The 55,938-nt window shown below is 64.1% G+C and carries 52 protein-coding genes (1 of these 52 only partly in view); 18 read left to right on the forward strand and 34 right to left on the reverse strand.

The genetic code is table 11. The features are described from left to right. Positions 1-81: 81 nt before the first annotated feature. The 3 genes from rarD to AC1DZ5_RS03750 form a co-directional block, all read right to left on the reverse strand. A complete protein-coding gene (rarD, locus tag AC1DZ5_RS03740; protein WP_477886188.1) occupies positions 82-954 on the reverse strand; it encodes an EamA family transporter RarD in 873 nt (290 codons plus the stop codon). A gap of 72 nt (positions 955-1,026) precedes the next feature. Then, positions 1,027-1,890 carry a bile acid:sodium symporter family protein gene (locus tag AC1DZ5_RS03745; protein ID WP_477886190.1) on the reverse strand — a complete coding sequence of 288 codons (864 nt, stop codon included), beginning with the start codon at positions 1,888-1,890 and terminating at the stop codon, positions 1,027-1,029. Next, positions 1,887-2,411: an Mpo1 family 2-hydroxy fatty acid dioxygenase gene (locus AC1DZ5_RS03750; protein WP_477886192.1), complete on the reverse strand. Its 525-nt coding sequence runs from the start codon at positions 2,409-2,411 to the stop codon at positions 1,887-1,889. Before AC1DZ5_RS03750 ends, AC1DZ5_RS03745 begins: the two co-directional genes overlap by 4 nt. Positions 2,412-2,513: 102 nt before the next feature. On the opposite strand from AC1DZ5_RS03750, the gene AC1DZ5_RS03755 reads away from it, so the two are divergent. Beyond that, positions 2,514-3,236: a Crp/Fnr family transcriptional regulator gene (locus AC1DZ5_RS03755; RefSeq protein WP_477886194.1), complete on the forward strand. Its 723-nt coding sequence runs from the start codon at positions 2,514-2,516 to the stop codon at positions 3,234-3,236. A gap of 57 nt (positions 3,237-3,293) precedes the next feature. Here AC1DZ5_RS03755 and gap read toward each other — a convergent pair whose 3' ends face one another. Further along, positions 3,294-4,292, reverse strand: a complete 999-nt coding sequence (gene gap, locus AC1DZ5_RS03760; RefSeq protein ID WP_477886195.1) for a type I glyceraldehyde-3-phosphate dehydrogenase — start codon at positions 4,290-4,292, stop codon at positions 3,294-3,296. A gap of 47 nt (positions 4,293-4,339) precedes the next feature. Next, entirely contained in the window at positions 4,340-6,418 is a 2,079-nt protein-coding gene (gene tkt, locus AC1DZ5_RS03765) for a transketolase (RefSeq protein ID WP_477886197.1), read from the reverse strand. A 133-nt stretch (positions 6,419-6,551) separates the two neighbouring features. On the opposite strand from tkt, the gene AC1DZ5_RS03770 reads away from it, so the two are divergent. Continuing rightward, the gene (locus AC1DZ5_RS03770) at positions 6,552-7,673 is read left to right on the forward strand and encodes an NADH:flavin oxidoreductase/NADH oxidase (RefSeq protein WP_477886198.1); all 1,122 of its coding nucleotides are present in this window, start codon (positions 6,552-6,554) and stop codon (positions 7,671-7,673) included. Between the two features lie 12 nt (positions 7,674-7,685). Further along, complete coding sequence (gene speD, locus AC1DZ5_RS03775) at positions 7,686-8,090, forward strand: adenosylmethionine decarboxylase (protein WP_477886200.1); 405 nt, start codon at positions 7,686-7,688, stop codon at positions 8,088-8,090. On the opposite strand, the gene AC1DZ5_RS03780 is transcribed toward speD, so the two are convergent. The 11 genes from AC1DZ5_RS03780 to AC1DZ5_RS03830 all read right to left on the reverse strand — a co-directional run bounded on the left by AC1DZ5_RS03780 (position 8,074) and on the right by AC1DZ5_RS03830 (position 20,785). Next, positions 8,074-9,906 (reverse strand): M48 family metallopeptidase, encoded by a 1,833-nt coding sequence (locus AC1DZ5_RS03780; RefSeq protein ID WP_477886202.1) that lies wholly within the window; start codon positions 9,904-9,906, stop codon positions 8,074-8,076. The genes speD and AC1DZ5_RS03780 overlap by 17 nt on opposite strands. 132 nt (positions 9,907-10,038) lie before the next feature. After that, complete coding sequence (locus tag AC1DZ5_RS03785) at positions 10,039-12,312, reverse strand: penicillin-binding protein 1A (RefSeq protein WP_477886204.1); 2,274 nt, start codon at positions 12,310-12,312, stop codon at positions 10,039-10,041. Positions 12,313-12,401: 89 nt separating this feature from the next. Next, entirely contained in the window at positions 12,402-14,015 is a 1,614-nt protein-coding gene (locus AC1DZ5_RS03790) for an FAD-dependent oxidoreductase (protein WP_477886206.1), read from the reverse strand. Then, a complete protein-coding gene (locus AC1DZ5_RS03795; protein ID WP_477886208.1) occupies positions 14,012-14,575 on the reverse strand; it encodes a DUF4166 domain-containing protein in 564 nt (187 codons plus the stop codon). The genes AC1DZ5_RS03790 and AC1DZ5_RS03795 overlap by 4 nt, the downstream gene beginning before the upstream one ends. Further along, positions 14,572-15,036, reverse strand: a complete 465-nt coding sequence (locus AC1DZ5_RS03800; protein ID WP_477886210.1) for a thiol-disulfide oxidoreductase DCC family protein — start codon at positions 15,034-15,036, stop codon at positions 14,572-14,574. Before AC1DZ5_RS03800 ends, AC1DZ5_RS03795 begins: the two co-directional genes overlap by 4 nt. After that, positions 15,033-15,845 (reverse strand): lysostaphin resistance A-like protein, encoded by an 813-nt coding sequence (locus AC1DZ5_RS03805; protein ID WP_477886212.1) that lies wholly within the window; start codon positions 15,843-15,845, stop codon positions 15,033-15,035. Before AC1DZ5_RS03805 ends, AC1DZ5_RS03800 begins: the two co-directional genes overlap by 4 nt. Continuing rightward, on the reverse strand, positions 15,842-17,401 hold the full coding sequence (locus tag AC1DZ5_RS03810) for a polyamine aminopropyltransferase (RefSeq protein ID WP_477886215.1): 1,560 nt from the start codon (positions 17,399-17,401) through the stop codon (positions 15,842-15,844). The genes AC1DZ5_RS03805 and AC1DZ5_RS03810 overlap by 4 nt, the downstream gene beginning before the upstream one ends. A gap of 11 nt (positions 17,402-17,412) precedes the next feature. Further along, a complete protein-coding gene (locus AC1DZ5_RS03815; protein WP_315480356.1) occupies positions 17,413-17,631 on the reverse strand; it encodes a DUF350 domain-containing protein in 219 nt (72 codons plus the stop codon). 20 nt (positions 17,632-17,651) lie between these two features. Beyond that, entirely contained in the window at positions 17,652-19,181 is a 1,530-nt protein-coding gene (locus AC1DZ5_RS03820) for a DUF4178 domain-containing protein (RefSeq protein ID WP_477886216.1), read from the reverse strand. Positions 19,182-19,291: 110 nt separating this feature from the next. Next, complete coding sequence (locus AC1DZ5_RS03825; RefSeq protein WP_477886218.1) at positions 19,292-20,332, reverse strand: SPFH domain-containing protein; 1,041 nt, start codon at positions 20,330-20,332, stop codon at positions 19,292-19,294. Between the two features lie 90 nt (positions 20,333-20,422). Beyond that, positions 20,423-20,785 carry a SpoIIAA family protein gene (locus AC1DZ5_RS03830; RefSeq protein WP_477886220.1) on the reverse strand — a complete coding sequence of 121 codons (363 nt, stop codon included), beginning with the start codon at positions 20,783-20,785 and terminating at the stop codon, positions 20,423-20,425. Between the two features lie 109 nt (positions 20,786-20,894). Here AC1DZ5_RS03830 and AC1DZ5_RS03835 point away from each other — a divergent pair, with 109 nt between their 5' ends. The 3 genes from AC1DZ5_RS03835 to AC1DZ5_RS03845 are packed head-to-tail and all read left to right on the forward strand — an operon-like array spanning position 20,895 to position 23,498. Next, a complete protein-coding gene (locus AC1DZ5_RS03835) occupies positions 20,895-21,725 on the forward strand; it encodes a nucleotidyltransferase family protein (protein ID WP_477886222.1) in 831 nt (276 codons plus the stop codon). Continuing rightward, positions 21,722-23,116 (forward strand): aminopeptidase P N-terminal domain-containing protein, encoded by a 1,395-nt coding sequence (locus AC1DZ5_RS03840; protein ID WP_477886224.1) that lies wholly within the window; start codon positions 21,722-21,724, stop codon positions 23,114-23,116. The genes AC1DZ5_RS03835 and AC1DZ5_RS03840 overlap by 4 nt, the downstream gene beginning before the upstream one ends. Position 23,117: 1 nt before the next feature. Then, on the forward strand, positions 23,118-23,498 hold the full coding sequence (locus AC1DZ5_RS03845) for a hypothetical protein (protein ID WP_477886226.1): 381 nt from the start codon (positions 23,118-23,120) through the stop codon (positions 23,496-23,498). Here the strand turns inward: AC1DZ5_RS03845 and ypfH are convergent. The 3 genes from ypfH to AC1DZ5_RS03860 form a co-directional block, all read right to left on the reverse strand. Further along, the gene (ypfH, locus tag AC1DZ5_RS03850) at positions 23,487-24,170 is read right to left on the reverse strand and encodes an esterase (protein WP_477886228.1); all 684 of its coding nucleotides are present in this window, start codon (positions 24,168-24,170) and stop codon (positions 23,487-23,489) included. The two genes, AC1DZ5_RS03845 and ypfH, sit on opposite strands and share 12 nt — an antisense overlap. Beyond that, on the reverse strand, positions 24,163-25,368 hold the full coding sequence (locus AC1DZ5_RS03855; protein ID WP_477886230.1) for a multidrug effflux MFS transporter: 1,206 nt from the start codon (positions 25,366-25,368) through the stop codon (positions 24,163-24,165). Before AC1DZ5_RS03855 ends, ypfH begins: the two co-directional genes overlap by 8 nt. A 64-nt stretch (positions 25,369-25,432) precedes the next feature. Further along, entirely contained in the window at positions 25,433-26,779 is a 1,347-nt protein-coding gene (locus AC1DZ5_RS03860; RefSeq protein WP_477886232.1) for an esterase-like activity of phytase family protein, read from the reverse strand. A gap of 193 nt (positions 26,780-26,972) precedes the next feature. Here AC1DZ5_RS03860 and AC1DZ5_RS03865 point away from each other — a divergent pair, with 193 nt between their 5' ends. The 8 genes from AC1DZ5_RS03865 (at position 26,973) to AC1DZ5_RS03900 (ending at position 34,846) form a co-directional block, all read left to right on the forward strand. After that, entirely contained in the window at positions 26,973-27,455 is a 483-nt protein-coding gene (locus tag AC1DZ5_RS03865) for a rubrerythrin family protein (RefSeq protein ID WP_477886234.1), read from the forward strand. 95 nt (positions 27,456-27,550) lie between these two features. Continuing rightward, positions 27,551-27,715 carry a rubredoxin gene (locus tag AC1DZ5_RS03870; RefSeq protein WP_477886235.1) on the forward strand — a complete coding sequence of 55 codons (165 nt, stop codon included), beginning with the start codon at positions 27,551-27,553 and terminating at the stop codon, positions 27,713-27,715. 45 nt (positions 27,716-27,760) lie between these two features. Then, a complete protein-coding gene (locus tag AC1DZ5_RS03875; protein ID WP_477886237.1) occupies positions 27,761-28,972 on the forward strand; it encodes an NAD(P)/FAD-dependent oxidoreductase in 1,212 nt (403 codons plus the stop codon). Positions 28,973-29,118: 146 nt separating this feature from the next. After that, complete coding sequence (locus AC1DZ5_RS03880) at positions 29,119-31,479, forward strand: NADP-dependent malic enzyme (protein ID WP_477886239.1); 2,361 nt, start codon at positions 29,119-29,121, stop codon at positions 31,477-31,479. Between the two features lie 250 nt (positions 31,480-31,729). Then, entirely contained in the window at positions 31,730-32,023 is a 294-nt protein-coding gene (locus AC1DZ5_RS03885) for a guanyl-specific ribonuclease (RefSeq protein ID WP_477887036.1), read from the forward strand. A 34-nt stretch (positions 32,024-32,057) separates the two neighbouring features. Further along, a complete protein-coding gene (locus AC1DZ5_RS03890; RefSeq protein ID WP_315849086.1) occupies positions 32,058-32,459 on the forward strand; it encodes a barstar family protein in 402 nt (133 codons plus the stop codon). Further along, positions 32,438-32,656, forward strand: a complete 219-nt coding sequence (locus AC1DZ5_RS03895; protein ID WP_477886241.1) for a hypothetical protein — start codon at positions 32,438-32,440, stop codon at positions 32,654-32,656. Before AC1DZ5_RS03890 ends, AC1DZ5_RS03895 begins: the two co-directional genes overlap by 22 nt. Before the next feature lie 117 nt (positions 32,657-32,773). Continuing rightward, positions 32,774-34,846, forward strand: a complete 2,073-nt coding sequence (locus AC1DZ5_RS03900; protein WP_477886243.1) for a PAS domain-containing sensor histidine kinase — start codon at positions 32,774-32,776, stop codon at positions 34,844-34,846. Here AC1DZ5_RS03900 and rsmA read toward each other — a convergent pair. The 3 genes from rsmA to AC1DZ5_RS03915 all read right to left on the reverse strand — a co-directional run bounded on the left by rsmA (position 34,843) and on the right by AC1DZ5_RS03915 (position 39,462). Continuing rightward, a complete protein-coding gene (rsmA, locus tag AC1DZ5_RS03905; RefSeq protein ID WP_477886246.1) occupies positions 34,843-35,649 on the reverse strand; it encodes a 16S rRNA (adenine(1518)-N(6)/adenine(1519)-N(6))-dimethyltransferase RsmA in 807 nt (268 codons plus the stop codon). The two genes, AC1DZ5_RS03900 and rsmA, sit on opposite strands and share 4 nt — an antisense overlap. Positions 35,650-35,743: 94 nt before the next feature. Then, positions 35,744-37,051 carry a peptidylprolyl isomerase gene (locus AC1DZ5_RS03910; RefSeq protein ID WP_477886248.1) on the reverse strand — a complete coding sequence of 436 codons (1,308 nt, stop codon included), beginning with the start codon at positions 37,049-37,051 and terminating at the stop codon, positions 35,744-35,746. Between the two features lie 5 nt (positions 37,052-37,056). Next, positions 37,057-39,462, reverse strand: coding sequence for an LPS-assembly protein LptD (locus AC1DZ5_RS03915; protein ID WP_477886250.1), 2,406 nt, complete (start codon positions 39,460-39,462; stop codon positions 37,057-37,059). A 100-nt stretch (positions 39,463-39,562) separates the two neighbouring features. Here AC1DZ5_RS03915 and AC1DZ5_RS03920 point away from each other — a divergent pair, with 100 nt between their 5' ends. The 3 genes from AC1DZ5_RS03920 (at position 39,563) to AC1DZ5_RS03930 (ending at position 42,727) form a co-directional block, all read left to right on the forward strand. Then, positions 39,563-40,720, forward strand: a complete 1,158-nt coding sequence (locus tag AC1DZ5_RS03920) for an aminoglycoside phosphotransferase family protein (RefSeq protein ID WP_477886252.1) — start codon at positions 39,563-39,565, stop codon at positions 40,718-40,720. 83 nt (positions 40,721-40,803) lie between these two features. Next, on the forward strand, positions 40,804-41,529 hold the full coding sequence (locus tag AC1DZ5_RS03925; protein ID WP_477886253.1) for a 16S rRNA (uracil(1498)-N(3))-methyltransferase: 726 nt from the start codon (positions 40,804-40,806) through the stop codon (positions 41,527-41,529). A gap of 25 nt (positions 41,530-41,554) precedes the next feature. Further along, a complete protein-coding gene (locus AC1DZ5_RS03930) occupies positions 41,555-42,727 on the forward strand; it encodes an MFS transporter (protein ID WP_477886255.1) in 1,173 nt (390 codons plus the stop codon). A 2-nt stretch (positions 42,728-42,729) separates the two neighbouring features. On the opposite strand, the gene AC1DZ5_RS03935 is transcribed toward AC1DZ5_RS03930, so the two are convergent. The 12 genes from AC1DZ5_RS03935 to AC1DZ5_RS03990 all read right to left on the reverse strand — a co-directional run bounded on the left by AC1DZ5_RS03935 (position 42,730) and on the right by AC1DZ5_RS03990 (position 55,232). Next, the gene (locus AC1DZ5_RS03935) at positions 42,730-43,323 is read right to left on the reverse strand and encodes a chalcone isomerase family protein (RefSeq protein WP_477886257.1); all 594 of its coding nucleotides are present in this window, start codon (positions 43,321-43,323) and stop codon (positions 42,730-42,732) included. Between the two features lie 17 nt (positions 43,324-43,340). Beyond that, entirely contained in the window at positions 43,341-45,401 is a 2,061-nt protein-coding gene (locus AC1DZ5_RS03940) for a putative bifunctional diguanylate cyclase/phosphodiesterase (RefSeq protein WP_477886259.1), read from the reverse strand. Positions 45,402-45,453: 52 nt separating this feature from the next. Continuing rightward, positions 45,454-46,296, reverse strand: a complete 843-nt coding sequence (locus AC1DZ5_RS03945) for a lysophospholipase (RefSeq protein WP_477886261.1) — start codon at positions 46,294-46,296, stop codon at positions 45,454-45,456. 18 nt (positions 46,297-46,314) lie between these two features. Beyond that, entirely contained in the window at positions 46,315-47,775 is a 1,461-nt protein-coding gene (locus tag AC1DZ5_RS03950; protein ID WP_477886262.1) for a M20/M25/M40 family metallo-hydrolase, read from the reverse strand. A 77-nt stretch (positions 47,776-47,852) separates the two neighbouring features. Then, the gene (otnI, locus tag AC1DZ5_RS03955; RefSeq protein ID WP_477886264.1) at positions 47,853-48,680 is read right to left on the reverse strand and encodes a 2-oxo-tetronate isomerase; all 828 of its coding nucleotides are present in this window, start codon (positions 48,678-48,680) and stop codon (positions 47,853-47,855) included. A 21-nt stretch (positions 48,681-48,701) separates the two neighbouring features. Further along, a complete protein-coding gene (metW, locus tag AC1DZ5_RS03960) occupies positions 48,702-49,283 on the reverse strand; it encodes a methionine biosynthesis protein MetW (protein WP_310343555.1) in 582 nt (193 codons plus the stop codon). Continuing rightward, positions 49,280-50,428 carry a homoserine O-succinyltransferase MetX gene (gene metX, locus AC1DZ5_RS03965; RefSeq protein ID WP_477886268.1) on the reverse strand — a complete coding sequence of 383 codons (1,149 nt, stop codon included), beginning with the start codon at positions 50,426-50,428 and terminating at the stop codon, positions 49,280-49,282. Before metX ends, metW begins: the two co-directional genes overlap by 4 nt. A 134-nt stretch (positions 50,429-50,562) precedes the next feature. After that, positions 50,563-52,722 (reverse strand): putative bifunctional diguanylate cyclase/phosphodiesterase, encoded by a 2,160-nt coding sequence (locus tag AC1DZ5_RS03970; protein ID WP_477886271.1) that lies wholly within the window; start codon positions 52,720-52,722, stop codon positions 50,563-50,565. A gap of 9 nt (positions 52,723-52,731) precedes the next feature. Further along, on the reverse strand, positions 52,732-53,226 hold the full coding sequence (locus tag AC1DZ5_RS03975; protein ID WP_477886274.1) for a DoxX family membrane protein: 495 nt from the start codon (positions 53,224-53,226) through the stop codon (positions 52,732-52,734). Continuing rightward, on the reverse strand, positions 53,223-54,020 hold the full coding sequence (locus AC1DZ5_RS03980; protein WP_477886276.1) for an HvfC/BufC family peptide modification chaperone: 798 nt from the start codon (positions 54,018-54,020) through the stop codon (positions 53,223-53,225). The genes AC1DZ5_RS03975 and AC1DZ5_RS03980 overlap by 4 nt, the downstream gene beginning before the upstream one ends. Next, entirely contained in the window at positions 54,017-54,913 is an 897-nt protein-coding gene (bufB, locus tag AC1DZ5_RS03985) for an MNIO family bufferin maturase (protein WP_477886278.1), read from the reverse strand. Before bufB ends, AC1DZ5_RS03980 begins: the two co-directional genes overlap by 4 nt. Before the next feature lie 49 nt (positions 54,914-54,962). Beyond that, complete coding sequence (locus AC1DZ5_RS03990; protein ID WP_477886280.1) at positions 54,963-55,232, reverse strand: BufA1 family periplasmic bufferin-type metallophore; 270 nt, start codon at positions 55,230-55,232, stop codon at positions 54,963-54,965. Positions 55,233-55,456: 224 nt separating this feature from the next. On the opposite strand from AC1DZ5_RS03990, the gene AC1DZ5_RS03995 reads away from it, so the two are divergent. Next, positions 55,457-55,938: the 5' portion of a sigma-70 family RNA polymerase sigma factor gene (locus tag AC1DZ5_RS03995; RefSeq protein ID WP_477886281.1), read on the forward strand. 88 nt of this gene lie beyond the right edge of the window; only the first 482 of its 570 coding nucleotides appear in the window; the start codon lies at positions 55,457-55,459; the stop codon falls past the right edge of the window.

Consider the following 55,938-nt stretch of genomic DNA (forward strand, 5'->3'; position numbering starts at 1 on the left):
AGTTTCCTTTGATTCAGGGTTTGGGAACATTCCCACCTCCTAAGAGGCGGGCTGCAAGGGTTTGGATTCGCGGCACTGCAATTATTTTTGCTGGCGGCTGTTCCACCAACCTTCCAGGCCATACACCCCCAGCGCCGCCCAAATTAGGCAAAAGCCCAGGGCACGGGCCGATGCAAAGACCTCGCCATACAGCCACACGCCCAGCAGCAGCTGCAGGCTGGGCGAGATGTACTGCAGGATGCCCATGGTGGACATGCTGACGCGCCGCGCGCCTGCGGCAAACAGCAACAGCGGCACGGCGGTGAGCGGCCCGGCCAGCAACAGCCAGCCCAGCGTGGTGGCATCGCCCTGCACCAGCGCGCCCTGGCCCTGCCAGGACCACCAGGCCAGCAACCCGGCGGCCACGGGGCTCAGCACCAGGGTTTCCAGCGTCAGCCCCTCCAGAGCACCCAGGGCGCCCACCTTGCGCAGCAGGCCGTAGAAGCCAAAGGTGAGGGCCAGCACCAGCGCCACCCAAGGCACGCGCCCGGCCTGCACAGTGAGCCACAGCACCCCAGCCGCCGCGACTGCCACAGCCAGCCACTGGCCGGGGCGCGGGCGCTCGTGCAGGAACACAAAGCCCAACGCCACATTCACCAGCGGCAGAATGAAGTAGCCCAGGCTGGCGTCCAGCACATGGGCGTTTTGCACCGCCCACACATAGGTGGACCAGTTGGCCGCCAGCAGGACGGCCGACAGCGCAAACGCGCCCAGCACACGCGGGCTGCGCAGCACGGGACGCAGCCAGGCCCAGTGCCGGCGCACGGCCAGTACGCCGAGTAGAAACACCAGCGACCAGACGGTGCGGTGCATCACCACCTCCAAGGCGTTGACCGAGGCCAGCTGTTTGAAAAAGATGGGGAACAGGCCCCAGGCCGTGTAGGCCAGGGCCGCGTACAAAACGCCGAGTTGCATGGGAAGGACAGGAGAGGATTGAAAGGCCGGGTCGCTAGCTTACCCGGCCTGCCCACCGGTCCATTGTCGATTTCAGCCTGCAGGCTTGCTCCGCAGCACCAGCAGTCCAAACAGCGTGGCCGTGAGGTACATGCTCACCGAATAAATAGCGGCGGGTAGCGCCAGCTGCAGGTTGCCCAACACCGACAGCGCGATGAAGATGGCCAACGTGGAGTTATGGATGCCAATCTCGAAGCTCACGGCCGTGGCCATGCCCTTGTTCAGCCCCGCCCAGCGCGACAGGTAATAACCACACAGCAGGCTCACGAGATTGAAGGCCAGCACCAGCGGGCCCAGACTGGCAAACGAGGCACTGAGCGCCGACCACTCCTTGACGATGGCAATGGCGGAGAACGCCGCCAGCACCAGCGCGCTGAACACCTTCATGGGCTGGCCCATGCGCAGCGCAAAGGTGGGCTGCCGGCTGCTCACCAGCATGCCGATGGCCACGGGCACCAGGATCACGCCCACCACCTCAAACACCTTGCCAAACTGCAGCGGCACCACCTGACCCGACTGCACAAAGGCCGCGATAGCCCAGTTGGCAATCAGCGGCAGGCTGACGATGGAGAGCACTGTGTTGATGGCGGTGAGCGAAATGTTCATGGCCACATTGCCGCCAAACAAATGGCTGAACAGATTGGCCGACACGCCGCCGGGCGAAGCCGCCAGCAGCATCAGGCCTACGGCAAACACCGGCTCAATGCCCATCACCCGAATAAGCAGGTAGGCCGCACCGGGCAAGAGGAACATTTGCAGTGCCAACGCCAGCAACACGGAACGCGGATGCTCGCGCAGGCGGCGGAAGTCCTCCACCGACAAAGACAGGCCCAGGCCGAACATGACCAGGGCCAGCGCCACCAGCAGCAGCGCGGGCAGCAGGGCGGTGAAGCTCATGCAGCCGCACCAGCGGCGTGGGCGGGCGCCACGCCCAGGCGGCGATCCATCTCGGCCTTCACGTCCAGGCGCAGGTGCAGGTAGAACGCCGTTTCAGCGGTCAGGAATAGCGGGCCCACCAGCAGACCCACCAGGTCATCCACAAAGGCTGGCTTCTTGCCCTCGTAGTAGTGGCCCAGAAACTGGATGGCCCAACCCACCACAAACAGACCTATGCCCCAGGCCAGCCACACCGTGGTGGACTGCGCGGCAAACCACTGGCTGAGCCAGACACTGACGGCCATCTGCGCGGCCATGACCAGGCCAAAGCGCAGGTCCAGCCGCAGGTAGAAGACCGCGGAAAGCACCGCCAGCACCACGGCCGGCGTAATGGCGAAGCTGCCCAGCATCCAGCCAGGGCGGGCCAGCAAAATGGTGACGGCGAGCACGATCAGGGGAATGCCCACAAAGTGGGTGGCGACGTTGCGCGGGTCCTGGTGGTAGGCCGCGTACTGCGTGAGGTGGTCGGTCAGGGTTTTCATGTGGGTCTCCTTCTTGTATTGACGAAGCGCCATGATCCGCCTAGCCTTGCGCCTGCGTCTGTCAGGTACCCGACACAACGCGCGTCATCCGTACAAACCACTATGCCCGACCTGTCCGCCCTGCCCCACCTCTCGCGTTACCTGGCCGTGCTGCAGTCCGGCCGCTGGTTCGCCCAGCTGCCCGCCGAATTTGCCCAAGCCCTGCTGCAGATGGCCAAGCTGCGCACGCTGCAAACCGGTGACGCCCTGTTCCTGCGCGACAGCCCGCCCTGCGGCCTGTATGCGCTGGTGTCGGGCGCCATACGCATCTCGGGTCAAAGCGGCGTGCGCAATGACGCGCGCGAGGCCCTGCTGGTGATGCTGACGCCGCCGCAGTGGTTTGGCGAAATCTCGGTGTTTGATGGATCGGCACGTACTCACCATGCCCATGCGGCCGAGTCCTGCACGCTGCTGCAAGTACCGCATGAAGAACTTCTGGCTTGGCTGCAAGCCCACCCCGCGCACTGGCGCGATCTGGCCGTGCTGATGGCCGACAAGCTGCGCATGGCCTTTGTGAGCATGGAAGAACAAACCGTGCTGAGCGCCCCACTGCGCCTGGCACGCCGCCTGGTAGGCATGGCCCAGGGCTACGGCCAACGCACCGAGGACGGCAGCACCCAGCGTGTGCTGGCCGTAACGCAGGAAGAGCTGGCGCTGATGATTGGGGTGTCGCGCCAGACCACCAACCAGATCCTCAACGACCTCAAGGGCCGACACATTCTGCGCATCCAGCGTGGTGAACTGGAAATTCTGGACCTGCCAGCACTGCGCGCGCTGTGCCAATAAAAAAGCCCGCGCCCCTGCGGGTGCGGGCTTGGCACAGACCGAGGTCTGTTGCGGTGCTTACTTGGCGACGACGCGAGCCATTTCCAACACTTTGTTGGAGTAACCCCATTCGTTGTCGTACCAGCTCACCAGCTTGACGAAGGTGCCGTCCAGGGCGATGGAGGCTTCGGCGTCGTAGATGGAGGTGCGGCTGTCGCCACGGAAGTCGGTGGCCACCACCTTGTCTTCGGTGTAGCCCAGCACGCCCTTCAGCGCGCCTTCGGATTGCGCTTTCAACTCGGCATTGATTTCAGCCAGCGTGGCGGAGGTGTTCAGTTCCACGGTCAAGTCGACCACGGACACATCGCTGGTGGGCACGCGGAAGGACATGCCGGTGAGCTTCTTGTTCAGTTCAGGAATCACCACACCCACGGCCTTGGCAGCGCCAGTGCTGGAAGGAATGATGTTTTCCAGAATGCCGCGGCCGCCGCGCCAGTCTTTGTTGGAAGGACCGTCCACGGTCTTTTGCGTGGCGGTGGTGGCGTGCACGGTGGTCATCAGGCCGCGCTTGATGCCGAACTTGTCGTGGATCACCTTGGCCAGGGGAGCCAGGCAGTTGGTGGTGCAGGACGCGTTGGAGATGATGGCCTCACCCTTGTAGGTGGTGTGGTTCACGCCGTAAACGAACATGGGGGTGTCGTCCTTGGAGGGAGCCGACAGGATGACCTTTTTGGCACCCGCGTCGATGTGCTTCTGCGCGGTTTCCTTGGTCAGGAACAGGCCGGTGGATTCAACCACGATGTCGGCACCGACTTCAGACCACTTCAGGTTGGCAGGATCGCGCTCTTGGGTCAGGCGGATCTTCTTGCCGTTGACGATGAGGGCGCCGTTGTCGATGGACACATCGCCTTTGAAGCGGCCGTGCACGCTGTCGTACTGCAGCATGTAGGCCAGGTAGTCAGGCTCCAGCAGGTCGTTGATGCCGACGATTTCTACGTCGTTGAAGTTCTGGATGGCGGCGCGGAACACCATGCGGCCGATGCGGCCAAAACCGTTGATACCAATCTTGATAGTCATGTGCTTCTCTCTTCAAAAAAATGTCGAACCAAAAACCAGAGGTCTGTTTACGCCTTGCGGGTCAGAGCCGTCTGTACGGTGTCCGCCACGTTCTCGGCGGTAAAGCCGAAGTGCTTGAACAGCACGGGCGCAGGGGCGGACTCACCATAGGTGTCCAGGCCCACCACGGCAGCCGTGCCGTATTTCCACCAGCCACCGGTGGAACCCATTTCCACCGCCACGCGCGGCAGGCCGGCGGGCAGAACCGCAGACTTGTATTCGCTGCTTTGCAGGTCAAACGTGGTGGTGGAAGGCATGGACACCACGCGCACCGCAATCTTGCGCTCTGCCAGCAGCTTTTGCGCAGCGATGGCCAATTGCACTTCGGAACCGGTGGCAATGATCACGGCCTGGGTCTTCTTCTTGAGGCCCACGTCGGACGGCTCGGACAGCACATAGGCGCCCTTGCTGATCGCGTCCAGGCCGGATGCATTGGGCGCATCGGCAGAGTCTGTCTTGGCGATGTAGGCAATGTTCTGGCGGCTCAGCAGCAGGGCCGTGGGCTTGGCCTTGTTTTGCAGAGCCACGGTCCAGGCCACGGCGGTTTCTGCTGTGTCCGCTGGGCGCCACACATCCAGGTTCGGGATCAGGCGCAGGCTGGCGGCGTGTTCGATGGACTGGTGGGTGGGGCCGTCTTCGCCCAGACCGATGGAGTCGTGGGTGAACACGTGCACCACGCGCAGCTTCATCAGCGCAGCCATGCGGATGGCGTTGCGGCTGTAGTCGCTGAAGGTCAGGAAGGTACCACCGTAAGGGATGAAACCACCGTGCAGCGCCACGCCGTTCATGATGGCGGCCATGCCGAATTCGCGCACACCGTAGTTGATGTGGCGGCCACCTTGGCCGGCTTCGTTGGTCACCACGGCGCCGGTCAGCGCGTCAAAGCGCAGGTTGGGCGTGCTCTTGGTGTTGGTCAGGTTGGAACCAGTCAAATCGGCAGAACCGCCCAGCAGCTCGGGCAATGCGGCGGTGAAGGATTCGAGTGCCAGCTGGCTGGCCTTGCGGCTGGCCACGGTTTCGCCCTTTTGGTGGGCGGCAATCACGGTGTCCACCGCGGTTTGCACAAAGGACTTGGGCAGGTCACCCTTCATGCGGCGCAGCAGTTCCTTGGCCAGCTCAGGGAAGGCGGCCTTGTAGGCGGCGAACTTCTCGTTCCAGGCGGCCTCGGCGGCCTTGCCTTTTTCCTTGGCATCCCAGTCACCATACACCTCTTTGGGGATGACGAAGGGCGCGTGGCTCCAGCCAATGGCTTCGCGTGTGAGCTTGATTTCTTCGGCACCCAGAGGCTCGCCGTGGGCCTTGGAGGTGTTGGCACGGTTGGGGCTGCCCTTGCCGATGTGGGTCTTGCTGATGATCAGCGTGGGGCGGTTGTCGGTGCCCGCCTTGGCTTGCGCGATGGCAGCCGACACGGCGGCTGCGTCGTGGCCGTCCACCGGGCCGATGACGTTCCAGCCGTAGGCCACAAAACGCTGGGCGGTGTTGTCGATGAACCAGGGGGCAACCTGGCCGTCGATGGAGATGCCGTTGTCGTCGTACAGCGCAATCAGCTTGCCCAGTTTCCAGGCGCCGGCCAGTGCGGCGGCTTCGTGGCTGATGCCTTCCATGAGGCAGCCGTCGCCCATGAACACGTAGGTGTGGTGGTCCACCACGGTGTGGCCTTCACGATTGAACTCTTTGGCCAACAGCTTTTCAGCCAAGGCAAAGCCCACGGCATTGGTGATGCCCTGGCCCAGGGGGCCGGTGGTGGTTTCCACGCCGGGGGTGATGCCGAACTCGGGGTGGCCCGCGGTCTTGCTGTGCAGCTGGCGGAAGTTCTTCAGCTCGGCCATGGGCAGCTTGTAGCCGGTCAGGTGCAACAGCGCGTAGATCAGCATGGAGCCGTGGCCGTTGGACAGGATGAAGCGATCGCGGTTCAGCCACGCGGGGTTGGTCGGGTTGTGGCTCAGGTGATCACCCCACAACGCTACGGCCATGTCTGCCATGCCCATGGGGGCGCCGGGGTGACCCGAGTTGGCTTGTTGGACGGCGTCCATGGCAAGTGCGCGGATGGCATTCGCCATGTCTTTGGTATTGGGGGTGGGGGCCATGCGGGGGCAACTCCGGGGTAAGGTTGGAAAACGGCGAGAAGGGTGAAACTCCCCCGATTTTACCGGGCTGCGCCAAAGGGACGTTACACGGCGGTACCGCACGGAATTTGACCCTTGGGCTATGCTTTTATGTATGAGCCTGCTTTTCACCCCCCTTACCCTGCCGTCGCCCCGCGGTGGCCTCACACTGCCCAACCGCATCGTCATCGCGCCCATGTGCCAATACCAGGCCGTCAACGGCGAAGCCACCGACTGGCACCTGATGCACTGGGCGAATCTGCTCAACAGCGGCGCCGGCCTGTTCACCGTCGAAGCCACGGGCGTGCTGCCCGAGGGCCGCATTACCCCGGCCTGCCTGGGCCTTTGGGACGACCGCACCGAAGCGGCGCTGGCTGACAAGCTGAGCCGCGCACGCAAGCTGGCCCCCAAGGTGCCGGTGTGCATCCAGCTCGCCCACGCGGGGCGCAAGGCTTCCAGCCATCTCCCGTGGGAAGGCGGCCAGCTGATGACGAAAGAAGAAGGCGGCTGGGAGACCTTTGGCCCTTCAGCGCTGCCGCAATTGTCCGGCGAAGCGCCACCCACCGAACTCGACGTTGCCGGCATGGAACGTATCAAAAAAGCCTTTGTCGAGGCCGCCCGCCGCGCCAACCGCATGGGAATTGAAGCCATCGAGATCCACAGCGCGCACGGCTACCTGCTGCATGAATTCTTGTCCCCCATTGCAAACCAGCGCCATGACGCCTACGGCGGCAACTTCGAAAACCGCACCCGCTTTCCGCTGGAAGTGTTTGCCGCCGTGCGCGCGGTCTTTGACGGGGTGCTGGGCCTGCGCCTCTCGGCCAGCGACTGGGTGGAAGGCGCCTGGGATGTGCACCAGAGCGCCGAGTTTGCCAAGCGACTCAAAGCCCTGGGCTGCGACTTCATCCATGTCTCCAGCGGTGGCGTGTCACCCCAGCAAAAGATCGCGCTGGGGCCCAACTACCAGGTGGACTTTGCCCGACAGATTCGCGAGGCCAGCGGCCTGCTGACCATCGCCGTGGGCCTGATTACGGAACCGCACCAGGCCGAAGCCATTCTGCAAAGCGGCGAGGCCGACCTGGTGGGCCTGGCACGCGCCTTTCTGTACCAGCCACGCTGGGGCTGGCAGGCCGCCGCCGCGCTGGGCGGCGAGGTGCAGGCCAACCCGGTGTACTGGCGCAGCCTGCCGCGCGAAGCGCAACACGCGTTTGGCAAGGTAGCGGTGGGCGGGCGCTGAACGGGCTCCCACATGCAAGGACTGCACCTCACCGCCGATCTGCATGGCTGCCGCTGTGCGATGGACTGGCTGACCGACGCCGACCCGCTGGTCGGCTTCTGCGTGCGCGCCGTGCAAGCGGCCGGGCTACAAGCCGTGTCCCAGGTGACGCACGCCTTCCCCGCCACAGACCAAGGCCCAGGCGGCGTGACCGCCACGGTGCTGCTGGCCGAGTCGCACCTGTGCGTGCACACCTGGCCTGAGCAACGCGCGGTCACGCTGGATGTGTATGTGTGCAACATGGGCAGCGACCACTCGGCCAAGGCCCATGCCCTGCTGGCCACGCTGCTGCAGCTGTTTGATGCGGAGCATGTCGAGCAGCACCAGTTGCAACGCGGCACGCTGCCGCAGCCCTCGCAAGCTACTGCGCCCGCATGATCTGGTGGCGGCGCCAATAATGGCTGACGGCGGCATTGAACGCGTCTTTTTGTTTGCCCAGGCCCGCCAGGGGAAGCTTGGTGGTCTTGGCACCTAACAGGCCTTTTTCATGCAGGGTGACGATGAGGCTGTCGCCAAAACTGCTTTCCTTGTACTGCAGGGACTTGACGCTGTCCCAGGGCAGCAAGTCTTCGCCATCGGCGGCGATGCCGCTGTAGTTGACCTCGATGGAGGCCTTGTTTTTGAGCACAAACACCACCGGCGGAAAGTACTTGAGCACCAGTTGACGCTCTTCGTCGTTGGCCGGCTCGTAGCGGTAGGCTAGGGTTTGCTCATGGTTCTGGGCGAACTGGGCCTCGTACTGCGCCCATAGGCGCTGTTCAATGTCCACCGCTGTGAGGATCTCATCGGCCCAGGTGGTGGTGGGCGTTTCGCGGACGATGGCGCCGTAGTTGTCTGGCGGCACAACGTGGCCCACATGGCGCATGCGCTGGGCGATGGGCGGGTGGCTGTCAAACGGGTGGGGCACGTGGGCCGTGCGCATGTCATCAAAGAAATCGTCCGACGCCGCATAGGGGTGCAGGCCTTGCGCCACAGTCTGCCCAATGCCCAGCGCGCCGTCGAGTTTGCGGTCGCTTTCAAACAGCGTGCGTTCGGTGTTGGAGCGGTAATGGTCGTAGGCCGCGATTTTGATGAGCGACTGCACAATGCCCTGCGGCGATACCAGCTTGGCGGCCGTGCGGTCGGCCTTGAACTCGCGCGCCCGGCTGTCGCGCGACAGCGCGAGCTGAAACACCATGCGGTAGAGCTGCATAAATGGCACCACCACGAACGCCAGACCGCCTTCGCCCAGGCCGTGCATGTAGTGGTCGTACTGCTGCAGCTTAGGGCCTAGCCGCGCACTGTTGCGCGTGTCGCCGCCGCGGAAGTGCGCCAATTCGTGGCCCAGCACCGCGTCGGCCTCTTGCAGGCTCAGCACGCGCAGCAGCGGAATGCTGACGAACAGGCTGCGCCCCTGCAAGGTCTTCTGGCCCACAGTGAGCGGGGTCTCGGTGACAAAGAAATTGGTGTCTATGCCGGCCACGATGTGGTCGGGTGGCGCTGTCTTCAGGCGCGCTGCCATGTGGCGGATGCGGCGCCACAGCAAGGGGGCGTCGGCCTCGGTCACCACCTCACCCTCCACCGCGTTGTTCAGCGCCACGCGCTGGAAAATCTTCATGACCACCACCCACATCGCCCCCAGCGCCAGCAGGCCGGCAATGAGGATCAGCTTGAGGTAGTACTTGTGGAAGAAAAAAGCCGTCACCCAGAACGACAGCCACACCAGCGCAGCGCCCTGCACCACCACCGCGGCCGCACTGGCCAGCATCATCAAGCGCCAGCCCACCACAAAGCTGCCGTACTGCAGCTTGCGGTTTCCAAACGCCAGCGCACCCAGTGCCGCAATCGCGAGCAAGACAACCACCCCAGCCACCAGGGTCCAGCCCGCGACCTGGCGCACCAGATAGAACTGCCAGACCTCGCCAAACGGCTCGCAGACGGCCTCTCGGTAGCGCTGCGCATCGGGCTCGCGGTTGTCGCAGATGGTGGAGGGCGGCCGCTGGCGGTAGAAGGCGATTTGCGCTTCCTTCTCCTCACTGGAGGCCGTGGTGTCCGCGTAGACACGTTCTTCCACTGAATGCTGGAATTCCACATCGTCCTGGTGGGTGGCGTAACGGACAAAGCCGTAGGTCAGCGCGGGGATAAGAAAAAGCGCCAGTGCCGCAAAGCAAAGGACCTTGAGCAGCTGGCTGCGCAGTGCGTTGTCTGAATTCATGGATGCAGGCCTGTTTATCTGTGTTGTATCCAGCCACACCCTGTCGTGCAGCCTCCCGCGTAAATTCTAGGGGGCTGGCAGGTTCGCCCCGCACACGCTTAACGGCCGGCCACAGCCGCTGGTCCGAAATTCTCAGTGCACCACCGGTGCCCAAGGCGGTGCCAGGCTGGACTCCAACGTAGGGTGCACCGCCAGGGCAGGGCTGATGGTCTGAGCGTCCATGCCCAGGGTGCGCACGAAGCCACCGAAAGCCCATTCGCTGTAGCGCCAGTCACCATCCACGCGCTCCACGCCGGCGGGCGGCTGCACCTCTTGCACGGGCACACCCTTGAGGGCCGTAGCCATGAACTCGATCCACGCGGGCAGCGCCAATGCGGAGCCCGAAGCGCGCGAGCCCAGACTGCGCGGGGTGTCGTAGCCCACCCAGGCAACAGCCACCAGGCTGGGTTGGTAGCCGGCAAACCAGGCGTCCACCACGTCGTTGGTGGTGCCAGTCTTGCCATACAGGTCGGGCCGTTTCAGCGTGGCCTGGGCGCGGGCAGCAGTGCCCACGCGGGTCACGTCCTGCAGCAGGCTGGACACCAAAAAGGTGTTGCGCTGCGGCACGGTGCGCAAGGACTCATTCAACGCCTGCGTCGGGGCCTCGAACACCACTTCACCATTGGCACGGGTGATGGTCTTGACAAACTGCGGCGCCACACGGAAGCCACCATTGGCCAGCACGGCATAGGCACCGGCCAGTTGCAGCGGATTGGTGGAGCCGGTACCCAAGGCCTGCGTGAGGTCAGCGGGCTGGCGTTCCACATCGAAACCGAAACGGCTGGTCCAATCCCGTGCGCCCTGGGGCGAGAGAAACTGCATGAGCCGGATGGACACCAGGTTCTTGGAGCGGGCCAGTGCGGTTCGCAGGGTGATGGGGCCGTCGGTGCTGCCATCGTCGTTTTCCGGCGACCAGTCGCCCACATTTTCCAGCGACGCGTCATTGACCAGGGTGTCGGGCTGCACACCACTCTCGATGGCACCGGAGTAGATGAAGGGTTTGTAGCTGGAGCCCGGCTGGCGCCAGCCCTGGGTCACGTGGTTGAACTGGTTGCGGTGGAAATCAAACCCGCCCACCAGCGCACGCACCTCGCCGTTGGCCGGGTCCAGCGCGACAAAGGCACCTTCGGTCTCGGGCCATTGCACCAGCGCCCAAATCTTGCCCTGCTGCACCACGCGTACCACCGCACCACGGCGCACCTTCACCTTGTTGGAGGCAGAGTCGGCCAGGCCGCTCTGCGCGGCGCGCAGGCCCGCACCGTCGATCTGCAATACCTCGCCCGAGGCCAGCACCACGGTCACTGCCTTGGGCGCCGCGCGGGTCACGATGGCCAGGCGCAGATCGTCGTCGTCGTCAAAATCCGCCAACGCTTGGGCCACGGCGGGGTCATCGTCTTTGAGTGCTGGGGCCAGCGCCTCAAAGCCTTCGGGGCCGCGCCATGCTTGGCGCAGTGAGTGCTCCACCAGCGTGCGGCGCAGCGCCTTGTACGCGGCCTGTTGTTCCGTGGCGCGCAGCGTGGTGGTGACGTTCAGGCCCGTGGTGTAGCTCAGTTCGCCAAACTGGGCATACACCTGCTGGCGCACCATCTCAGCCACGTACTCGGCATGTACCTCCACATCATTGAGCTTGCGCACCACCAGTTTCTCCAGCAGCGCCTCCGCATACTGCCCACCGTCAATCACGCCTTGCGAGCGCATGCGGCCCAAGGCCACCAACTGCCGCGCCCGCGCACGCTCCAGGTTGTGAATGGGGTTGGCGAAATAGGGGTTTTGCGGCAAGCCCGCCAGCATGGCGCACTCGGCTGGCGTGAGGGCCGACAGGGTTTTGCCAAAGTAGGTTTGCGCCGCGGCCTCAAAACCGTAGGAGCGCGAGCCCAGGTAAATCTGGTTCATGTAGAGCTCCAGGATCTGGTCCTTGCTGAGCTGCGATTCAATCTTGAAGGCCAGCATGGCCTCCTTGAGTTTGCGCTCCACCGTGCGCGAGCGGCTCAGAAAGAACGTACGCGCCACCTGCTGCGTGATGGTGGAGGCGCCCTGCATGCGCCCGCCCGTCACGATGGCCAGCGCCGCGCGTGCCATGCCCACCGGGTCCAAGCCGTGGTGCGAGTAAAAGCGCGAGTCTTCCACCGCCAACAGGCTGTCTTTCATCAGCGCGGGAATTTGGTCAATGCGCTGGTAGACCCGCTTTTCGGCGCCAAAGCCGCCAATCTCCACGCCATCGGCCGTGAGCACGCGCAGCGGTTGCTTGGGCTGGTAGTTGGACAGCGACGAGGTATCGGGCAACTGCGGGTACAAAAACGCGATAGCAGACAGCAAGAACGCCACCGCCAGCACGCCCAGTACCAGGCTGATTTTGAGAACACGCATGGGCCAAGGGCCCCAGGGAATGGTTGGCATAGAGATGAAAAGGGTGAGGGCGCATTATGGGCAAGAGCCGCCGCAAGCACTATAGAGGCCTAGACCTGCCCCGCCAGATGCCCCAGGGTGAACGCCTCTTCAAAGATGGAATAGCCCGCCCAGTCGCTGTGGGCAAACCGCAGGCGGCCTTGGGCGAGCGTAAATTGCTCTTTTTTTGATAGCTGTTTGCGCATAGTTGACGAGGGCTGGAAGCCAATTCGGCCTGCAACCGACGGCACGGGGATGGCCATGGCGTGGCCGTAGCGGGTCAACTCCATGCGCGTGGCCTTGGCGGGCAGGTCCGGGTGGGCAGTGGCCAGCTCGGCCAGGATGGTGTCGCGCCAATAGGTCCACGGCTGCTCCAGCAGTTGCTTGCGCCCGGCAGCCGGACCACCTGCCACATCGCCCAGCGCGCGGTAGTGGGTCAGCACCGTGGCACCCGGCACCGGGTGCAGGCTCTGGTGCATGGCATCCACATAGCCCAGGCCCTGGGTGCCATACAAGACGTTGTCCCAGCTGGGCGCCGGGCCGGGCCGATCGAACAGTGGTTCACGGATGTGGATGTTGGCCACCAGCCAGGGCGCGTAGACCACGCGCTGCGCGGCCTGGCGCAGAAAGTCGGGCGCACCCTCAACCACGCGCGCCGCAATAAAGATCGGCAGCGCCACGATGGCCTGCTGTGCCTGCCAGCGCTCTACCTGTTGGGTGGCGGCGTTGAAGGCATCCACCTCCACACCATGGCGGCCCTGCGCCACGCGCAACACCACGCAACCCGTGCGCAGTCGCTCGCCCAGCGGCGCGGCCAGGCGGCGGGTGAGCCAGGCATTGCCCTCGGGCCAGGTGAGCAGGCCCTCGCGCTCAGCCGACTCCGCCCCCGGCGCGTGGAAGCCGTGGCGGCTGGCGAAATAGTGGATGCCGGCCCAGGCTGACACAGTGGCGATGCCCGCGCCATAGTCGTCACGGCAGCAGTAGTCCAGGTACCAGCGCAGGTGCGGGTCGGTCAGCCCATTTTGTTCCAGGTACGCTATAAAAGTCATAGCTGCCAGCGCACGTTGGACGGGGGCTGGAGACTTGTTTTGTAGGGGAATCGTCCACTGTGCGGCGTGGCGCAGCTGTTCCACCAGCACCGAGAACCTGTGGTACTGCGCCAGCGTGGACTCGTCCACGCCCTGCACCGGCAGGAGTCCGTCCTGCCAGGTGCCGTTAAAGAACAGCCGCTCCTGCGGGCTGTGGCAGAGGTGGCGCTCGTCGTATTGCCAACGTCCGGCCACGCGCTGGCGCAGGCCCAGTTCTTCCAGCAGATCCTGCACCTCCGGCGCATCGTCGCTGGGCAGAGGCAGGTAGTGCGCGCCCAGCGGGCAGGCGATGCCGCCCACCGTGCCACCACGCGCGTTGCCGCCCGCACTGTCTTCCAGCTCCAGCAGCGCAAAGTCGTCTTGCCCGCGCAGGCGCAGCGCGCGCGCCGCGGCCAAGCCCGCCACACCGCCACCGGCGATCACGGTCTGTGTGCAGTGGGTGACGGCGGGAGCGGGCCAGTTGCTGCGGTCACGCAGCTGGTGGCCGCGCTCCACCTGGATGCCGGTGAACCCGCCAGTGATATGGCTGGTGTCGGAAGCCGATGGTGCACAGCCGAGCAAGGGTGCCGCGGCGGCGAGGAAATGGCGGCGCTTCACAGAGCAGCAGGCTCCAGCCAGCCGCGGTACTGCACGAGAAGCCCTGCGAGCGGGTGCGCGATCTCCACATCGAAGTGGAAGCGCCCCTCGGACTCATATTCGCGGCTGTCTCCGCTGGGGAGCAGCAGGGCAGGCAGCGGGATGGCCCACAAAGCGCCGCAGCGCACCGCCCACAGCAAGGCCCCGTCCACCACTGCTAGAGAAATGTGAAATCGCAGAGGGCCGAACTGTTCGACCAACAGGCCCTGGTGCGCGCCTTCGCCCAGCCTGAAGCGGCTCTCAAAACGCTGCTTGCCAAAGCACCGCCCCCAAAGCTCCCCGGCGCCCTGTGTTTGCATGCGCACACTGACCGGCACTGCTTCGCCCGCCGCGGGGAAGCCGATGACGCGGCACAGCGCGCGCGCCAGCAACCCAGACCCGCGCCGCACCGAGGCCTGGCCCGACAGCAGCAATGCCGCACCGGGCTGGTGGCCCCGCTGCACCGCCGGTGCAAGCTGCGCGAACGTACTACCCAACAGGCGCTGGAACAGGCTGATGGAGACGTCGTCCCGCAGGTTCACGAACCGTCTCCCGCCACAAAGCGGTCCGCGTCCTTGGGATCCGGCAAGTAGCAGACTTCCTGGCGGCCAAACCAGCGGATACGGTTGCGCGCCACCCAGCTGTACAGCGCATCGCGCCACGGCAGGGGCAGCACACGCAACACCCCGACGGCACGCCAAGGCCAGCCCAGGCCTTCCGCCATGCGGATGCTGCCTTCCGATTTGATGAAAACCTGGCCCGAGGCGACCAGCAGGTTGCTCTGGTAATCGTCCCCACCCAGACCATAGTGCGCATACAGAGCCTGCCCCAAAGGGGTTTGGGCAGCCAACAGGCGATACACCCGGTGCCGGTCGTGCTTGATGACAAAGTTGGCCCAACCGGAGCACAGCACGCAATGGCCATCGAACACGATGAGAGGCTTGTCATCCGAAAAACGGGGCACACGGACATCACTGCGGTAGCTGTAGGTAGGCTGCGTCATACCGCCGCCTTGCCCAACAAGCGCCGAAGGCCCCAGCTAGCGAGCAGGGCAGCCGCCAAGGCTGCGCCCCAGGCCGCAGCAGGTGCGGACGCGGACACGAGCGGTGATGTAGCGCCTTCACCCAGGGTGGCGGACAACGCCACGGTGCCCGTGTTGTAGGCGGCATGCAAGGCCATGCAAGGGATCAGGGAACGGCTGCGCTCGTACAGCCATCCCAGCAGCAGCCCCATGCCCAGGGCCACCACAAACTGGTAAATATTGAGATGCGCCACACCGAACAGCAGCGCCGAACCCCAAATGGCCTGACGCCGGTCGTACTGCTGCAAAAAGCTGCGCAGGATGACACCCCGGAACAGCATCTCCTCCACGACTGGCGCCAGCAGACAAATCGCCAGCACGTTGGCCAGGTCCAGCCCGTCCATGTTGGCAAACATCGCCTCTTCGGCGCGTGACATGGGAAACCAGGCCACCACCAGCTCCGTCACGCTCCAGAACACCAGTAGCAAGCCGGGCACCAGCAAGAGCACCAGGGGAATGAGGAAGACGGCCGTGGCCCAGGGGGACGTCGTGCTGGCGTGCAGCAAGTCGCGGTAGCCCATGTGCTTGAAGTGCAGGATGCCGCTGAGCAACAACCCATTGCCCAGCAGCATGACCATCGCCATCAGCTGAGAAGGACTCAGGCCCAGGACACGCCGCGCATCGTACATGGCCAGGCCCAGCACATACTCCACGACGAACAGCGCCACAAACAGGAAGATGGCCTCTACCCCGCTAGGGAAGTTGGCGTTTTTTTCAGGCACAGGTTTCATTTCGCCACCCTGCCCCATTCCTCTTCGTATGTGGTGACCAGCACCTGGTTCGACAGGCGGTTCACCTCGGTGGGCACACGGCCCATATCCTGCGGAAAGTCAAACAACAGAGGCAAGCTGGGCACATTCAGAAAGCGCAGACCTGCGGGCAGGACGGTGGGCATGCGGAACGGACGTCGGCTGGCGAGCACAAAGCCCCATTCGCCAAAGCTGGGCACATGGGCGTGGTAGGGCGTGGTGGTCAGGCCGACGGACTCGATGGTGGTGACCACGGTCCAGAAACTCTTGCGTGCAATCAGCGGCGAGGTGGTCTGCACCACCGCGTATCCGCTGGCGGCCAAGTGCTTGTCCAGCAGGGCGTAGAAGGCATTGGTGAACAGCTTGCCGACCGAGAAGTTGGTGGGGTCGGGGAAGTCCACCACGATGACATCGAACACTTCATCGGTGCCCTGCAGCCAGGTGAAGGCGTCGGTGTTGATGACCTTGACCTTGGGCGAACGCAACGACTCGCCATTGAGCGCGGCCAGCTCGGGCGTCTGGGTGAACAGCGTGGTCATGGCCGGGTCCAGTTCCACCAGCGTGACCTGCTCCACACCGGGATATTTCAGGATCTCGCGCACGGCCATACCATCGCCACCGCCCAGCACGGCCACTTTCTTGGGCGCCGCACCCGTGGCCGAGAACGCGGCCATGGCGGGGTGCACCAAGGCCTCGTGGTAGCGGTATTCGTCGCGCTGGGCAAACTGCAGGTTGCCGTTCAGGAAGAGGCGGTAGCCCATGCGCCCCTCGCCAGGCGCGTAGGTCACCACGATGCGCTGGTAGGGCGTCGTCTGCGCGATGACGGCTTTGTCCTGGTACAGCTTGTCTTCGGCCCAGGTGGTGATGTGGTCGGCCGCCACCATGCCTGCGCCCAGCACGGCCAGCACCGCAATGCAGGCCCAGGCGTGGGCGGCAAAGCGGCGCAGCTCATGGCGGAACAGCCATAGCGCCCACAGCGCCACGACCGCATTCAACAGCCCGAACAGCAGCCCCGTGCGCACCAGCCCCAGCTTGGGCACCAGCAGCAGCGGAAACGCCACCGACACCACCAGCGCACCCAGGTAGTCAAAAGTCAGCACCTGCGAGACCAAATCCTTGAGCGCCACATTGCGCTTGAGGATGCGCATGACCAGCGGAATCTCCAGCCCCACCAGAATGCCGACCAGCAGCACCATGGCGTAGAGCACGAAGCGAAACGACCCTGGCAGCAGGGCGTGCGCTACAAAAAGAATAGCTGGCAGCGCACCACCAGCAAGGGCTACCATCAGTTCTATGCGCAAAAAGTGGGCGCTGAGCTGGCGCTCGAAAAAGCGCGACAGGTAGGAGCCGATGCCCATGGCAAACAGGTAGGCCCCGATGACGGTGCTGAACTGCAGCACCGAATCGCCCAGCAGGTAAGACGCCAGCGCGCCGGCGGCCAGCTCGTACACCAGCCCGCAGGCCGCCACCACAAACACCGAGGCCAGCAGCGCGACCTCCACCGGACGCGGCCCGGTGGGCTGCGCCTGCGACTTCAACGCCCCCGCCTTCAATGGATGGCAGCCGCCACGATGATGCAGATGCCCAGCGACATGGCGGCCACTACCAGCGCCAGCGCCTTGTTCTGCTTTTCCACAATCTCCAGCCACAGGTTGTAGGGCGTGATCTTGTCAATGATGATGAAGCTGATCCAGAAAATCAGCACCCCCATCACCGCATACAGCACCGAGCCCAACACCACATCCGGTTTCAACCATTCCATGGTCATCTCCTTGAAAATTCCAACATCTATTTGTGCCCGCCACCCGACGAGAACCCGCCAAACGAACCACCCGAAGTGCGATAGCCGCTGCTGGAGCAGTTTTCCACCTTCGGGTCGCAGTCGGGTGAGCAGCGCGTCATCGCCAGGAAGATCAGCACCACCACGATAAAGACCCAGAACTCCTGGCGCATGAGAGGGTTGGTGCCGGACACCAACGGCCCCACGTCGGTGCGCTTGAGCAGGTCCTGCTTGTCCTTCAGCTTGAAGGCCATGGCCACCGTCGCACTGTCGATGGTGTTGCCCACAGACCAGGTCAATTCGTTGGCCGATTGCTCCAGCGAGAGCAGATTTCTGCCGCTGCTGTAGTCGCGGTTCTCGGTCACCTGGTCACGCCGCACCTGCCAGTAGAACTCGCCCACCACATAGTTGGTGCGTGCGGTGTAGCTTTCCTTCAGTTGGTAACGCGTGCCCAGGTAGGTGGCGCTTTGCCGGCTGTCACTCACCACCGGTGCTCCGGTCGCGGGGCGCACCACGCTCCAGCCTTCGGTGGAGTCCACCAAGAAGATGAAGCCGCGCTTGGCGTTGTACAGCAGGTACTCTTCCCAGCCAAAATGTTCGTCGGGGTCCGACGGGTCGGTACCCATGCGATGTTGAAACCCCACCACTTGCCACTGCGCGCCCTGCAGCGTGCCTGTGGTGCCCAGCGGGATCAGCGGCTGCACGGGTTCGTCCTGGATCGCGTGCTTGAGCTCACCACCGATGCCTTGCGACAGGTCGATGATGCTGTTGCACGAGCCGCAGCTCATGCTTTGGCTGCCAGCCAGCTTCACGGTCAGCGTGGCACCGCAGTTGGGGCAGGCAAACTGCCGACCCTTTTCGTCCTTGGCCGATTCGTCTTTCAGGCCCGCGAGCTTCAGGTCCTCCAGCAGCACCGATTTGCCCAAACTCACGCTGGGCGGCTGGCTGCTGTAGTCCACGCTGAGCACCTCTCCCACGCCCTTGGCATCCACCGCCTGGCTGCGCAGCTCCACCATCGCAAAGCTGGCGCCCAACTCGGGCAGGCGCGGCAGCTCGCCCTGGGCCGCAATCAACGCAACCGGCTGGTTGGACGCCACGGTGAACGACTTGCCATTGATGGCCGTGGTGGCCCCCACACGGAAGCGCTCGGCTTGCGGCATCTCGCGCTGCACCGCCTGCGCCGTGGTGAAGACGTAAGCGCCGTTGTCTTCGCTCAGGTACGCGCTGCTGCCATCACCCAGCACCGCATGCCATTCGGTCCAGGTGCCTTCGCCGTATTTGTATTGCAGCCGCCCCAGCAGCGTGAAGCTCTGGCCATTCCAGGTGCCACTGGCCTGCAGCTGCAGCGGGCTGTGGTCATCAAACAGCTCAGCCATCTTGCCGATGCGCTGCAGCACGTCGCCGTTGCGCACCACCGTGCTCTGGCAAAACGCGCAGACCGCATGCGTGCTCTGCGCGCTGAGAAAGCTAACGGGCGCACCACACCCCGGGCACGGAGCCCGGTAGGCACGTTGGGTGTTGCTAGTTTCGAGTGCCAAGGCGTGAAGAGGAGTCTGGGTGACCGAGGGTTATGCGGAGGTAAAGGAGGAGCCCGAAGGGCGGGGGACACGCAGCAGAACGCTCGGTCACCCAGACTCTTCGCCGATAACTACACCAGCTTCTTCAGCAGTTCCGCCTTCTTGGCGTCAAACTCTTCCTGCGTCAGGATGCCCTTGGATTTCAGATCGCCCAGCTTCTCCAGCGTGGCCATCACGTCCTCAGGCTTCACACCTGCCACCTGCGCCGCTGCGGCTGCGGCGGGCGTCGCATTGCCTTGCAAACCGCTGGCCAAGTTCTGCGCCAACACCTGGCCCAACGCCACACCAGCCCCCAGGCCCATGGCATCACCCGCAATGCCGCCACCCGAACCAGCGCCCTCGGCAAACTTGGGGATGGCCTGTGCCGTCTGGTACTGCATGAACTTGCCCATGTCGTTGCCGACCATGCCCATGCCGATTTTCTGGTCCAGGATCTTCTGCAGCTCTTCGGGCAACGAGACGTTCTGCACCGTCATGCCTTCGAGCTTCAGGCCAATCTTTTCAAACTCGGGCGCCAGCTGGCGCACCAACGCCTGCGCAAAGCTCAGCTGATTCGCCGCCAGGTCCAGAAACGCAATGCCGCTGCTGGCCACGGCGTTGCTGATGTTCTGCAACACCAGGCCGCGCAGCTGACCATCGATATCAGCCGTGGTGTAGCGCTCGCGCGTGCCCGAGATTTCGGTGTGGAACAACTTGGGGTCGGCAATGCGGAAGTTGTAGTTGCCAAAGGCACGCAGGCGCACGGCGCCAAAGTCTGCGTCGCGGATGGTGATGGGCTGGGGCGTGCCCCACTTCTGGTCGATCTGCTGGCGCGTGCTGAAAAAGTACACATCGCTCTTGAACGGGGACTCGAAGAGCTTGTCCCAGTTCTTCAGGTAGGTGAGCACCGGCAGCGTTTGCGTGGTGAGCGTGTGGGTGCCGGGGCCAAACACATCGGCCGCCTTGCCTTCGTTCACGAACACCGCCAGCTGCGACTCGCGCACGATGAGCGTGCCGCCATTCTGGATTTCCATGCCCGCCATGGGGAAGCGCCAGGCCAGCGTGCCATCGTCTTCCTCAGTCCACTGAATGACGTCAATAAACTGTTTCTTGATGAAGTCCATCAGTCCCATAGCCAGCTCCCGTTGGTGATTTAGGTGGGAAATGATACTTCCCGCGCGTGGCAACACCAAACCAGCCACATGGCCCCTGCATTCAGGGTGTCAATGCGTCAACCAAGCCCGGGCAAACTCTTCTTGCGCCGCGGGAAAGTACTCGATCTGGAACGGCACCATGGTGTTGAACAGGAACAGCAGCGCGTTGTCGCGCCAGCGCAAGTCCCCCACCACGGCCAGGCGGATGATGTGGCGCTTGATGTAGTGGTCCACGTCAATGTCGTCCCAGCGAACAAAGGCCTCCAGGTTGGAGAAGCCAGGCTCCAGCGTGATCGTCACCAGGCATTGGCCATGCAGCTGCATCAGGTCGTGCATCTGGTGCTTGCAGGCATCCACCTCGGCACGGCGCATGGTGCCGGTGACCCGGATGTTGACCAGGTTGGGGGCTTCAAATTCGACTAGAACTGTCATCGCAACATTCCAACGTTGTAGGGTTTGGCAAAGCGCCGCCCCTGCATTTTGGCGCACGGGCACCGCACTGGGCTATGCTTTGAAATCCCCACCGATACTTCTGACCGCCTTGTCTTCTGCACCGCCCCTCTCCCCGCAGCTGTCTCCCGCCCCCGCCATCGTGCTGGCCGCCGGTCGCGGCGAACGCATGCGCCCGCTGACCGACACCTGCCCCAAACCCCTGCTGGAAGTGCAGGGCAAACCGCTGATGCAGTACCACCTGGAGGCGCTGGCCCAGGGCGGCTTTGACCAAGCCGTCATCAACACGGCTTGGCTGGGCGAACAGATTGAGGCGCACTTTGGAAGCAAAATTGGCACGCAGCCCCCGTCAATATTGCACGAACAGCTATCAAAAACAGAGCGCCCTCCCGCGCCCATGGCGCTGCACTACTCGCACGAAGGGCGCGACTTTGGCGGTGCGCTGGAGACCGCCGGCGGCATTGCCCGGGCCCTGCCGCAGCTCGCACCCGTGTTCTGGTCCATGGCGGGCGATGTCTATGCACCCGACTTTGTCTTCACCCAGGCCGCGGTAGACCGCTTTGCCGCCAGCGGCAAGCTAGCCCACCTGTGGCTGGTGCCCAACCCGCCGCACCACCGCAAGGGCGACTTTGGGCTGGAGCAGGTAGACGCCCACGGCATGGGCCAGTGCACCGACCCACCGGTGGACAGCACCGCGCCGCGCTACACCTACAGCACTTTCGCGCTGTTCCGCCACGCCCTGTTTGCCGCACCCTGGTGCGAGATCCCGCCCGGCAACCCGCAGGGCGTCAAGGCCCCGCTGGCACCGCTGCTGCGCAAAGCCATGGCGCAAGCGCAGATCAGCGCCGAGATTTACACTGGCCGCTGGACCGATGTCGGCACGCCCGAGCGACTGGCAGAACTCAACCGACCCACACCATGACCACACCCCTCCAAGCCGACTACGCCGTCCGCCGCGCCACGCTGGCAGCCCGCATTGGCAAGCACGGCGTGGCCGTGCTGCCCACCGCCCCCGAGCAGCAACGCAACCGCGATGCGGACTTTCTGTTCCGCCACGACAGCTATTTCTACTACCTGAGCGGTTTCACCGAGCCCAAGGCTTGGCTGGTCATCACCGGCGACGGCAAGACCACGCTGTTCTGCCAGCCTAAAGACCTGGAACGCGAGATCTGGGACGGCTTTCGCACAGGGCCCGACGCTGCGCCTGCCGCGCTGGGTGTCGACGCCGCTTACTCGGTGGATGAGCTGGACCAACGCATGCCCGCGCTGCTGGACGGGGCCGATGCCGTCTGGTACCCCTTTGCGACACACAAGGGCCTGGAAACCCGGGTGGACGGCTGGCTCAGCGGCTTGCGCGCACGCGTGCGCTACGGCGCGTTGACGCCCGAGCAAGTGCGCGACCTCTGCGGCCCGCTGGATGAAATGCGCTTGGTGAAGGACGCCTACGAGCAAGACACCATGCGCCGCGCCGCGCAGATCAGCGCAGGCGCCCACATCCGCGCCATGCAGCTGTCGGCCCGCATGCTGCGTGCCGGCCAAGACGTGCGCGAGTACCACCTGGACGCCGAGCTGCTGCACGAATTCCGCCACCACGGCTCGCAGTACCCGGCCTATGGCTCCATCGTCGCCGCGGGTGCCAACGCGTGTGTATTGCATTACCGGGCCGACGCGGGCGCCGTGCGCAGTGGCGAGCTGGTGCTGATCGACGCGGGATGCGAGCTGAACGGCTATGCCAGCGACATCACGCGCACTTTCCCGGCCAATGGCAAGTACAGCGGGCCGCAGCGCGCGCTCTATGACCTGGTGCTGGCCTCACAGATCGCTGCCGTCAACGCGACCAAGGCAGGCGCCCGTTTTACCGACCCGCACGAGGCTACCGTGAAAGTGCTGGCGCAAGGCATGCTGGACCTGGGCCTGCTCAACAAGAACAAGGTGGGCAGCCTGGACGATGTGATCGAGAGCCGCGCCTACTTCCAGTTCTATATGCACCGCACGGGCCACTGGCTGGGCATGGATGTGCACGACTGCGGCAGCTACACCGAGCCCAGCGAGCTGGGCCAGGGCAGTGTGCGCAAGGACGCGCTGAGCGGCGACACCATCGTCAACCGCCCCGCCCGCATTCTGCGCAGCGGCATGGTGCTGACGATTGAACCCGGCATCTATGTGCGCCCTGCCGAGGGCGTGCCGGAGCAGTTCCACAACATCGGCATCCGCATTGAGGACGACGCCATCGTCACCGACACGGGCTGCGAGCTCATCAGCCGTGGTGTGCCAGTAGAGCCCGACGCCATTGAAGCGCTGATGCGCGGCTGACATGGCCACCCGCAAGTTCACGGTGAGCCCCCCTGCGCCTGCGGCGCAGCGAGCCCCCTTGTCGCTACGGCTGGAGCGGCCACAGCTGACCGTGTCCTTGCGCCGCAATGCGGTGAAGGCCTTTGTCATTGCCAAAAATCACCACGTGGTGATTGGCATCGTGCGCTGGGGGCTGGAATATGGCCTGTTAGCCATCTCGGAGACGGGCGACTACCTGCGTGTGAATGGCTCGTACGTAGAACTGCTGGAGCCGCAAGAGGTGCGCACAGCCATCATCAAGATCTTCATGAGCGGCGAACTGCCGCCAGGCCGTTCCAGGGGCGACGGACCTCCGGTATGGGGCATGGAATTTCTCTTGGGAGGCACTGACTCACTGCGTTGATGTGTCGCCGGCCTCGGCGGCACGGTGCACTTCTTCCCAGTGGCGCTTGGGCACATGGCCCAGCAGGCGCTCCACCACCGTCTCCACCACCTCGGCGTTGATTTCGTGGCCCAGAAAGGGGATCACATCAGCCGTCACGTCCGCACCCAGGCTCACCAAGTGCTCGGCGGCGGACACGGTGTAGCCGTAGTGCATGACCGCGTCGCTCTTGCCGTGAACCATGTGCAGGGTGGTGTGGGCATGCGGCAACTGCGGCAGCTGGGCAAAACGACCCGACAGGGCCACCACGCGGCCGGCAATGTGCTGCTCCAGCTGCGTGGACTCCAGCGCCATGATGGCGCCTTGCGAAAAACCCACCAACGCGGTGGCCTCGGCCGCCACACCGCTCTGGGCCTGCCAGCGCTGCACCATGTTCACGAATTCAGGCATGGCCTCGGCCACGCGGGCGGGGCGGTTCTCTTCGGTGATCTCACGCACCGAAAACCATTGGTAGCCCTGGCCAAAGTCCGACGCATGGGGCGCCTGGACGCTGACAACGAGCGCCTCAGGAAACGCCGCCGCCAGCTGCTGCCCCAGCGGCACCAGGCCCTGGGGCGTGGCGCCCACGCCGTGGTTCAGCAGAAACAGTTGTTTGGCAGGGCCTGCAGGTTGTTGGACGACGATATCAGCCATGCTGTGCCTCCTGTGTGTGACCATGGCCGCGCAGCGTGATGCGCGCGAACACAAACGCCACGATAGCCGATCCGGCAATGCCGGCAATCATGGGGCGGGCTGTGCCATCGGCCAGCACGCCGGTCACCGCCATCACGACAGCGCCCGTGACGAACTGCAAGGTGCCCATCAGTGCGGAGGCCGTACCTGCAATCTCGCCATGCTCTTCCAGCGCCAGCACGGCGGTGGTGGGCACGACCAGGCCCAGAAAGCCATAGCCGATGAACATCATGGCAATCATCACGTCCAACCGCTCCACACCGGCCAGATTCACCGCCAGCAGCAGCGTCATCATGGCGGCGTAGCCCACCACGGCAAACTTCACCAGGCGCACCAGTCCAAACTTGGCGCTGAGCTTGCCGGTGAATTGAGAGATGCCAATAAAGGAGGCCGCGTTGGCCGCAAACGCAATGCTGTACTGGCGTGGGGTCAGGCCATAGTGGTCAATCAGCACGAAGGATGAATTGGCCAGGTAGGCGAAGAAGCTGGAGATGCCAAAGGCACCGATGAACACCAGCCCCAGAAAATGCTTGTCGCGCAGTAGCACGCCATAGGCCGCCAGGGCACTGCCCACACTGCTGTTCACACGCTCTTTCGCGGGGCGGGTTTCGGGCAGGCTGGTGGCCAACAGGATCAGGCCCAGCACGGCGGCCACGGTCACGGCCCAGAACACACTGCGCCAGCCAATGGTCTCGATCAGCACGCTGCCAGCCAGCGGCGCCAGGATGGGCGACACGCTGAACACCAGCATCAGCAGCGACATCAGGCGGGCGGCGTCATGGCCGGTATGCAGGTCGCGCACCACGGCGCGCGGAATCACCATGCCGGCGCAGGCGCCCAGACCCTGGATGAACCGCAAGCCCACCAGGGTGTGGATATCGGGTGCCAGCGCACAGCCCACACTGGCCACGGCAAACAGCACCAAGCCAAAGTACAGCGGCGCCTTGCGGCCCACCATGTCGGACACGGGGCCGTAAATGATCTGGCCAATGCCCAGAGAGATGAAAAAGGCCATGAGGCTGGCCTGCACTGCACCCATGGAAGCACCCAGACTCTGCCCGATGGAGGGCAGGGCGGGGAGGTACATGTCGATGGCGAAGGGGCCGATGGCCGACAGCAGGCCGAGCACCAGGGCGGTGCCGAAGAAGGAAGTTTTCATAGGGGCGAAAGCATACCCCCGAGACCCCAACCTGCACGGGCCTAGGGGTACTGCGGCGCAGGCCTTAGTTGGCCTTCAGGAAGTCACCCACTTCCAGCAGGATCAGCTCGTTGTCGTCCGCCTTGTTGGGCTCGCGGCTGCTGGAGAAGGGCAGGTTGTTGTCGTTGCCCACGATGATGTGGGTGGCATCCACCACGTCCACGTTCTCAATCGTGAAGAAGGGGAAGGCCAGCACGCCACTGGTCAGAGGCTTGCGCGCCAACTGGTTAGGGTCAGCAATCGCCATCAGGTCGACGTAGCCCACCTTGCGCAGCGGGCCGCCCACATTGGCCTCGTTCAGCTCGATCTTGTAGACGCGTTTGAACTTGGCGATGTCATGGAAGCAGTCCGTGCGCTTCTGGCCTTCGGGGCAGGCTTTATCGGCCGTGCCTTCGCCGTTATCGCGTTCGATGATCAGGCCCATGGTGTCGTTGACCATGTTGAAGTCACCAATGGCGTTGCTGTTGGCTTCCAGCACGTACTTCCAGTGGCGGCCGGTCCAGCGTTCGGCCTTCACATCAAATTCCAGCACGCGCAGGTACTGCTTGCCATCCAGCATTTCGTAGGCCTTGCCGGCGTCGTCCCACACTGCGCCTTCCAGCAGCGCGTAGAGCTTGCTGCCGTCGGGCGAAGACGCCATGCCCTCAAAGCCCTTGGAGCGACGCACCTGGAACTTCACCTCGCCACCGGGCGCGCTGGGCGTGGTCACTGCTGGGTGGTCGGGGGAGCGCACCACCTTGCCGTCCACCAGGGTCTCAAAAACCGCCTGCACCTTGCCCTTGAGGTCGGCCTTGATCAGGTAGGGGCCAAACTCGTCGCCAATCCACAGCGCGCCGCCGGCGATCTGGAAGCTCTCGGTGTCAAAGTCCGAGCCCGTCAGGTAGCGCTGCTTGCTCCCTTCGTGGACGATGCGAAACGGTACTTTCTTATCGGGGTCGTGCAAGAACACAGTGCCAAGGCGCTTGAAGTGGCCGGTCTTGAAGTCCACCGTGTAGTGGTTCAGGTAGAGCATGGCGTCGGGCGAATTGGCCTTGGCGCCAAAGCCGTTGTCGGTCAGCAGCCAGTAGCTGCCGTCTTGCATGCGCTTGATGCCCGAGTGGCCTTGCAGCGGCTGGCCCTTGAAGGGCAGCGACACCCCTGTGGGGCGACCGCCGGACAAGCCTTCCACGCTGCCCAGCGTCTCCACCCGCTGGCCGGTGGTGAACTTGCCACTGACCTGCAGATCGGCCGGCGCGTCCTTGGGGGCGGGAATGAAGCTTTGTGCTGGCAACACGGCGTGGCCGGCAAGCGTGGCGGGGTAGGCCTGCTGGGCCTGGGCGGGAACCACCAGCGTGGTGAGCACCGCAGCGGCCAGGGCAAGGGGATAGCGCATGGGAAAAGTCCTCCATTGGAAAGGGGGCAGTGTTCCCGGGCCATGTGACAGCGTGGTGAAAGTGGTGCGGCATCGATAGCCCCTATCAATGAATTAGTAAATGTCGATTGGCTTCAATGCCCTGCTTTCCATACCATTGCGGTCATGGCTGTGGAAATGGTTTCTGCAGCACCCGCCACCCCAGGAGAGCACTATGTCCACCACCGCCCGCCCCGAGATCAAAACCCTTGCCAACCTGGAAGCCGCGTTTGCCGGCGAGTCCATGGCGCACATCAAGTACCGCTACTTTGCCAAGCTGTCGCGTGAGATGGGTGACGAGGCCACAGCCCGCACCTTTGAGGAAACCGCGGACCAGGAAGTCATGCACGCGTTTGGCCACCTGGACTTGCTCTACCCCAAGGCCAGCATGACGCCTGCCAAGGCGCTGCAAATCGCCATCGACGGCGAGACCTACGAGTACACCGAGATGTACCCCGGTTTCCGCGCCACCGCCGAGGCCGAGGGCAACGTCGCTGCCGTGGCCGAGATGAACGAGCAGATCGAGGAGAGCAAGGTGCACGCGGCACAATTCAAGGCCACGCTGGAAAAAGCCCAGAAGCGCTTTGCCGCCCTGGCCCGCGTGGAAGAGCGCCACGCCAACCACTACAAGGCCCAGTTGGCCAGTTTGAGCGCCTGAGGCTTTTCGCAAACACTATTAATTTGATAGCTACTTGCGCATATTCTGCGAGGGCTAGCGCCTGATTTCACCCATAACTTGAACCGAGAACCTCCATGAACACCTATATTTGCATCGTTTGCGGCTTTGTGTACGACGAGACCGCTGGCCGCCCCGAAGACGGCATTGCGCCGGGTACCGCTTGGGCCAGCGTGCCCGACAGTTGGGAATGCCCCGACTGCGGCGTGGCCAAGGCCGACTTCGAGATGGTGGCGCTCTGATCTAGACTCCCCTGCTTTCCTTCACCCCACCGCAGAGCCCACCGCATGAGTGACCTGACCCCTTCCCAGCCCGCCACCTCTGACCCCATCCTCATCATCGGCGCGGGCCTGGCCGGCTGGACCACAGTGCGCGAATTCCGCAAGCTGGACACCACCACCCCCGTGGTGCTGGTCACCTCGGACAGCGGCGACTTCTACGCAAAACCCACGCTCTCCAACGCCTACGCCCAGAAGCGCACGCCGGCCCAACTGGTGAGCACACCTGCGGCCAAGATGGTGGAGACGCTGAATGTGACGCTGCTAGCCCAGCACCGCGTGGAGTCGCTGAACACGGTGGCCCGCAGCGTGGTGCTAACCCACAACGGCCGGACGCAAACCTTGCGCTACAGCCGACTGGTGCTGGCCACCGGGGCCCTGCCCATCCGCATACCGGTGGGCGGCACAGCCGCGGACCAGGTGAAATCCATCAACAACCTGGACGACTTCGGCGCTTTCCACCAGGCCCTGGGGGTGGACCCCAGCGCCGCGGAACCCGCGGCCCCTAAGACCGTGCTCATCATGGGTGCAGGCCTGATCGGCTGCGAGTTTGCCAACGACCTCGTGCACGCCGGTGCCACGGTGCATGTAGTGGATCCCGCCCCACGTCCGCTCTCGCTGCTGCTGCCCGCCGAAGCCGGTGACCAACTCAAGGCGGCCCTGGAAGCGCTGGGTGTGGTTTGGCACTTTGGCACCACGGTGACCGCAGTGGATAGTGCGGACGGTGGCCTGAACGTGCAGTTGGCCGACAGCAGCCGCGTGACTGCGCACATGGTGCTCAGCGCCATTGGCCTGCGCGCCGACACCACCTTGGCCGCTTCGGCGGGTCTGCTCTGCGAGCGCGGCATCGTCGTGGACGACACGCTGCAAACCTCGGTCGCAGGTGTTTACGCGCTGGGCGACTGTGCGCAGTATGCCTCGGCCGGACAACGCACCCTGCCCTACGTGATGCCCATCATGAACGCGGCCAAGGCCTTGGCCGCCACACTGGCCGGCACGCCCACCGCGCTGGTGTTTCCGCTCATGCCCGTCAGCATCAAAACCCCCGCACTGCCCATCGTCGTGGCGGCTGCGCACCCGGCCTTGGTGGGTGCGTGGAAAGCGGGTGACGGCGAAGGCATCTGGCAGTTCACCGAAGGCGACGGCACCCAGCGCGGCTTTGTGCTCACAGGCAAAAACACGGCCCGCCGCATGGAGCAAAGCAAGGCGACGCTGCCCTGAAGCCCCGAATAACCCCATTCTTTATTCGCATAAAGTTGGCCTCCTCTGCAACCGCGGTACCGCAGACGAGGTCTACAATCCAAAGCCCATGACCGAGCCGGGGGACATGCGCGTTTGCTAGAGCCCCTCGCCGCAGAGGACTCTTAATGCCCCAGCAACCCGCTCCCCTCGTCCCCCATCCCCCCGTTTCCAATTCGGCCGAAAAGAAAGCGCAACTGCGCCAAGCCGCGCTGGAGTACCACGAGTTCCCGACCCCCGGCAAGATCGCCATCTGTGCGACCAAGCAGCTGATCAACCAGCATGACTTGGCGTTGGCCTACTCGCCCGGCGTGGCTGCACCCTGCGAAGAAATCGTCAAGGACCCCAACAACGCCTTCAAGTACACCAGCCGCGGCAACCTGGTGGCAGTCATTACCAACGGCACGGCAGTATTGGGTTTGGGCGACATTGGCCCGCTGGCCTCCAAGCCGGTGATGGAAGGCAAGGGCGTACTGTTCAAGAAGTTCGCCGGCATTGATGTGTTCGATCTGGAGATCGACGAGAAGCACGATCTGGACAAGCTGGTCGACATCATCGCCTCACTGGAACCCACGTTCGGCGGCATCAACCTCGAAGACATCAAGGCGCCCGACTGCTTTTATGTAGAACGCAAACTGCGCGAACGCATGAAGATCCCGGTCTTCCACGACGACCAGCACGGCACCGCCATTTGCGTGGGTGCCGCCATGCTCAACGGCCTCAAGGTCGTTGGCAAAGACCCCAAGAACGTCAAGCTGGTGACCTCGGGCGCCGGTGCGGCTGCGCTGGCCTGTTTGGGCCTGCTGGTCAAGCTGGGCATTCCGCGTGAAAACATCTATGTGACCGACTTGGCCGGCGTGGTTTACGCGGGTCGCACTGAACTGATGGACGAAGACAAGGCCGTCTTCGCACAAAAAACCGATGCGCGCACGCTGCGCGAAGTGATTGCCGGTGCCGACATTTTCCTGGGCCTGTCCGCCGGTGGCGTGCTCAAGCCCGACATGGTGGCCTCCATGGCCGCCAAGCCGCTGATCTTCGCGCTGGCCAACCCCACGCCCGAAATCCTGCCGGAAGAAGTGAAAGCCGTGCGCGACGACGCCATCATGGCCACCGGTCGTACCGACTACCCCAACCAGGTCAACAACGTCCTGTGCTTCCCCTACATCTTCCGCGGCGCGCTGGATGCAGGCGCCTCCACCATCACGTTGGAGATGGAGATTGCCGCGGTGCACGCCATTGCTGAGCTGGCCCAGGCCGAGCAGAGCGAAGTGGTCGCTGCGGCCTATGTGGGCGAGCAGCTGGCCTTTGGCCCCGAGTACCTCATCCCCAAGCCGTTCGACCCGCGCCTGATGATGAAGATCGCGCCGGCCGTCGCCCAGGCCGCGGCCGACAGCGGCGTGGCGCTGCGCCCCATCCAGGACATGGATGCCTACCGCGAGAAGCTGCAAAGCTTTGTCTACGCCTCTGGCACCACGATGAAGCCCATTTTCACGGCTGCCAAGAAGGCGCTCAAAAAACGCGTGGCCTACGCCGAGGGTGAAGAGGAACGCGTGCTGCGCGCCGCCCAAATCGTGGTGGACGAGGGCTTGGCCCTGCCCACGCTGATCGGCCGCCCCAAGGTGATTGCCGAGCGCGTGGAGAAATTCGGCCTGCGCCTCAAGGAAGGTGTGGACTACAACGTGGTCAACGTCGAGCAGGACCACCGCTACCGCGACTTCTGGCAAACCTACCACCAGATGACGGAGCGTAAAGGGGTGACCGCGCAGGTTGCCAAGATCGAAATGCGCCGCCGCCTGACCCTGATCGGCTCCATGCTATTGCACAAGGGCGACGTAGATGGTTTGATCTGCGGCACTTGGGGCACCACCGCGACACACCTGCATTACATCGACCAAGTCATCGGCAAGCGCCATGGCGGCAGTCCGAGTACCCCGCAGGACGTACAGATTTACGCCTGCATGAATGGTTTGATGCTGCCCAATCGCCAGGTGTTTTTGGTGGACACCCACGTCAACTACGACCCGTCCGCCGAAGAGCTCTGTGAAATCACCGTCATGGCGGCCGAAGAGATGATGCGTTTTGGCTTCAAACCCAAGGCCGCCTTGCTGAGCCACTCCAACTTTGGCAGCAGCAACGAGCCCAGCGCCGTCAAAATGCGCCGCACCCTGGAGCTGCTGCGCGAGCAGGCTCCTTGGCTGGAAGTAGATGGTGAGATGCACGGTGACGTGGCGCTGGACGGTGCCGCCCGCAAGGCACTAATGCCCAACAGCACATTGCACGGAGACGCCAACCTGCTGGTCTTGCCCAACATCGACGCCGCCAACATTGCCTACAACCTGCTCAAAACTGCCGCCGGCGGCAACATTGCCATTGGGCCCGTGCTGCTGGGTGCGGCCAAGCCCGTCCATGTGCTGACTGCCAGCACCACGGTGCGCCGCATCGTGAACATGACGGCGCTTACCGTGGCGGATGCAAATGCAACACGTTAAGGGATTTTGTAACAGTTAGCGCACACTTTACTTTGTAAAGACCCCGCAGGCCTTGCTCATTTCTTGAGCAAGGCCTTGCTTTTTTGTGCCGAATCCACGACACTACGCACTTGCTTTTCCGGGTTTACCCGCGGTAGTCACACAAGGATTCAGGGTGCGCAAGGGTGTATTCAAGTTAGTACTTACTGGCTTGGTTTTGGCTGCAGCAGTGTCTGTAGACCTCACCTTCGCCAAAGACGTGCCTTGGCCGTTGGCCACTCCCTCCGTGGAAGTGGGCAGCCTTCCAGCCCCCGCCCGTGCAACCTATGCGCTGGTCCGGCAAGGCGGTCCTTTTCCCTACGCCAAAGATGGCGTGGTCTTCGGCAATCGGGAGCGTTTGCTGCCCTTGCAAAAGCGCGGCTACTACCGGGAATACACCGTGAACACACCGGGCTCTTCGGACCGGGGAGCACGACGAATTGTGTGCGGTGGCCCGGCCACTGTGCCAGATGCCTGTTACTACACGACCGATCACTATGCGAGTTTTCGCAAGATCGTGCCTTGAATTGAATTTTGTACTTTGAGAAAGAGAATCGGGGATGGATACGCCACTTCGAACTGTCAGAACGAATATCGTTCAATCGATCCGCGCCTTCCGGGTGTCGGATCTGCAAGAGGCCGCACAGGGCTTGGGACACCACTTTCTGTACGCCAACCTCGCCAATGCGCAGACCAAGCAGGATGTGCTGGACATGATCGGCCAGCAGTTCATGCTACCGACCACCGTCAGCAAGAATTTTGACGCGCTGTACGACAGCATGACCGACCCGGTGCACAAGTCGGGCCCACAGCCTGGCTTCATCGCCGTGCTGGAGCACATCCCTGCGAACGTGAAGTTCGACAAGGAAGCGCGTGAGCAGCTGCTGGACATCTTCCGCGACACCGCCGACTACTGGGGAGACCGGAAGATACCGTTCAGATGCTTCTATTCTTTTCTGTAGCCCGTTCTGCACACACCAGCCAAGCAGAACGGGCGAACGAGGCAAGCAGCGAAGCCGTGTCCACCGAAGTGGTCGGCGTCGAATTGACTACCGAAACCGGCGAGAAGATGCCCACCGACAAGTTGTTGGACGTCTCTCCCCTGGCGCTGCGCATGAGCAGCCCCTTCAACGCAGGGTACTGGCTGGCGGCCGCGTAAGCGGCAAGCTCCCACCTTCCTGCCGGGCGGTCCGCTGCCCAAAACCAAGCCTGTCCTCGCGACAGGCTTTTTTTTGGACGCTGTACTATTGCGACAAACAAAGAGACACTCGTTGGCATGGGCATCCTGGCAAGGCTTTTACCCAAGGCGCTGAAGCGCAGGCTTCTGGCCGCCCTGTCAGATGGAGATGACAAGTTTTCACGGGTGTTCAACACCAGCGCGGAGTGGATTGTCATCACCCGGCTGGACGACAGCACGATTGCCGAGGCCAATACCGGGTTCGAAACCATCAGCGGCTACCTGCGCAGCGAAGTGCTGGGGCACCGGATGGCGGACTTCAATGTCTGGGCCCAGCCCGCCCAACGCACTGCGCTGGTGGCTGAAATGTTGCAAAACGGTTCGGCCCGCAATCACCTGGTGACCCTGCGACGGCGCGACGGTGCGCTTCGCGACTGCATGGTCAACTGTGCGCTGATTGCGCTGGACGGCACCGAGCCTTCCCACGCCGTATGGATTGCACGGGATATCACCGAGCACAACGTGGTGTACGAGCAGTTCAAGGCGGCCTTTCGGCTGACCCCCGACTTCATGTCTATCTCACGCATGGATGACGGCAAGTATGTGGAGGTAAATGCCGCGTTCGAGCGCATCACGGGTATCAGCCGTAGCGATGCCATTGGCAAGACTTCCACCGAACTGCGCATCTGGGCCGAACCCGAAAAGCGGCGCGACCTGACACGCCTGCTGCGGGCCGAGGGGGCCGTGAACGACTACGCCATGGCGCTGAATGTGCGCGATGGCCAGGTGCGCGAGGCTTTGCTCAATGCGGCCTCGTTCGAGTCGCGTGGCGAGCGCTACATCATCGCCCTGCTGCGCGATGTAACCGACGAACGCCGCGCAGCACGCGCATTGCAGGAAAGCGAGTCGCGCTTTGCGCGGCTGTTTGAGCAATCGCCGCTGCCCATGTGCTATTCCAGCACCCAGAACGACTTTCAGACAACGCAATGGAACCTGGCCTGGTTTGATGCCTTCGGCTTCGATCCGGTGCAAGACCAGGGCAAATCCGGCCTGACCCTGGGAATCTGGGTGAATCCGGAGGACCGCGCACGCATGCTGGGCATGACGGTGCAGGGCACGGCCTTCACTGACGTGGAGGTACAGATGCGACGCCGTGACGGCGAGCTGCGCTGGATCTCGTTGTCTACACGGCTGTTTGAGGAAATGGACCGCACCATGGTACTGTTCACCTACTTTGACATCACCGAACGGCGACGCGCTCAGCAAGGCATTCTGGAGCTCAACACCCAGCTGGAAGCCCGCGTGGCGCGGCGCACCGCCGAACTGCAAGGCGCCAACCAGGAGCTGTCCGAGACGCTGGACACCCTGAAAGTGGCGAAGGATCACCTGGTCCAATCGGAAAAACTGGCCGCCTTGGGCGCGTTGGTGGCCGGCGTGGCGCATGAACTCAACACACCCATTGGCAACGGGCTGACCGTAGCCAGCTCGCTGGAACACCGCATCCGTGACTTCCGCCATCTGACTGCCACCGGACTGCGCAAGTCAGACCTGCAGGGCTTTCTGGACGACATGCAGCTGGCCTCGGACATCATGGTGCGCAACTTGGGCCGCTCCGCTGCACTCGTAGCCAGCTTCAAACAAGTCGCAGTGGACCAGACGAGCTCACAGCGGCGCAAGTTTGACTTGGCCGCGGTGGTGGGTGAAATTCTGGTCACGCTCAACCCGGCAATTCGCAAAACGGCCTGCACCGTCAGCACCCGGATTGATGAGGCGCTGACCATGGACAGCTACCCCGGCCCACTGGGCCAGGTGCTCACCAACCTGATCAACAACGCGGTGTTGCATGGCTTTGAGCCCGGGGAGGAAGGCAAGATTGAAGTACAGGCCTGGGCCAAAGACGGCCAGCATGTGGTGATTGAGGTGCGTGACAGCGGACACGGTATCCAGAGCGAGGACTTGCACCGGGTATTTGATCCCTTCTTCACCACGCGACTGGGCCAGGGCGGCTCGGGGCTGGGGCTGCACATCGTGCACAACCTGGTGGGCAGCGTGCTCGGCGGGCGCATTGAGGTACACAGCCGACCGGAAGCCGGTGCCACCTTCACCATGACCCTGCCGATGACTGCACCAGAGCGGCTGGACGCGACGGCGGCGCCCATCAGCGACGGCTAGCGCAGCTGCTGGACCAGGCCTACGTATTCGTCCACCGGCACTTCCTGCGCGCGGCGCTGCACGTCAAAGTTGCCGGCAAAACCCTTGTCCTCCAACCAACGGCCCAGCGTGTGCCGCAGCAGCTTGCGGCGCTGGCTGAAGGCCACCTGCACCATCTCGGAAAACAGGGCCTGGTCGATCGCCGGCGGTTGTGCCAGCGGAACCATGCGCACCACGGCACTGTCCACACGCGGCGGCGGGTCAAAGCTTTCGGGGGGCACAAACAGCACGTCTTCCATGGCGTAGCGCCATTGCAGCATCACGCTCAGGCGGCTGAAGTCCGAGGTGTCGGGCTGCGCCACCATGCGGTCAATGACCTCTTTTTGCAGCATAAAGTGCTGGTCTTCAATGCAGTCCACATGGCCCAGCAGGTGGAACAGGATGGGCGTGGAAATGTTGTACGGCAGGTTGCCTACCACGCGCAGCTTCGGGCGAATCGCCGGTGCAGCATCTGAAGCCACTATGGTTTTGGTAGCTGCTGACGCAATGTCTATGCGGGCAAAGTCCACATTCAGCACATCCGACTCGATCACGGTCAACTGCCCGTGGCTGCGCAGGCGCTTGGCCAGGTCGCGGTCCAACTCGATGACCGTGAGGTGCCCCAGGCGCTCCACCAGGGGTTGCGTCAACGCCGCCAGACCAGGGCCGATTTCCACCATGGGGTCACCCGGCTTGGGGTCGATCGCCCGCACGATGGCATCGATGATGCCCCCGTCGGACAGGAAGTGCTGGCCGAAACGCTTGCGGGCGATGTGTTGGGTCATACGCGTCCTCGCGTGAGCGCCGCAGGGCCGCCCCAAGGCGCGAGGACCCCCTTGGGGGGCAGCGTACGACACGAAGTGCGGAGCGTGGGGGTCATCACTGTGGAGCTTCGCGCATCTCGACGAAGGCGCGAGCGCGTATATCCTGCGCCCAGGTGGTGTAGGCCTCGTCGTAGCGGCTGCGACGCAGTTGGTTGCGCACCGATTCGCGCACCTGCTGCTGGCTCAACTCAACTTTGCGACGCTCCATGAGTTGGATTAGGTGCACGCCGAACCGCGAGATCAGCGGTGCGCTGATCTGGCTCTCACTCAAACGGTCCATAGCCTCTTCAAACTCGGGCACAAACATGCCAGGGGAGGCCCAGCCCAAGTCACCGCCCTGTTCCGCGGTCGAATCCTGAGACAGCTTGCGCGCCTCGGCGGCAAAGTCGGTCTTGCCGGCAACGATGCGCTGGCGCACCTCGGCCAACTGGGCCACGGCCTGGGCCGGTGGCAGCTGGGGGGTGACCCGCAGCAAAATGTGGCGGGCCCGGCTCTGGGTGATGGTTTGCACCAGGCGGCTGGGGGGGCGCTTCTCCACCACCTTGAGGATGTGGAAGCCCGCACCGGAGCGCACGATGTCAGACACCTCACCTACCTTGAGCTTTTGCGTGGCCAGCACGAAAGAGGGCGGATAGCGATCGGCACGGCGCAGGCCCAACTGGCCGCCATTGCTGCGATCGGCTGCAGACACCTCTTTCACCAGGCGGTCGAAATCTTCACCACCGCGAATGCGCTCCAGCAGCTTCTGCGCCTGCACAAAAAGGGCTGCCGCTTGCTCGGGCGAGGCCTTTTCGGGCACAGCCACCAAAATCTGCGCCAGGTTGATGTCAAAGGTAAACGGGTCGGTGTTGGCGGCCTGTTGCTCCAGCATGGCACGGTCCACGTCCACGTCCGACACCTTGATGGTGGCCTCCACATCGCGTTCATGCAGGCGGTTGAGCATGAGCTGGTCACGCAGGCCATCGCGGAAGGTGGCCACCGACACGCCGTCCTTGGCCAAGCGCTCGTACAAGCCCGCCACATCCACCTGGTTCTGGCTGGCCACGGTTTGCTCGGCCCGGTCAATCGCAGGGGTGTCGATGCGGATGCCGGTTTCGCGTGCGAGCTGCAGCTGGGCGCGGTCGTTGATCATGCGCTCCAGCACCAGTCGGCGCAATTCGGCGGGCGCCGGTGCGGGCTTGCCCTGTTGGGCCAGCTGCAGCGCCACGCGCTTGACCTCCAGCTGGACCTCTTGGTTGGTGATGGGGTCAGAGTTGACCACCGCCACGATGTAGTCCAGCGATTGCGGGGTTTGCGCTTGCAGTGGCACCACTGCCATGCCGCACAAACAGACCAGGGCCCATGCCCACACGCGAAATTTCATGGTATTCAATCGTAGTTACTGAAGCGACTATTGGTGCCGCCCACTTCTCGCAAGTTCTGGTAGCGTGAAATATTGGATTTCAGGGTTTGCAGCGGGCTCACGCCCAGTCGGGTAAAGCCGACAAACTCCAGCTCGAATTTGATGCTCTCGGTGGCCGAGGAGGTGCTGGTCTGCACCCGGCCCACCACCACCCGCGCCAGCCAGCAGCCCGCATCGTACTCGACGCCCAACAGGGTGTCGACCAGGCGGCGCTCGTCCATGCTGTAGTTCATGCGGCCCACGGCGTAGTAGCGGCCCTCGCCCATGCCACGCCCGGCGCCCAGGTCCTGGCCACGGTCGCCCCACAGGTCGTTGAGCGGCCACTGCCAGCTCACATCCACCTGTTCGCTCACATCACGCTGAAAGCGATACGCCAGGTTGACCACGCGGTAGTTGCTCGGGCTGTACCGGGTGCCGATGGTGGAACGCTCTGACTTGTCGGTGCGCGGGTTGTACTGCACCGTGGAGTCCAGCGCCCAGCGTTCGTTCACATTCACCGCGGCGCCGAACAATACGTCGCTGAACCCGGGCAAGGCTGTGGCCGTGGAGGGCGTCAGCGTGACCTTCTGCTCTTCAAACCGGAAACGCTGGGCCACACCAAAGCGTGCCAGCTGCACGCCAGTATCTGCATCCAGCAGGCGGGTGGTCACGCCCAAGGTCAGCAGGTTGTTGTCCGAGATCTTGTCGTGGCCACCAAAGGCGTTCTCGGTGTAGATGCTGGCGAAGTTGAAGTCGTTCGCGCCGGTGTCGTAGTTGGGCAGCAGGCTCTGGTTGTGGTACGGGGTGCGCACATAGAACGCACGCGGCTCCAAGGTCTGCACCAGCGCGCGGCCGAAATAGCTGGCGTCGCGCTCGAACACCAGGCCCGTGTCCAGGCTGAAGGTGGGCACCGTGCTGTCGGCGGACCGGTTGCCATTGGCAATCGGGTTGTCAAACTGGTAGGCCGCGGTGTGCAGCTGCAGCTTGGGCACCACAAAGCCTGCCGCGCCCACCCAGGGTCGGCTCACCTGAGCGAGACCGTAGACGCGCTGCGCGTTGGGTTGCAGCGTCAGGCTGCGGTCGGCCACAAACTGGGTGTAGTCGCCTTCCAGCGACCAGTCGAACCCAGCCTGGTTGGTCTGCGTGTAACGCGCGGTGAGCTGGGGCACTCGGTCATAGGGCGGAACAATCGGCGCCGTGGGGTCCTGCAGGGTTTGCCACTGCAGCACGCTGGCGGTCAGCGCTACCGGACCCTCGGCCCAGCTGACCGACGCGTTATTGGGCAGCAGGCGCTGGGTCAGCGAACCGCTGGAGCGCGTGAAGTCGCGCCAGTAGTTGTCATCGCTGACGCGGTTCAGGTTCAGCAGGTAAGACACATTGCCAATACCTTGCAGGCCGGTGTCGTACGTACCGGTCTGGTTCACGGTGGCACCCCAGCGGTCCGCGCTGCGCAGTTTGTCGCTGGGCATGTAGTTAGCGCGCAGCACGCCCGCGTAGGTGGGCTCCAGGTAGCGAAACTCTGCACCCAGGTCCGCGCCACGCGCGGCCATCACCGTGGGGGTCAGGGTGGCATCGCGGTTGGGCGCAATGTTCCAGTAATAGGGCACGCTGAGCTCGGCGCCATTGACGTTGTCAAATCCGACCGTGGGAGGCAACAGGCCGGACTTGCGCTTGTCACTCAACGGAAAGCTAATGGCCGGCACGGGCAGGATGGGCACGCCCTTGAAGTTCAGGTAGGCACCGTGCGCGATGCCCACGTCTTCGTCGCTGTCAAACGTGATGTTGGCCGCCTTCAGCACCCAGTCAGGCATCCAACCTGGGCCGGGCTTGCGCCGGCAGGTGGTGTAGGTGGCGTCGTGCACCACGGTGGTACTGGCGTCCACAAAATCGGCGCGGCTGGCGTCGCCGTGGGCGTCGCCTTGCAAAAACTGGTAGCGCGGCTGCAGGAAAAAGCCTTCAAAGGCTTCGAGCTTGAGCTCCAGCTGCGGGCCTTCAAACACATTGCCACCGCGGTTGATGCGCACATTGCCTGTGGCTTTGGCCTGGTCGTCGGGGGCGTTGTACTCCAGCCGGTCGGCCTTGATCACCGTGCCAGGCTTGCGCAGCTCGGCCTGGCCTTCGACCACGGTTTCCAGGTCCGGGCGGCCCGAAATGCGTTCACCCAGCAAAAACATGGGGGCGGATTCGCGCTGGGCGGGTGACAACGACTCCTGCAAGCGCTGGGTGGGCAACAGGGTCGCAGGTGCATTCTCGACCGACTCGCCCGCAGGAGCAGCCTCTTGCGCCTGCGCCGCAATCTGCACGCACGCCAGCGCCACCAAAGCCACAAGGCGGGTCAGGGGTGGCGGGCAGTGGGGCGGCCTGCGAGTCAGGTCGCGCGGGGGAAAACGCATGGGGCGGGGTGCAGGGTCAGCAAATCAGGTCGAACAAGGCAGCCAACCAGGACCGTGCGCACAGAGGCGCGGCCATGGGGCTTTGTAGAATGGATTATCCATGAGCCCAAGCCCCTCCCTTTCCCCGAATTCCCCCACCGTGCCCGCCCCTACCGACATCCACTGGACCGACCCGGCCCGCCTAGCGCAGTTCAATGCCTGGTTTGCCAGCGTGCAGGCTTCGCACGGGTTGGACGCCAGCACCCTGGGTCTGGCCTCGGCCGATGCTAGCTTTCGCCGCTACTTCCGCGTGCAGGGCCCCAGCGGCACCCTGGTCATCATGGACGCGCCCCCCGACAAGGAAAACAGCCAGCCCTTTGTGGACATTGCCAGGCTGCTGCGGGACGCCGGCCTGCGTGCGCCCGAAGTGCTGGCCTGGGATGCGCCGCACGGCTTCATGCTACTGACCGACCTGGGTGCGCTGACCATGATGCAGTTCATGGACGCACGCGATGACCTGAACCCCACCTACAGCACCACCGGCCAGGCCCTGAGCGAACCTCCGCTGGACCTGTACCTGGGCGCGGTGGACACGCTCGTGCAGTGGCAACTGGCCTCCCAGCCCGACGTACTGCCACCCTACGACGACGCGCTGCTGCTGCGTGAGTTGGAGCTGTTCCCCCAGTGGTACATAGCCGCACACCGCCAGGTGACGCTGGACGCGGCCCAGCGCAAAGTGCTGGACGACAGCTTTGCGCTGCTGATCCAGAACAACCTGTCCTGGCCCAGCGTCTACGTACACCGCGACTTCATGCCGCGCAACCTGATGGTGCCCCTGGACGGCCTGCCGCCCAAGCTGAGCGCCACCACCCTGGGCGTGCTGGACTTCCAGGACGCGGTCTACGGCCCCATCACCTACGACATCGCCAGCCTCATGCGCGACGCGTTTCTCACCTGGGAAGAAAACTTCTGCTTGGACGTGACCATCCGCTACTGGGAGAAAGCCCGCAAGGCCGGCCTGCCCGTGGGCGACGACTTTGGCGAGTTTTACCGGGGCGTGGAATGGATGGGCCTGCAACGCCATTTGAAGATTGCCGGCATTTTTGCCCGCCTGACCCTGCGCGACGGCAAACCCAAGTACCTGGCCGACACACCCCGTTTCATCCATTACATCCGCAGCACCTGCAACCGCTACATGCAGCTCAAGCCGCTGCTGCGATTGGTGGAGAAGGTGGAAGGCATTGAGGTGCCGACCGCTTTCGCCTTTGGCCGTACATAAAGCAGTTTTTAAGCCAAATTGGCCTCCAGTCCTTATAGGTATTGCGCAAGCAGCTCCTAATTTCATAGCAACCCCTTGCCGCCATGCCCCGCTTCTACTGCCCCACCCCGCTGGTAACCGACGCCCTGCTGGAGCTGCCTGCCGGCGCGGCACGGCACGTGCAGGTATTGCGCCTGCAACCCGGCGATGCCATCACGCTGTTCAACGGCGAGAGCACCGAAGAGTTTGATGCCACGGTCACGCGCATGGGCCGCAGCGATGTGCAAGTGCAGGTGGGTGCCCCGCACGGCACCGCACGCGAGCCCGCCCGCCGTGTGCACCTGGCCGTGGGCATGCCCGCCAACGACCGCATGGACTGGCTGGTGGAAAAAGCCACCGAACTCGGCGTGGCCAGCATCCAGCCGCTCATGACCGAGCGCAGCGTGCTGCGCCTCGCGGGCGAACGTGCCGAGAAAAAAGTGGCGCACTGGCAGAGCGTGGCCATCTCCGCCTGCGAACAGTGCGGCGGCAACCGCGTGCCCACGGTGCACCCGGTGCTCACGCTGGCGCAGTGGCTCAAGGCGCTGCCCGCAGTGGCTGGTGATTCCCAGCGCCTGCTGCTGTCACTGCGCGACGGCAGCGTGGCGCTGCATGCGAAGCCGCCCGCACAAGAGGCTGTGTTTCTCTCCGGACCCGAAGGCGGCCTAGGTGGCGCCGAAGAAGACCTGGCCTTGACCCACGGTTTTGCGCCCGTGTCGCTGGGGCCGCGCATACTGCGTGCGGAGACGGCCGCGCTGGCCGCGCTCACCACCTTGGCACTGCTGCCGTAACCCAACACGCCTCCGGGCGCTTTCCATGAACCGCAACCTCTGGCTGCTGGCCCTGTGCCAGGGACTGTTCCTTACCAACAACGTCACCTTCATCGCCATCAACGGGCTGGTCGGTCTGGCGCTGGCGCCCTATGGCTGGATGGCCACGCTGCCGGTGATGGGCTATGTGGTGGGCGGCGCACTGGCCACACCGCTGGTGGCGCGGACGCAGACGCGTTTTGGTCGGCGCATCTCATTCCAGATCGGACTTGCAGTGGCGGTGGTCTCCGCACTGCTGGGCGCCTGGGCCGTGGCTGAGAAACAATTCTGGTGGCTGGTGGGTGCCACCGTGGTGGCGGGCTACTACAGCGCCAATGGCCAGCTCTACCGCTTTGCCGCGGCGGAGCTGGCGCTGCCCGCGTTCCGTGAAAAAGCCGTGTCGCTGGTGCTGGCCGGGGGCCTGATTGGCGCGGTGGTCGGACCTAACCTGGCGGCGCGCACCCGCACGCTGCTGGACGTGCCGTTTGCCGGCGCTTACGTGGTGTTGGCGGGTGTGGCCCTGCTGGCCATGCTGCTGATGGCGTTTGTGCAGTTTCCCGCGCACCAGCTGCCCACAACTCAGACGGTGCGCGGCCGTCCGCTGTCCGAGATCGCACGCCAACCGGTGTTTCTGGTGGCCTGCATCAGCGCCGCACTGGGCTTCGGCGTGATGAACCTGCTGATGGCCGCCACGCCCCTGGCCATGCAGCAATGCGGCCTGGGCTTTGACGACGCAGCCTTGGTACTGGAGTGGCATGTGATCGGCATGTTTGCGCCGGGATTCTTCACGGGCCACCTGATCAAGCGCTTTGGCACACTCACCATCATGGGCGTAGGCGTGTTGCTGAACTTACTGTGCATTGCCATTGCGCTCAGCGGTGTGGAGCTGCACCAGTTTGTCGCCGCGTTGTTTTTGCTAGGCGTCGGTTGGAATTTTCTGTTCACCGGCAGCACCACACTGTCGCTGGCGGCCTACCGGCCCGAGGAAAAAGACCGGGCCCAGGCGGCCATCAACTTTGGTGTGTTTGCGGTCATGGCACTGACCTCGCTGGCGTCCGGCGCCCTGGTCGTTACCGGAGGCTGGGCCTGGCTGAACCTGGGCTCGCTACCGCCCGTGCTGCTCACCGCCGTGGCACTGCTATGGCTGGCGGCACGCCAGCGCAGCGCCCGCGCCGGCTAGGTTTACTGGGCCAGCAGGGCGTCCTTGAGTTTGAAGTCGGCGGGCACCGGGCCTACCCAGATCCGCAGCACCATGTTGAAAAACTCGGTATCCCCCACCGGCGCACCCTGGGCCTGGCCCTGGATGTAGAAGGTCGTGCCCTTGCCGGGCACATATTCCATGGCGAAGGTATCCCCCGGCACCAGCTTGGGCTTGCCCGAGAAAATTTCGATCAAGCGGGTGCTGGACGCCGTGTGCTTCTGCACTAACTCTGGCGATGAATTGCTGGTCAGCCCCTTGATGAAAGCCAGGCCCAGATCAGTGCCCGGCACCTCACGCAGCGCCACAAAGCTCAGGCGCTTGGGGCCGGGCAGGGCCAGCAACGCCTCGGGCGTGGTGACCTTGCTGGGCGTGTACAGCGCCATGTCATAGACCTTGAAGATGGCCTTGTAGCGCGTACCCATGCCATTGACCGACAGGGTGCTGCCCTGCACCACCTGGGTAGGTGCAAACACGCTGGACACCGTGCTGGCCAGCGCGCCGTGCAGGCCACTGAAGGCGCCCATGACGGACAGCGCCAGCAAGGCACGCCGTACCCGGAGTTGAAGTGGATGCATGCGGAAGTCTCCCATTGTTATGTCTTATGCCGCTCGGCCATCCAGGCCTCCAGGGCCTCCACCGCCAGGGGTCGCGCGATGTAGTAGCCCTGCAAGGTATGGCAGCCACTTTCTTGCAAAAATGCCTGTTGTTCCACGGTCTCCACGCCCTCGGCCACCACGCTCAGGCCCAGCGCATTGGCCAAGCCGACCACGCCGCGCACGATGGCGCGCGAGTCGCTGTCGGTGTCCGCGTCATTGACAAAGGACTGGTCGATCTTGAGCTGGTTGGGCCGCAGCCGCTTGAGATAGGCCAAGGAAGAATACCCGGTACCGAAATCATCGATGGCAATCCCGACACCAAGCTGACGCAGGCGCTCGATGATGCGCTGGCTGGTCTCGGTCTCAGCCATCAGCACGCTCTCGGTGATCTCGATCTCCAGCTCGCTGGGCGCAATGCCGCTGGCGGCCAGTGCTGCCTGCAGGCTGTCGAGCAGGCGGTGGTCGCGGAACTCCAGTGCCGACACGTTGACCGCCATATTGCCGACCCGGATGCCGCGCGCCTTCCAGTCGGCCAGCTGGCGGCAGGCTTCGCGCAGCGTCCACACCCCCATCTCGGCGATCTTGCCGGACTCTTCGGCCAGGCCGATGAACTGGCCGGGAAACAGCAGGCCGCGCGTGGGATGCTGCCAGCGCACCAGCGCCTCCACCGCCACCACGGCGCCGCTCATGGCGTCCACCTGGGGCTGGTAGTGCAGCACCAGCTCGCCATGGGCAATGGCGTGGGCCAGTTGCTGCTCCAGCTCCAGGCTGGCCTGCAGGCGGAAGTTGAGCTCGGAGTGGAAGAAGCTGTACCGCGCGCGACCCAGGGTCTTGGCCTGGTAGACCGCAATGTCGGCATGCTTGACCAGGGTTTCAAAGTCCTGCGCGTCTTCGGGGAACAGCGAGATCCCAATGCTGGCCGACACCCGCACCGTGGTGTTGGCCAGTTGCACCGGTTCTTCCACCACGCGCAGGATGCGCTCGGCCATCTCGCCCAGCGACTCCCAGTGGTCGATGTCGCGCACCATCACCAAAAACTCGTCGCCGCTTTGGCGGCACACCACGTCCACCTCGCGCAGCGTGTCGCGCAGACGGCGTGCCACCTCGATCAGCAGCTCGTCGCCGGCCGCGTGGCCCATGGAATCGTTGACCGCCTTGAAGCGGTCCAGATCGATGAAGAAAATGCCGAACTGCTGTTGGCTGCGGTGAGCCTGCAGCATCTCGCGCTGCACCAGGTCAATGAACAGCGCCCGGTTGGGCAGGCCGGTCAACTGGTCGTAAAACGCCATCTGCTGCAGCTGGGCATTTTTAGCGCCTAGCTGGCCGAACAGCTCGCGTAGCTCACTCTGCACCAGGCTCAAATGGCGGCCGAGCAGGCCCAGCTCGTCCTGGCGGCGCCAGACAAAGCGGTTGCCATGGGCATCGGTATGGTCGTGGTCCAGCAAGGCCGTAGCCTGCTCTTTCAGGCGTTCAATCGGTTTGAGCACGCGCGACACCAGCACCGGCATCAGCACCGCCAAAATCGCCAACACCTGCAGCGCCACCAGCGACAGCATCTGGCTGCGCCGGGCCTGCAACAGGCCTTGGCCATAGGACGCGTCAAACCACACCACCAGCGTGCCCAGCTCTTCGCCGGATCGCATCACCTTCTGCACACGCCGTGTCAGGCGGCCAGCCTGGGCGTCGTCGTGCAGGGAACGCGCAAACTCGGGCCGCACCCGCTCCAGCTCAGGCGTGTTGGCCAAACCGTCTTCAATGCGCACCGCCACCACCTGCGGGCTCTCCAGCAGACGCACGGCGGCAGCATCCAGCGCCACCCGGTCCACCACCCACATGGGCTCGGCAATCGACACACTGCCGATCTTCATGAGCGCGGACTCACTCTGCGCCAACAGGGCTTTTTGGGATTTTTCGGCCAGCTCCTGCTCCAAGGTCAGCAGCAGCAGGGCCGGCAGGCTCACGCCCAGCACCACCACAAGCATCATGGTGTAGCGCAGTGGCAAGCCAGCGCGCCAGCGGGCACGCAGGTTGGCAAAGCTCAGGGGGAAACGCTGCATAGGCGGTTGGGAAGCTTTCACAGAAGCAGGTTAAGCAAGGCCGGTGCCGGGTTCAAAACCGCTGCGCCAGCCACTGGCGCAGGGTTGCAAACACCTCGGTGGCGTCCAGCTCGTTGAAGATCTCGTGGTACAGCATGTCGAAGCACTTGGTGGTGACCACCGTTGCAGGCGCCGCAGCGGCAAAGTCGCGGCTGCCCTGGGGATTGATCAGGTGGTCGGCTCCCGCGTACATCAGCAGCGTGGGCACCTTCCACTGCGGGGCCAACGCCACCGTGGCGGGACCGGCCTTGGCAATGAACTGGGCCAAGCGGGCCGAAATGCGGTCGTGCACCAGCTTGTCGGCCTGGTAGGCCGCCACCACGGCCGGGTCGTGCGAGATGTAGCTGGCATTCAGGCCATTGCCTACGCGCAGGTTGGGCACCAGCTTGGGCAGCACGGCCACCAGCAGTTTCTGGAAGGCGTTCAACCCCGGGTTCAGCGCTGGCGACGACATCACCAGCGCATCCACCGGGCGTATGCCCAGCGACACAAAGCGCCCCGCCACCAGCCCTCCCATGCTGTGGCCCAGCAGGATCAGCGGCGTACCCGGCGCCATGCGGGCGCGGGTGCTGTCCACGATGTCGGCCAGGTCGTCCAGCAGGCGCGTGTCCGTGGGCAGGCTGCCGGGGAGGCCGCCCGATTCGCCATGGCCCACCTGGTCATAGCCGCGGGCGGCAAAGCCCCAGCTGTTGAGCTGGCGCGCCACATGGTCGTAGCGGCCGGCGTGTTCGCCCAGGCCGTGCACGATGACGACGGTGCCACGCGCGGTCACGCCGGGCTCCAGCGGCCAGTCTTGAATGACCACGTTATCGCCATCGCTGGCCACAAAGGTGGTGAGGGTGGTTTCAGAACTCATGGTTGGCATCGGGGAAAGTCAGGGAAAGCGGGAAATCACCTGGGCCACGGCGGCGGTGAGCTTCTTGGCATAGGGCACGTGCAGGAATTCGTTGGGCCCGTGGGCATTGCTCTTGGGGCCCAGCACGCCACAGACCATCATCTGCGCCTTGGGGAAGCCTTTGGACAGCATGTTCATGAGTGGAATGGTTCCGCCCTGGCCGATGTGACCACAAGGCGCACCAAAATGGGCTTGGGAAGCTTCGTCCAGGGCTGCATCCAGCCAGGGTGCGGTGTCGGGCGCATTCCAGCCGGTGGCGCTAGCGGCGCCTTCAAAGGTCACACGGGCCTGGTAGGGCGCGTTGTCTTCTAGCAGGGCCTTGAGCTCCTGCACCGCCGTATCGGCCTCCACCAAGGGCGGCAGGCGCAGGCTGAGTTTGAAGGCGGTGTAGGGCCGCAGCACATTGCCAGCGTTCTTCAGTTCGGGCAGGCCATCGGCCCCGGTCACGCTGAGCGTGGGCTGCCAGGTGCGCTTGAGCAACGCCTCCAGCGGGTCGGTGGTGGTGGGCAGCGCAAAGGTGGTGGCACCGCCGCAGTCGTAGTGGGCCCAGGGAAAGCGCTTGAACAGCTCGTCACCCAAGATGGCCGCGGTGGCCTGGGCCTGCTGCAAGCGGGCGGCAGGCACTTCGCAGTGGAAGCTGGCGGGCAGCAAGCGACCGGTCTTGCTGTCTTCCAGCCGGTCCAGCACCTGGCGCATGATGCGAAAACTCGATGGCACCAGGCCGCTGGCATCACCCGAGTGGATGCCTTCCGTGAGGATTTCCACCTTGAGCACACCGCTGGCCATGCCGCGCAGGCTGTTGGTCAGCCATAGCTGGTCGTAGTTGCCAGCCCCGGAGTCCAGGCACACCACCAGCCCCACGTCGCCCAGACGAGACTTGAGGATGTCGATGTAGGGCAGCAGATCGTAAGAACCGCTTTCCTCGCAGGTTTCGATCAGGCCGACCACGCGCGGGTGCGGCATGTTCTGGCTTTTGAGGGCCTGCAGCGCGGCAATGGCGGCGTAGGCGGCGTAGCCATCGTCGGCGCCGCCCCGGCCATAGAGCTTGCCGTCTTCGTATTTGGGGGTCCAAGGGCCCAGGTCGTTGCGCCAGCCGGAAAACTCGGGTTGCTTGTCCAGGTGGCCATACATGAGTACGGTCTGGGTGGAGGTGCTGGCGCTGGCGGCCACTTCAAAAAACAGCACCGGCGTGCGGCCTTCCAGGCGCACCACCTCCAGCGTCAGGCCGGGCACCTTCTGTTCTTCAATCCACTGGGCAGTGTTGCGCACCACGGTGTCGATGTAGCCGCCGGCCACCCAGTCGGCATCAAACATGGGCGATTTGGCCGGGATGCGGATGTAGTCTTCCAGACGGTGAACAATGTCACGGTCCCAGGCTTGGCTGACCTGCTCCAACGCTTGTGGCGCATTCAAGGCAGCGGACGGTACGCGGGCGTTCATGGCGAACTCCTGAAACAACAGAGTGGGTGGTTCGCCATCATGCCATGCGCCAACCCCAATCTGGCTGTGGCAAACCCTCAGCGCAGGGGCGTGTCGCGCCAGCCCAACCCCGCTCGGGTGCCACCCGGCTGCGCGCCCAGCCGGGGTCGGTATTCGCAACCCACCCAACCGGCGTAACCCAATTCGTCCAGCAGGGCCAGCAGGTAGGGGAAATGCAGCTCGCCATCCGACGGCTCCTGGCGCGCGGGCACACCGGCAATCTGGATATGGCCCACCGCGCCCGTGGGCAAGTACTGGCGCAGCTTGCTGGCCACATCGCCCTCGGTCACCTGGCAGTGGTACAGGTCCATCTGCACCTGCAGGTGGGGCGAGCCCACCTCGGCCACCACGGCATGGGCCTGGGCCTGGTGGCGTAGAAAGTAGCCCGGCATGTCGCGCGGGTTGATGGGCTCAATGAGCAACGTGCAGCCCAGCAACGCCGCCTGCTGCGCCGCCCAGCGCAGGTTGCGCACATAGGTGGCGTGCAGGGCGGCCAGGTCAGCACCCTGCGGTACCAGCCCCGCCATGACATGGATGCGCGGGCACTGCAGCACCGCGGCATAGCGCAGCGCGGCGGTGATGCCCGCTTGGAACTCAGCCTCGCGCCCCGGCAGGCAAGCGGTGCCACGCTCGCCCCGGTCCCAGGCGCTGGCCATGGACGTGGCATCACCGCCCGCGGGCGGCGCGTTGAACAGCACCTGCTGCAAGCCTGCCGCCTGCAGCGGGGCCGCCAGCGCCTCGGGCGCCCAGGCATAGGGAAACAAAAATTCCACGCCCGCAAAGCCGTCCGCCGCAGCCGCCGCAAAGCGCTCCAGAAACGGAAGCTCGTTGTACAGAAAACTCAGGTTGGCGGCAAAGCGGGGCATGGGCGGCGGAGCCGGGGGCCGTCAGCGGGCCAGCTTGTAGACCGAGGTACCCGCACGCAGGTTGGGCGCAAAGCGCACGGTGCGGCCGTCCTGCAGGCCAAAGCTGTCCAGCACGCGCAGGCCATTGCGCTGGGCCAGTTCGGCCAGGTCGGCATGGGTGCCGACGCGGATGTTGGGCGTGTCATACCACTGGTAGGGCAGGCGCCGGGTCACGGGCATGCGACCTTGCAGGATGCTCAGGCGGTTGGGCCAGTGCGCAAAGTTGGGGAAGGCCACGATGCCCACGCGGCCCACGCGGGCCGTTTCCTTGAGCATGGTCTCGGCATTGCGCAGGTGCTGCAGCGTGTCGATCTGCAGCACCACGTCAAAGCTCGCGTCTTCGAACATGGTCAGGCCCTGGTCCAGGTTGAGCTGCAGCACGTTCACGCCGCGCTGCACGCAGGCCAGCACATTCGCATCGTCCAGCTCCACGCCGTAGCCCGTGCAAGCGCGGTGGCGCTGCAGGTGGTCGAGCAAGGCGCCGTCGCCACAGCCCAGGTCCAGCACGCGGGCGCCCTGGGGAACCAGGCTGGCAATCGCGTGCAGGGTGTTCAGGTCGGTCATGCTGCCACCTCCAACGCACGTGCGATGCTATTGAAATAGGAGCTAACCACGCCCGTATAACGGGGGTCATCGAGCAAAAATGCATCATGCCCGTGGGGTGCATCGATCTCGGCGTAGCTGACGTCCCGCTTGTTGTCGAGCAGAGCCTTGACGAGTTCGCGGCTACGCTTGGGGCTGAAACGCCAGTCAGTGGTGAAGCTCACCAGCAGGAATTTGCAGGTGGCGCGCGCCAGCGCTTGGCTCAGGTCGCCGCCAAAGGCGCGGGCCGGGTCAAAGTAATCCAGCGCCCGCGTGATCAGCAGGTAGGTGTTGGCATCAAAGTACTCGGCAAACTTGTCGCCCTGGTAGCGCAGGTAGCTCTCGATCTGGAACTCCACGTCCTGCGTCGAATACTTGTAGCCCGAGGCATGGTCCAGCAGGGTTTCCTTGAGCTGGCGGCCGAACTTTTCGTTCATCACGTCGTCGCTCAGGTAGGTGATGTGGCCAATCATGCGGGCAATGCGCAGACCGCGCTTGGGAATCACGCCGTGCTCGTAAAAGTGCCCACCATGGAAGTCGGGGTCAGTCACGATGGCGCGGCGCGCCACCTCGTTGAAAGCGATGTTTTCGGCCGTCAGGTTGGGCGCGCTGGCCACCACCACGGCGTGTGCCACACGCTCCGGGTACTGCAGCGTCCAGCTCAATGCCTGCATGCCACCCAGGCTGCCGCCCAGTACGGCAGCCAGGGTCTGAATGCCCAGCGCGTCCATCAGCCGGGCCTGTGCATTCACCCAATCTTCCACCGTTACCACGGGAAAGTCGGCGCCGTACACCTTGCCGGTGCGGGGATCGGTGTGCATGGGGCCGGTGGAGCCAAAGCAGGAGCCCAGGTTGTTGACGCCAATCACAAAGAAGCGGTCGGTGTCCACCGACTTGCCGGGGCCAATCATGTTGTCCCACCAGCCCTCGCTTTTGTCCTGGCCCGCATACACGCCCGCCACATGGTGCGAGGCGTTGAGCGCATGGCATACCAGCACGGCGTTGGACTTGTCGGCATTGAGCGTGCCGTAGGTCTCATAGGTGAGGGAATAGCCGTGCAGCGAGGCACCGCTTTGCAGAGGCAAAGGCGCATCGAACGACAGGGACTGTGGCGTGGCAATCAGCATAAAAACAAAACCCGGCAACGCTAAACGCGGGCCGGGTTGCAATGCCTGATGGCGGGTCCGTGTTTAGCTGAATTTATTAAGCGCCCGCAAGCTGGAGCAAATTGGCGCTGTAGATGTGGAGTATAGCAAGGGGGTCAACCAGCAAGCGATACCCCGGCTGTTGCCACACTCTCCAGCCAAGCCTGCAAAGCCGCGCCGTGCAGGGGGCGGCTGCCCAGGTAGCCCTGCATCACATCGCAGCCCAGCTGGGCGATGGTGGCGCGTTCGGCCTCGGTCTCCACGCCTTCGGCGGTGACAAACAGGTCCATGCCATGGCCCATTTCGATCATGGCCTTGACCAGCTTCTGGGTGCCGGGCGCCTTGTCGATGCCGTCGATAAAGCTGCGGTCGATCTTCAATTCACTGACCGGCAACTTCTGCAGGTAGGCCAGTGACGAGTAGCCCGTACCAAAGTCGTCGATCGACAGCGGAATGCCCACGGCGCGCAGCGCGTGCAACAGCTCCACACTCTTCTGCGCGTCTTCCATCAGCCCGCTCTCGGTGATCTCCAGGCGCAGGCGCTGCGGGTTGATGCCGCTGGTGGCCACCTTGTGCCCCACGCGCTGGGCAAAGCCCGCATCCTGCAAATCGCGCGTGCTCACGTTCACGGCAATGCTGAGCGTGGGGTGTGTGCTTTGCCAAGCCTGCAGGGTGCGCAAGGCCTGGTCCAGCATCCAGTCGGTGACCATGGTGATGTAGCCGGTCTGTTCCGCGAACGGCACGAACTCGGCCGGCGACACAAAGCCGCGCTGCGGGTGTATCCAGCGCACCAGCGCCTCGGCCCCCACCGGCTGGCCAGTGGCCGAAAGAGAGAACTTGGGCTGCAGCCACATTTGCAGTTGCGACTGCGCCACGGCCGCCCGCAGGTCGGAAACCAGCCCCAGGTGGTCCAGCCGTGCAGCTTCTTGCGCCGCGCTGTACCAGGCGTGGCTGAGCGCGGCGCGCTTGGCGCTGTGCAGGGCCACCTCGGCATTGCGCAGCAGCGCACCCACGGTCCCATTGCCAGTGTCGGCCGTATCGGCGAAGCCGCAACTCAGGCTCAGGTCCACGCTGTGGCCGCTGCAGGCCACCGAGGCCGTGGTGGCCTCCATTAGGTCCGCACGCAACTGCTCCACCGCACTGCGCTGGTCCGCCTGAAAGGCCGCGGCAAAGGTGCCGCCGGACAGCCGCGCCACCACCCACTGCGGCCCGATCAGCCCGCGTTGGGCCGCAGCGCCCAGCACCAGGCTGGCGCGCACGCCCAGCTCCTTGATCAGCGTATCGCCCGTGGTGTAGCCCAGGGTTTCGTTGATGATTTTGAGGCGCGCCAAGTCCATCAACACCAGCGTGTTGGCGCCCTCGGGCCCGGGATGCTGGGGGTTAAGCAGGGCCGTGCGGTTGGGCAGGCCCGTCAGGCTGTCCTGGTAGGCCAGGCGCACGATTTGCTGTTCGCGCTGCGACACCGCATCTGACATGGTATTCAGCGCCTGGCCCACGCGGTCCACCTCTTGCGTGCCCGTTGCTTGCACCTGGTGCGCATAGTCGCCCTGGGCAATGTGGCGCGCGGCCCGCTCCAGCTGGGCCAGCGGTGCCACCACGCTGCGCGTGGTGCGCCAGGCCAGGTAGGTGGCCAGGGCGATGGCCAGCAGGGACAGCAGGCCCACCCACATGGCCACGCGCCCAAAGAGTGCGCGTGCATCACTGAGCTGCGCCTCCACACGCTGGCGCTCGCGCTGCAGCAGCGTGCCGGACTCGCGCAACATGGCGGTCAGTGCGGGGTTCACCTGGTCGTTCAGCGCGCGGGCCGCGGCCTGCATGTTGTCGCCCTCGATCTCGTCCACCGTGGCGATAAAGGCCTGCGCATACATCGCACGGCAGGCTACCAAGCGGCGCAAGGTGGCTTCTTGTTCTGGGTCCTTGAGTTCGTCGGATAGCGATTCGATGATGCCGTCGATGCTGCGGTTGCGTGCATCCACATCGGCATATTCCTTCACGCGGTCGGCACGTGGCGCGTGCACCAGCCGCACCAGCGCGCTGCCCACGCCCTCAGTCTGCAGCGAGAGTGCCTGCACGCGCAGCAAGCGCTGCATATCGCCGGTGGCAAAGCGTTGCGTCACGTCGGACACCAGGCGCAACTGCCACGCGGTTTGCACCAGCGCCAGCAACACCATGAGCACCAGCGCGCCCAACCCCAGGGTCAGACGCCAGGCGATGCGCTTGGGCCAGAGCCGGGCCAGGCCCGTGGGGATTGCGGAGGAGGGAGTGTCAGGCGCCATGGCAGAAGGTTAACCCCTGCGCAGCCACCAGTCGCGCAGCCAAGGACCCAGCGCCCAGTTACCCGGGCCGTACAGCGCCAGCGCGGCCAGCAGCACGCCCCAGGTGATGTGCTGCTGCAGCGCCGCCGGCGCCACCTCGGTCAGCGACACGACGGCCACAGCATTCACCACACTCAGGCCCAGCGCAGCGAAGCGCCCACCCAAGCCCAGCACCAGCAGCACTGGCAGGGCCAGCTCACCGGTAGTACCCATGGCGGCGGCCAGCGCGGGCGGCAGCAGCGGCACCTTGTACTCGTCCATGAACAACGCTAGCGTGATGTCCCAATCGCGCAGCTTGGTCAGGCCCGAGGCAAAAAACACCTGGGCCACATACAGGCGGGCTAACAGCGCAGCCAACGGTTGCAGCGCCTCCAGGCCGCGCTCTAGCCAACCCCAGCTCAGCAGGGCGCGGGTGATGAGGGAGGGCGAGTGCAATGGGGGCTGCGGCATGGGAGTAGGTTTCATGGGTCGAGCGACAGAAAAGAAGGCGGTATCTGCACCACCGAGAGCAACAAACCGGTTTGCACAGCCAGTGGCAGCCATGCGCCCACATCCAACGTGGGTGCTGCGTCCAGCGCCTGGCCCAGCGTGCCAGCGGCCAGCAACACCGCCAGCGCATCGGCTTCACCCGCCAGCGCAGCGCGAACACACGGGCGCAGGCCCTGGCGCCAGACCACGGTGTCTTGCGCCACGCGGTCGCGAATCTGCACGCCAGCCTCGGCCATGCTGGGGCTGTGCTCCAGGTGTGCGCCCACAATACTGGCCACGGGCCAAAGGCTGCACAGCACTGCGGTGCCGGGGGCCAAACCCAGCTGCAATGTGGCGGGGTCTTCGGAGGTCAGCAGTGCCAGCGTGGACAGGTCCGGCGCCTGATCGGCCACGGTGGCAGCGGCGTGCAGCGCCCACTCCACGCGGGCCACGTCGGCCAGATAGGGTTCGTCGGCCAGTTGCGCACTGGCCTGCACGAAGTCGGGCAGGGTCTGGCCCCACTGGGCCAGGTCGCCAGACTGCGGTGGCTGGGCGTGCCACAGCGCTCGGGCCAGGTCACCAAAACTATCGTCGCCCAGCAACTGCGCCAACACGGGGTAGGCGCCCTGCAAAGCCCGGTCCGCCAGCTGGTGGCCGTTCGATTGATACGCTTTTAGCCCTCTAGCCCCCGTATCCACTGCGCGAGAAGCTACTTTTTTCATAGCATTCTCGGCAGGCCAGGCAAACAAGGCTTCCACCAGCGCCTGCTGTTGTGCGGCCAGTGTGCTCATGCGGCCACCGGCTCAAAGACGCTGGCGCAGACGGCACGGGCGTGTTGCACTTCGTCCAGCAGCACGTCCAGCGCGGGCACATCGGTGTCCCACTCGATGAGCGTGGGCACGCAGCCAAAGCGCGTGACGGCATGGGCGTACAGCGCCCAGACTTCGGGGCACACGCGACTGCCGTGGTCATCGATGACGATGTCGCCATGCGCATCCGACACATGGCAGTGCCCGGCCACATGCAGCTCGCCCACCACCTCGGGGGGAATCGCGTCCAACCAGTCGCGGCACGTCTGCATAGGGTCAACTACGCGCCCTTCACGCTGCGCGTTCAGGGCATTCACATAGATATTGTTCACGTCCACCAACAGCAGACAGCCGCTGCGTCGGGCCAGCGTGGTCAGAAAGTCAGTCTCGCTCCAGGCTGCGCCGTCTGCCGTATTCCAGTGCAGATAGGCAGACAGGTTTTCCACCATAAAGCGGCGTTGCAAGCGGTCTTGCACCTGGTGCACGTGACTGCACAGCAGGTCCAGTGCCTCGGTGGTGAAGGGAATGGGCAGCAGGTCCGACGCGTGCACCGTGTGGCCGTTGAACACGCCGCGCGCAAAGCTCGCGTGGTCGCTGACCCGCACCGGGTCAATGCGCTGTACCAAGGCAGCCAGCTGCTCCAGGTGCCAGGGGTCCAGCCCCACGGCCGAACCCAATGACAGGCCCACGCCATGCAAGCTGATGGGATAGTGCGCGCGACCCTGCTCCAGCACGGCAAGCGCGGCACCGCCCTGGCCAAAGAAATTCTCGGAATGGACTTCGAGGAAATCCAGTGCGGGCTGCCGCTGCAGCAGCTCCGCGTAATGGGGATGTCGCCACCCCACGCCCACCACCGCATCGGTGGCTAAGGGCATGGGCACTGCAGAGGACAGCATGGTGGCGAGCAAGAAAGCACTATCGCAATTAGCTCTTCATCTTCTTGGCGTCTTCCATGGACATGCCCTTCATGTCCTTGCACGTGCCCTTGGCCACGTACTTCCAGTCGTCCTTGCTCATGTCGACCTTGGCTTGGCCTGCGCAGGAGTGGCTACCCGACAAGTTGGCGCAGTCGTTTTGGCCAGCCTTGGCGATGCCAAAGCACTTTTCTTTTTCCTGGGCGGCCACGGGGGCGGATGCCAGAGCCAGGGTCATCAGGGTGGCTGCAGTGGCAGCGAGCATTGCGCGTTGGTTCATTTGAAAACTCCTAAGTGAGTAAAGTAAAAACAGGTGACACATCAACCAGGACTTGCCTGTGCACATCGGCACCATTGCACTGGTTGACGTTTAGTCTGGAGCCGCGTGTGTTTCTTACATTACGGCCGCAAAATATTTGCGTGGCAAGGGTTTTCCCGCGTTTTTGCACCTAGCGGCTGATGGCGAAAACGTACACTGCGCGCAGCCCACCACCGCCCACCACCATGCCAAGCTTTGAACAACAAATTGTCGAACTGCGCGACTACCTGCTCAAGTTCGCCCGGCTACAGCTGCGCAACGACGCCTGGGCCGAAGACGCGGTCTCAGAAACCGTGCTGGCCGCGCTGGCCAAGCCCCAGGCCTTTGGCAACCGCTCGCAGCTCAAGACCTGGCTGGTCGGCATCCTGAAACACAAAGTGATTGACGCGCTGCGCCACCACAGCCGCGAAGTCGGCGGGCTGGACAGCAGCGAAGACGGCGACAGCGACCCCATGGACTACATCGCCTTTCAGGCCGACGGCCATTTCGCCCAGGCGCCAGCCGAATGGGGCAACCCCGAACAACAACTCACGAGTCGGCAGTTCTTTGAAGTGCTGGAGGCCTGCACCACCAAGCTGCCTGCGGGCCAGGGCCGGTTGTTTCTGATGCGTGAATGGCTGGAGCTGTCCAGCGAGGAAATTTGTAAGGAACTGCAGCTCACGCCGAC

Source organism: Rhodoferax sp. P1_F3, assembly GCF_056405715.1.

Excerpts from the sequence above, each read along its gene's own strand:
- rarD (WP_477886188.1), bottom strand. The coding sequence starts at position 954 with ATGCAACTCGGCGTTTTGTACGCGGCCCTGGCCTACACGGCCTGGGGC.
- AC1DZ5_RS03745 (WP_477886190.1), bottom strand. The coding sequence starts at position 1,890 with ATGAGCTTCACCGCCCTGCTGCCCGCGCTGCTGCTGGTGGCGCTGGCC.
- AC1DZ5_RS03750 (WP_477886192.1), bottom strand. The coding sequence starts at position 2,411 with ATGAAAACCCTGACCGACCACCTCACGCAGTACGCGGCCTACCACCAG.
- AC1DZ5_RS03755 (WP_477886194.1), top strand. The coding sequence starts at position 2,514 with ATGCCCGACCTGTCCGCCCTGCCCCACCTCTCGCGTTACCTGGCCGTG.
- gap (WP_477886195.1), bottom strand. The coding sequence starts at position 4,292 with ATGACTATCAAGATTGGTATCAACGGTTTTGGCCGCATCGGCCGCATG.
- tkt (WP_477886197.1), bottom strand. The coding sequence starts at position 6,418 with ATGGCCCCCACCCCCAATACCAAAGACATGGCGAATGCCATCCGCGCA.
- AC1DZ5_RS03770 (WP_477886198.1), top strand. The coding sequence starts at position 6,552 with ATGAGCCTGCTTTTCACCCCCCTTACCCTGCCGTCGCCCCGCGGTGGC.
- speD (WP_477886200.1), top strand. The coding sequence starts at position 7,686 with ATGCAAGGACTGCACCTCACCGCCGATCTGCATGGCTGCCGCTGTGCG.
- AC1DZ5_RS03780 (WP_477886202.1), bottom strand. The coding sequence starts at position 9,906 with ATGAATTCAGACAACGCACTGCGCAGCCAGCTGCTCAAGGTCCTTTGC.
- AC1DZ5_RS03785 (WP_477886204.1), bottom strand. The coding sequence starts at position 12,312 with ATGCGTGTTCTCAAAATCAGCCTGGTACTGGGCGTGCTGGCGGTGGCG.
- AC1DZ5_RS03800 (WP_477886210.1), bottom strand. The coding sequence starts at position 15,036 with ATGACGCAGCCTACCTACAGCTACCGCAGTGATGTCCGTGTGCCCCGT.
- AC1DZ5_RS03805 (WP_477886212.1), bottom strand. The coding sequence starts at position 15,845 with ATGAAACCTGTGCCTGAAAAAAACGCCAACTTCCCTAGCGGGGTAGAG.
- AC1DZ5_RS03815 (WP_315480356.1), bottom strand. The coding sequence starts at position 17,631 with ATGACCATGGAATGGTTGAAACCGGATGTGGTGTTGGGCTCGGTGCTG.
- AC1DZ5_RS03825 (WP_477886218.1), bottom strand. The coding sequence starts at position 20,332 with ATGGGACTGATGGACTTCATCAAGAAACAGTTTATTGACGTCATTCAG.
- AC1DZ5_RS03830 (WP_477886220.1), bottom strand. The coding sequence starts at position 20,785 with ATGACAGTTCTAGTCGAATTTGAAGCCCCCAACCTGGTCAACATCCGG.
- AC1DZ5_RS03840 (WP_477886224.1), top strand. The coding sequence starts at position 21,722 with ATGACCACACCCCTCCAAGCCGACTACGCCGTCCGCCGCGCCACGCTG.
- AC1DZ5_RS03845 (WP_477886226.1), top strand. The coding sequence starts at position 23,118 with ATGGCCACCCGCAAGTTCACGGTGAGCCCCCCTGCGCCTGCGGCGCAG.
- ypfH (WP_477886228.1), bottom strand. The coding sequence starts at position 24,170 with ATGGCTGATATCGTCGTCCAACAACCTGCAGGCCCTGCCAAACAACTG.
- AC1DZ5_RS03855 (WP_477886230.1), bottom strand. The coding sequence starts at position 25,368 with ATGAAAACTTCCTTCTTCGGCACCGCCCTGGTGCTCGGCCTGCTGTCG.
- AC1DZ5_RS03860 (WP_477886232.1), bottom strand. The coding sequence starts at position 26,779 with ATGCGCTATCCCCTTGCCCTGGCCGCTGCGGTGCTCACCACGCTGGTG.
- AC1DZ5_RS03865 (WP_477886234.1), top strand. The coding sequence starts at position 26,973 with ATGTCCACCACCGCCCGCCCCGAGATCAAAACCCTTGCCAACCTGGAA.
- AC1DZ5_RS03870 (WP_477886235.1), top strand. The coding sequence starts at position 27,551 with ATGAACACCTATATTTGCATCGTTTGCGGCTTTGTGTACGACGAGACC.
- AC1DZ5_RS03875 (WP_477886237.1), top strand. The coding sequence starts at position 27,761 with ATGAGTGACCTGACCCCTTCCCAGCCCGCCACCTCTGACCCCATCCTC.
- AC1DZ5_RS03880 (WP_477886239.1), top strand. The coding sequence starts at position 29,119 with ATGCCCCAGCAACCCGCTCCCCTCGTCCCCCATCCCCCCGTTTCCAAT.
- AC1DZ5_RS03890 (WP_315849086.1), top strand. The coding sequence starts at position 32,058 with ATGGATACGCCACTTCGAACTGTCAGAACGAATATCGTTCAATCGATC.
- AC1DZ5_RS03895 (WP_477886241.1), top strand. The coding sequence starts at position 32,438 with ATGCTTCTATTCTTTTCTGTAGCCCGTTCTGCACACACCAGCCAAGCA.
- AC1DZ5_RS03900 (WP_477886243.1), top strand. The coding sequence starts at position 32,774 with ATGGGCATCCTGGCAAGGCTTTTACCCAAGGCGCTGAAGCGCAGGCTT.
- rsmA (WP_477886246.1), bottom strand. The coding sequence starts at position 35,649 with ATGACCCAACACATCGCCCGCAAGCGTTTCGGCCAGCACTTCCTGTCC.
- AC1DZ5_RS03910 (WP_477886248.1), bottom strand. The coding sequence starts at position 37,051 with ATGAAATTTCGCGTGTGGGCATGGGCCCTGGTCTGTTTGTGCGGCATG.
- AC1DZ5_RS03915 (WP_477886250.1), bottom strand. The coding sequence starts at position 39,462 with ATGCGTTTTCCCCCGCGCGACCTGACTCGCAGGCCGCCCCACTGCCCG.
- AC1DZ5_RS03920 (WP_477886252.1), top strand. The coding sequence starts at position 39,563 with ATGAGCCCAAGCCCCTCCCTTTCCCCGAATTCCCCCACCGTGCCCGCC.
- AC1DZ5_RS03925 (WP_477886253.1), top strand. The coding sequence starts at position 40,804 with ATGCCCCGCTTCTACTGCCCCACCCCGCTGGTAACCGACGCCCTGCTG.
- AC1DZ5_RS03930 (WP_477886255.1), top strand. The coding sequence starts at position 41,555 with ATGAACCGCAACCTCTGGCTGCTGGCCCTGTGCCAGGGACTGTTCCTT.
- AC1DZ5_RS03935 (WP_477886257.1), bottom strand. The coding sequence starts at position 43,323 with ATGCATCCACTTCAACTCCGGGTACGGCGTGCCTTGCTGGCGCTGTCC.
- AC1DZ5_RS03940 (WP_477886259.1), bottom strand. The coding sequence starts at position 45,401 with ATGCAGCGTTTCCCCCTGAGCTTTGCCAACCTGCGTGCCCGCTGGCGC.
- AC1DZ5_RS03945 (WP_477886261.1), bottom strand. The coding sequence starts at position 46,296 with ATGAGTTCTGAAACCACCCTCACCACCTTTGTGGCCAGCGATGGCGAT.
- AC1DZ5_RS03950 (WP_477886262.1), bottom strand. The coding sequence starts at position 47,775 with ATGAACGCCCGCGTACCGTCCGCTGCCTTGAATGCGCCACAAGCGTTG.
- otnI (WP_477886264.1), bottom strand. The coding sequence starts at position 48,680 with ATGCCCCGCTTTGCCGCCAACCTGAGTTTTCTGTACAACGAGCTTCCG.
- metW (WP_310343555.1), bottom strand. The coding sequence starts at position 49,283 with ATGACCGACCTGAACACCCTGCACGCGATTGCCAGCCTGGTTCCCCAG.
- metX (WP_477886268.1), bottom strand. The coding sequence starts at position 50,428 with ATGCTGATTGCCACGCCACAGTCCCTGTCGTTCGATGCGCCTTTGCCT.
- AC1DZ5_RS03970 (WP_477886271.1), bottom strand. The coding sequence starts at position 52,722 with ATGGCGCCTGACACTCCCTCCTCCGCAATCCCCACGGGCCTGGCCCGG.
- AC1DZ5_RS03975 (WP_477886274.1), bottom strand. The coding sequence starts at position 53,226 with ATGAAACCTACTCCCATGCCGCAGCCCCCATTGCACTCGCCCTCCCTC.
- AC1DZ5_RS03980 (WP_477886276.1), bottom strand. The coding sequence starts at position 54,020 with ATGAGCACACTGGCCGCACAACAGCAGGCGCTGGTGGAAGCCTTGTTT.
- bufB (WP_477886278.1), bottom strand. The coding sequence starts at position 54,913 with ATGCCCTTAGCCACCGATGCGGTGGTGGGCGTGGGGTGGCGACATCCC.
- AC1DZ5_RS03990 (WP_477886280.1), bottom strand. The coding sequence starts at position 55,232 with ATGAACCAACGCGCAATGCTCGCTGCCACTGCAGCCACCCTGATGACC.